This is a genomic window from Gracilibacillus alcaliphilus (assembly GCF_016909015.1).
Taxonomy (GTDB): domain Bacteria; phylum Bacillota; class Bacilli; order Bacillales; family Amphibacillaceae; genus Gracilibacillus; species Gracilibacillus alcaliphilus.
Window position 1 is genome coordinate 1 of record NZ_JAFBFA010000029.1, and the last position, 57,671, is coordinate 57,671.

The following is a 57,671-nucleotide window of genomic DNA, read 5'->3' on the forward strand; positions in this document are numbered from 1 at the left end:
TCTGACCCGAATACTTCATTTAGTCCCTCTTCTTGTAGTAGTGTTAATCTATCAACGGAAGCAGATATTAAAAAAAGGATAGGGGAGTATTATCAGCTGTTTAGTTATCTCGATCTCGTAGGAACAGGCGAACAAGTATATCATGAAATATTAAGTAACTGGAATGCAGACAAAGCGTATCAGGTTAATAGCTGTGGTAACTGGTAAGCATTGTTAAAGAGGCGTTGCCATAAGACCGCATAAAATAATAGCTATATATTGTTTAGTCCTTATCTTTTTTTATTATTTTGGATAAGGACTAAACAATTTTTGTTTTTACAGTAAAATTTATTAGAAGACTTTCCACCATTAGGATTTGAACCTACAGTACCTTGGTGGTGAGGGCATTATTTTTTTCTAATGATATTATTGTCCCTGATTAGTCATATTCGTTGCATTAGAAAGTAATTTTTGCATTTGGCCTCCTTGGCCTTGATTATTCATCATATTGAAAGCTGCAACACCTATACCGATTGAACCAAGCACAGAAAGCCATGGAATATTTCTCATAATAAGATCATCTCCTGAATGTAATTATCGGCTTTTGAAGCCTTTTTTATTTTGTGAAGAAGAAATAAAAAAATGTGTGGAAATCATTTCTCTTCAACATAAAAAAACCTAAAGAATGAATGAAAAATTTAAAATGATTCAAACTAAAATGTGTCAATTAAAATTGTGTGAGGTAAGCCGTGAAAAGAATCATTACTCTAATAATAGCTAGTGCTATCTCAATTGGTGTTTTATCAGCATGTACAATGGATAACGACAATGAGATGGATGATCAGCCAGACGATATCAATTATACGCCTGAACGTAATAATAATGGGAGACCAGATATAGATACTGACCCACGTGATGTAAGAGAGCCAAATGAATATGACACACCTTTTAATATGGATGAAGAAGAGCCAGATCTTGACGAAGAACCTTCTGAGGAAAGAAGAGGTTATTAATTATTCTCTATAAAAAATGCACTTACTATTCACTTAGTATGTAGCAAGCCCCTCATGTGGTGAGGGGCTTGATCTTTTATTAATTATTATTTATACTATACATATTATCTGATCGAAGTAAGATATAAAAATATTTTATTTTTCAACATTTCACTTTTATCTGACTTAGAATATGGCGTTTTCGCTTATCTCGTTGGAGCAACTTTTAAAGCTGAAAACGTGGCAAAAGCTATTGATGTCGAGGGTTCGCTTGACGTTGGAGAACTTTACGAAATCATGGGTGTGTTTTCTTCCAGTGATAAAAATATGATTCGTTTTGCTTTACAATGCTTCAACAGTTCCATTGACGATATTAAACTGGCTGACGTCATGCATGGCTTAGATGGCCAAAACATAAAAGTGATTAAACAAGCGATAGACCTGTTATGGAGGTCATAAATAGAATAAAAATTTTGGCAAATTAAAACGGTCGGTTATAATTTGAATAAGTTAATTCGGAAGTGTTTAATTCAATATCATAAATAAAATAGTCATGATTGGAGGGAATCAGGATGAAACCAAAGAAATTTTTACGCAATTTAGGTGTTTCTATTGGAATCACAAGTGTTATATTCTTTAGTTCAGCGATTACAGCCTCGGCAATGACTCCACTAAAATGTGAACCAACGTGGAATGGAGGCATGAAAGTACATTATGCTCCCATTCAGGTTCGATGACATCACACAAAATAAAAAAGCCTATCTTCCCGTACAGTTGATAGGCTTTTTTATTTTGTTTAAAAATACAAGTACACACGTTCTTATTTTTGTGCTACCCTAATAGAAACAAACGTTCTTATAGGAGGCATACAATTGAAACCTAATGAGAAAATTATGATTTATTATATGGACAAAAGCAATAAAGTCACTCAACGCATTATAAGGATCATAGAGATTAAAGACACACACATTATTGCTTACTGCTACTATCGCAAGCAGGTGCGGAGTTTTAAACGGGCGAACATTTTATCATATGGATCGGCAAGAAAGAGGGTAGGAGCATGAATGTCAATGATCGAGGAAATAAAAAGTGGTCAGCTATGACGTTGCCAGAACATGTTGTTGAACTTAAAAAGTTGAGAAAAGAAGTGTCACTACAACAAAAACCAACAATTGATGAACAACAATTTCAGGAGTTTAATTTTCGTTTGGCTTTAGCCCAAAAAGACAATTTATTAGTAGAGGTTAGCTACTATCAAGACGGTGAGATTAAGTCCGTAAAGGCTATATAGACATGATTAATTATGCAGATGATTATATAGTTGTTGGTCAACGCAAGTTTTATCCAACTGATATAACAGACGTCACTATATTATAAAAAAATAGCACCATTTTTAGGTGCCCATCTTGTATTCGACGGATTCAAACAGTTCTTCAATAATACCTCTCACTTTCTTTCTAATCGCAGGGTTATAATAACTGCGCTGTTCTTCTTGGTTTCCCAAAATAAAAGTATATACGGTAAAGTCACCTCTTTGGCCTGACCGCACCACTTTCAGCTTATGATCCAGCATTTTTATTTTTAAAACTTGCCGTTCTTCCTTTGCCATCTGTATAGATGATTCTAACAGATTTATAAATGGTTCGTTGATCCGGAATATATGACTTTTATGGATTTGTTTCAAATCATACTCTAATACCTTAATGACCATGGACAAAAACAAGTACCTGCTAGCTATTTTATATTCTTCATCAGATAAATATCGCAAGATGTTCACTCCTTAAAAAAAGAACATTTGTTCTCATTATATAAGTTAGGGAGTAAATTATCAATGGCAATTTTATCAAATGAAACTGAGTATATATTATATAGAAGAAATTTTTATATTAAAAAAGACAAAGATTTTTCCGGGGTTGAATTGGGGTTGAAATTAAAATTATTTAAAAATAAACAAGCAAAATGAAGCATAATATAAACTATTAATATTCCAATAAAACCTTATCAATCATAAAGGTTGTTACTTAGCCTTATCAAAAACTACAGCCTTCTAAGCTGTGGGTCGGGAGTTCGAATCTCTCCTGGGACGTTTCTAAGATAAATGCCAATCCCTTTTGTTATTAAGGGCTTGGTATTTTTGTTTATTAGCTTATCTCGGCAACCTATTTCAAGATTTTGTGGGATTTCCACCCAAGTGGGGGATAAAGATTCCTCCTACTAAATAATAGCCCGATCTATCTGGTGAATGTTTGAACAATCTTCTTTCTAAAAATATGATTTTTATAAATGATAAAGTAATACCAACCTGCTTGTTTTATCTTTAGTAATTGATCTAGAAAATACAAAGCAGCCGTCCTCAGCATTTCGTGAGAACGGTTGCTTTCGTCTATATTAACTTTCCATTTTTAGAATATATAACTCCCGATCATGCTCGCCAATTTTCTTATCAAAATAGTCAAGGTCCTTTTTACGGACAAAAGACTCAAGCTGTTTCTCAATTCTGGTTTGCCCTTCCATAAGATTACCTGCGTTTTCAACCAAGATGTCTTGCTTCCTCTCAAAGGTATCTTGCTTTTCTTTTAGCCCACCTACATCTGTTTTTAAGTCGTTTACATCTGTTTTTAGCCCACCTACATCTGCTTTTAAGTCGTTTACACCTGTTGTTAGTCCACCCACATCTCTTTTTAGTTCGGCGAACCTTTTTTCGGTATTCTCCGATAGATCTTTTAACTGTTTGAGGATTGCAACTTGTCCATCAATAAGCTGATTGATGAATTTTTCCGCCATTTTGTTCGCTCCTTCTGCCTTATTTAAGTATTATTTATTTTCCGCCATTTTATCGCTTTGGTCAAGGGAGCATATTCTTATTATTAATTGCGGTTTGTTAAAGAAAATAGTGCTTTTCTATCAAAAAAGTTCTATATGTCTGTCCTTTTAGATGGAAATAGTAATGTAAGTTATTTTTTTAGGTGAGACAGTTTCTTCATTAAACCCCTTCAGTGGTAGTGTATTTAGCAAAAGGAACTGAACAACCTTCTAACGCAAAAGGATTTACATTTGGCTGATTCCACAAACCGCAGCTTGAGGAATAGCAGGTGAAGAAATCAATTTCCTTTTGACTTCGGCTAATTATGTAGAAGTCAAGTATTTTCAAGCAGGTAATATAAACATCATTAAAGGCTACACAGATGCCATTAATTATTATATAGAGACATACATCATGATTGGAAAGAAAAAACTCGATATATTAGGTGTTGTTATATGATAAAAAATGTCTTGAGAGAATCTGGGCATAAACAGGTATAAACAAACCTGTAAAAGCTTATTATTAAGAAAAGAGCAAAAACTGCGAGGAGTCAGTTTTACAGATAGCCAAGTTTTATCTTATGACGGTTTCTTTTCCCGACTCCTAGTATAAATAACCAAGTATTAGGGTAAGTTATCTCCTGTTACCCTTGAGTAACGGGGCAATACACATTATAATGAAACCTACACAACTATTAACAGGAAAGGCAGGTGACCTAATGAGAGAAAATCAAGAGAAAATAATTATGCTGCCTCAGTGGAGGGAACAACTAGAACAGCGGGCGACACAGGCTATGCAGGATAATCACTTTAGAGAGGCATATGATTATTTTCACCAATTAACAGAGAACGGTGTCCATTCACATGAAGTAATGACAGGAAAATTGATTTGCATGATGGAATTAAATATGCAGATGGAAGCAGAAGAATTATGTGAACAGCTGATAGCTAAGAAAGATCATTATTACCCTTCCTATATACATATATATGCAACGTTGTTATTTCAGTTAAGTAAGTATGAAGAAGTCATGTTCCTGATTGATGATGCACTAAAAGAAGAGATACCTGATCATATCAGAAGCCAGTTACAGCATGTATATCAGTTAAGCGAAGAGCTTCAGCACCAAGAAGATGAGAAATCTTTTACAGAAGTAACGGCACAGTTGGAACAAGCGATTGATAGTAATAACAGTCGGCAACAATGGTATATGATCAAGCGGCTGATTGGAATGGGAATCTACAAACGAATTTCCATCTATCAGGAGTTACTTACTCGTTCAGATATTCACCCGGTTGTCAAAACAGCGCTATTAGAATATTTTCAAAAGGCAGAAATCAAGACACCCATACATATTGAAAAATTTAATTTAACAGCTGATTTAATGTTGAAACTAGAGGAGCCGATCATCCCTGCCTCATTTTTTTCAGGTGTTACGTACTACTTAGATGATGTCCTGCAAGAAGATCCAACGAAATATCAAATGATTCAATTTATATTAGAGCGTTTTGCTTATGTATATACGCCATTTTTGCCGCAGAAAGAGGATTATCAATTATTGGCAGAGGCCTTATTACATTATGTCAGTAAAAGTTTTCAGTTGCCGGATGAAGCAAGCCAGAGTCATGAGGCTGTTATGAAACAGCATTATCTGGATATGATTACACTATCCGATAAGTTGTACACTTCTATCTTAGATATTTAGCATATAAAGGTCAAAATAAATTGCAAAAAAATAATACATACATTATTATTATTGAAAGCAAATGCAATTGTGTTATAATATAATGGTTGCAATTTGCGTTCGGTCGGGGTAAATAGAATGAACGACAAAATATACAAAGTTTTTATGTTGGAGGGAATTTAGAATGACAGCAAAATGGGAAAAGCAAGAGGGGAACGAAGGCGTCCTTACGATTGAAGTAGAGGCGGATAAATTTAACGAAGCATTAGATCAAGCATTCAAAAAGGTAGTAAAGCAAGTACAAGTTCCTGGCTTCCGTAAAGGTAAAATGCCAAGAGGTATGTTTGAGAAACGTTTTGGTGTAGAATCATTATACCAAGATGCCGTAGATATTATTCTTCCTGGTGCATACAGTGAAGCTGTTGATGAAGTAGGAATTGAGCCTGTTGATCAGCCGGAAATTGATATTGAGCAAATTGAAAAAGGCAAAAACCTTATCTTCACTGCAAAAGTAACTGTAAAACCTGAAGTGAAACTTGGGAACTACAAAGGCTTAGAAGTAGAAGAAGAGGACACAGAAGTAACAGATGAAGATGTCGAAGCGGAAATTAAAAAACAACAAGAACAACAAGCAGAGTTAGTTGTCAAAGAAGAAGGAGCCATTGAAGATGGAGATACAGCGGTTATCGACTTCGAAGGATTTGTTGATGGAGAAGCTTTCGAAGGCGGACAAGCAGATAATCATTCATTAGAAATTGGTTCTGGTTCCTTTATCCCAGGTTTTGAAGAACAGCTTATCGGTAAAAAAGCAGGAGAAGAAACAGAAGTAGAAGTTACATTTCCTGAAGAATACCACGCAGAAAACTTAGCTGGTAAAGAAGCAACATTCAAAGTGAAAATTCATGAAGTAAAAGCAAAAGAACTTCCAGAATTAGACGATGAATTTGCCAAAGATATAGATGATGAAGTAGAAACACTAGCAGAACTAAAAGAAAAGACAAAGAAACGTCTTCAAGAACAAAAAGAAAACCAAGCAGACGCTGACAAACGTGAATCACTTGTTCAACAAGCTTCTGATAATGCCGAAATAGATATTCCGGAAGCAATGGTACAGTCGGAGTTGGATCGCATGGTGCAGGAATTTGAACAAAGATTACAAATGCAAGGCATGACTTTAGAAATGTATTCTCAATTCTCTGGGCAAGACGAAGATGCATTGAAAGAACAAATGAAAGAAGATGCTGCAAAGCGTGTAAAGACAAACCTTACCCTCGAAGCTATTGGAGCAGCAGAGAATGTAGAAGTGACAGAAGAAGATATCGAGAAAGAATTAGAAAGCATGGCTACTATGTATAACATGGAAATCGATCAAATCAAACAAGCGCTTGGTGGAAACACGCTAGCTCTTCAAGATGATTTGAAATTTAAAAAAGCAATTGATGTGTTAGTAGATAACAGCAAAACAAAATAGTAAGTCTTTTATCGCAGTAAGATTCCCGCTTCAAGAAATAAGGGAACACGTTATTTCTAAGGAGACCCAACAGCCAGTATCGGTTCGATTGGTTCCAGTGGGAGCCTACTGAACAAACTTTCACTTTAACACGAGTCATTTAAAGAAAACAAGGTGCTTTAGCCGGTACCTTGTTTTCGTACATCCATACCGTTTTTTCAGTTATCGGGAAACGAGAATGACTCTTCCATTACATACATATATATTTAAGAATAATCGTTATAATGATCATAGACATAACATAATACAGCGTCTTTATTTCAGATTATAACAATAGGCGCTGTCCATCATTCTTTTTAGCGTTCAATTCTTCAAAGGGAGCTGTCTTCGCCCTTTTTCCATACAAATGACTCATATCGTAATCAAAAACGGCTGTCAAGGATGAACCAGTCAAAAATGGTGCAAACTAGTTGTAATGTGATCTAATGCTTGGTAGGCTGTTATCGTGATAATGTGTATCACTTTGTTATTTTGAAACAATTTGATATGATTACCTAAAGGTAGGATTTTCTAAGGTTGTTTTGTTGTATAAATGGCTATATTTTTGAACAAGGGGTGAAAGACATGTATAAATTTAACGAAGAAAAAGGTAAAGGTCAGCTTAAATGTTCTTTTTGCGGAAAAAGCCAAGATCAGGTTCGCAAGTTAGTAGCAGGGCCGAACGTTTATATATGTGATGAATGTATAGAGTTATGCACAGAAATTGTGGAAGAGGAATTAGGAATTGAAGAGGAAGTGGAATATAAAGAAATTCCAAAACCACAAGAAATCTGTGAAATTTTAGATGATTACGTAATTGGACAACAACAGGCTAAACGTAATTTATCTGTTGCTGTCTACAACCACTATAAACGTATCAATTCTCCGAAGTCGAAGGATGAGGTGGAATTATCCAAAAGTAATATCGCTATGATTGGGCCAACTGGTAGCGGAAAAACACTATTAGCTCAGACTCTGGCACGTATTTTGAATGTGCCGTTTGCCATTGCTGACGCTACTTCATTAACCGAAGCTGGTTATGTGGGCGAAGACGTGGAAAATATCCTGTTAAAGCTTATCCAAGCCGCTGATTATGATGTAGAAAAAGCAGAAAAAGGAATCATCTATATTGATGAAATTGATAAGGTGGCTCGCAAATCAGAAAATCCATCGATTACTCGTGATGTATCTGGTGAAGGGGTACAGCAGGCACTTCTCAAAATATTAGAAGGAACGACCGCTAGTGTACCGCCACAAGGGGGCAGAAAACACCCACATCAGGAGTTTATTCAAATTGATACAACAAATATCTTATTCATTTGTGGTGGAGCATTTGATGGTATTGAACAAATCATCAAGCGTCGTTTAGGAAAGAAGGTTATTGGTTTCGGTGCGGAAGCAGAAAATCAAGAACTGGATAAATCCACTTTATTATCAAAAGTACTCCCAGAAGATTTATTGCGTTTTGGTTTAATTCCAGAATTTATTGGCCGTTTACCGGTTATTGGGAGTTTAGAGCCACTAGATCAAGCAGCCTTAGTTGAAATTCTAACGAAACCAAAGAATGCGCTGGTAAAACAATACAATAAACTATTCGAAATAGATAATGTGGAATTAGAATTTGAAGCAGGTGCTTTAGAAGCTGTTGCAGAGAAGGCCATTGAGCGCAAAACTGGTGCTCGTGGATTGCGTTCTATCTTAGAAGGCATTATGTTGGATGTGATGTTTGAACTGCCTTCACGTGATGATGTCAAGAAGTGTATTATTACGAAAGAAACGGTAGTATCTGAAAATGGCCGTCCAAAGCTGGTTCATGAGGATGGTACGATTATCGATCTTAAATCACCAAAAGAGAGCGCGTAAAGAATAAATCCCTTGTTTATTTAACAAGGGATTTTGTATTCTTTTTATCTTTTTGGGGAAGATTTAAATAAGCACGTTGCATAAGGATTTACAAACAGACAAAACTTCATTAAACTGTTAACAAAGCAAATAGGTCTTTTTCCATAGTTCAGATCTGTGGCATAAAAGCAGCAAAATACTGTTACGGCTACTTTCTGAAAATATTTTTTATAAATATGGGACAAGTTAACCAGACAGTAGTGGTCACCTGCTTCTGAACAAGAACCATTTTGCACCTTATGCATGTATACAAGGAACAAATTCTGCTTAAATTGCGTTTCACTTACAACTACAATTTTAATTTACCTTTCGTTGCAGTGTTACAAACTGCCGATAGGCTTCACACAAGTAGCTAGACGGAGGTGTCATATGACAACCAAATTTATACATATACCATTATTGCCATTAAGAGGGTTGATCGTTTTTCCTGGCATGATCATTCATTTAGATGTCGGTCGGGAGAAATCTATTCAATCATTAGAAAAAGCTATGATGAATGACCAGCACATTTTTTTAGCTGCCCAAAAGGAAAGCGGATTGGATGATCCAAAGGCGAAAGACATTCATGAAATAGGTTCTGTGGCGAAAGTTAATCAAATGTTGAAACTTCCAAATGGAACAATGAGAGTGTTGATTGAAGGGGTATACCGTGCTAGGATACACCAATTTATCAATGAGGACCAGCAATTTTTTGTGGAAATTGAAGAATTGGAAGATCATCATGATAACCTGGCTGAAGAAGTAGCATTAATGCGCGCTCTACTGGAGCAGTTTGAACATTATACTAAAATCTCGAAAAAAGTAACGAAAGAAACCTTGGCCACTGTGAACGATATCGAAGATCCTAGTAACTTTGCTGACATTGTTGCTTCACATATTACCTTGAAAATGTCGGATAAACAGACCATCTTAGAAACACTAGAGGTGAAAGCTCGTTTACAGAAATTGCTTGATATTATCTCTAATGAGAAAGAAGTGCTGGAACTAGAGAGAAAAATAGGGCAGCGTGTCAAAAAATCGATGGAAGAAACGCAAAAAGAATATTACTTACGAGAACAAATGAAGGCCATTCAGAAGGAACTCGGAGATAAGGATGGCAAAACAGGCGAAATAGCAGACCTGCGCAAGGCAATAGAAGAAAAAAACTTGCCAGATCGGATTGTAGAAGTGTTGGAAAAAGAATTAGCGAGATATGAAAGAGTCCCACAAAGTTCAGCAGAAAGTTCAGTAATTCGAAACTATATCGATTGGATATTATCTCTGCCGTGGTCAGAACAGACAACAGATAATTTAGATATTCAGCATGCCAAAGAAATATTGGATGCCGACCATTATGGCTTGGAGAAAGTTAAAGATCGTGTACTGGAATATTTAGCTGTCCAAAAGTTAACCGACTCACTGAAAGGACCTATTTTATGTCTGGTAGGACCACCAGGTGTAGGAAAGACCTCATTGGCACGGTCGGTAGCAAAGGCGGTCGATCGTCATTTTGTTCGTATTTCCCTGGGAGGGGTTAGAGACGAGGCTGAGATTAGAGGGCATCGCCGTACCTATATTGGCGCTATGCCTGGCCGGATTATTCAAGGGATGAAAAAGGCAGAAACAATAAATCCTGTGTTCCTGCTGGACGAGATTGACAAGATGTCCAATGATTTTAGGGGAGATCCCTCATCTGCCATGTTGGAGGTTTTGGACCCTGAGCAAAACAGTACGTTCAGTGATCACTATTTAGAAGAGGTTTATGATCTATCTAAGGTTATGTTTATTGCTACTGCCAATAATTTAGCTACCGTTCCGCGTCCATTATTAGATCGGATGGAAGTTATTACAATCGCAGGATATACTGAATTAGAGAAGCTCCATATTGCCAAACAACACTTGCTCCCTAAACAGATGGAAGAAAATGGATTAAAGAAAGGGCAGCTGCAAATGAAAGACCCGGCGCTGCTAAAGTTGATTCGTTTATATACACGAGAAGCAGGTGTGCGAGGCTTGGAACGTCAGCTTGCCTCTCTCTGTCGAAAAGCGGCAAAGCTTATTGTTGCAGGGGAGAGGAAACGGGTAGTAGTGACAGAGAAGCAAATAGAGTCTCTTCTCGGTAAACCACAATTCCGCTATGGTATGATGGAACAGGATGATCAAATAGGTGCAGCAACAGGACTTGCCTATACGTCAGCTGGTGGCGATATCTTGTCAATTGAAGTCAGCTTAGCGAAAGGCAAAGGGAAGCTTACTTTGACAGGCAAATTAGGAGATGTAATGAAAGAGTCTGCTCAAGCAGCCTTAAGCTATATCAGATCCCGTGCAGATGCATTGGAGATTGATCCAGATTTCCTTGACAAGAATGATATTCATATTCATGTACCTGAGGGAGCAACACCGAAGGATGGCCCTTCCGCAGGGATTACCATGGCAACGGCACTTGTTTCCGCCTTAACTGGCCGGCCAGTCCGTAAAGAAGTAGGTATGACTGGTGAGATTACATTAAGGGGGCGAGTGCTTCCGATAGGCGGATTAAAAGAGAAATCACTTAGTGCCCATCGAGCTGGTATTACAACGATTATCATTCCAGCCGATAATCAAAAAGACTTAGATGATATTCCGGAAAGTGTAAAAGAGCAAGTTACCTTTATCCCAGTTAATCATTTAGATACTGTGTTAAGGTATGCATTATTGGAGGAGAAACATGAAGGTCAATAAAGCCGAAATTGTCATTAGCGCCGTCTCAGAAAAACAATATCCTCAAGACCAATGGGCAGAGATCGCCTTAGCGGGCCGATCCAATGTTGGGAAATCGTCTTTCATTAATAAATTAATTAATCGTAAAAATTTAGCGAGAACATCGTCTAAACCGGGGAAAACACAGACGCTTAATTTCTATAATATCAATGATGCCTTTTATTTTGTTGATGTTCCAGGCTATGGCTATGCCAAAGTCTCGAAGAAAGAGCGGGAAAAATGGGGCCGGATGATGGAAGAGTACTTCTCCTTACGGGAAACCTTACGTTTAACCGTATTAATTGTAGATATTCGCCATCATCCAACAGAAGATGATATCATGATGTATGATTTTCTTAAGCATTATGATATTCCGGTATTAGTAATTGCAACAAAAGTAGATAAAATTCCTAAAAATAAAAAAGTTGCCCATATCAAACGTGTTATTGAAACATTAGAGATGGAAACAGAAGACACAGTTATCCCATTCTCTGCTGAGACTGGCGAGGGAAAAGAGGATGTATGGAACTATTTAAAGCAGTATATAAAGTGAGTTTTACATGAGCTGGTGCCCGTTTGACACAAAACAACGACTTGTCTTTATAGAGGAGACAAGCCGTTGTTTTATCTTTCCAGCAGAAAAAGGATAACAGGGAAATCAGTTTATGCTGTATATTTCAGATAGACAAACTGTTTGCAAGGATGTTGTGCTTCACTCTTCTTGTGATGGCTGAGGTTCTGAATACATCTGAAGGTGTAGAACGTGCATAAGCAGTGTTCTTTTGGAAAAGATACACTTAAGAAGGACAATTTCTTCAGTATATCTTTTCCAGAAGCAAAATGATCGAGCATTATTTCTTTTTGAACAAGAGATAAACTCCCAGTCCAATGAGAAGAATGGGCCAAAATCTTTCCAGCCAGCTCATCACTTCGGCAATCCAGCTAAACCAGCCGGGTTGTTTATCCACAAAGATAACGAAAAGCGAAAACAGAAGTAATAATATCCCGGGAAGAAACCCTTTTTTTGTTTTAAAGGCCCGAATCAGAAAGGCCAATGCAATAATTAATACATACATTCCCCAATGATCGACCCAGAAACCATACTGGGTAATTCCGTGGAAGTGAATACCGAATCCAAGTAACAGGACACCGGGGAAGATTTGCTTATGTTCCTTACTGGTAAAGGCATAAATGAGAAAGGACGCGCCGACTAATATAAGCAAGGTAGGCCAAGAATAAAAGTTAGTAAAGATCGGCAGCCGTAATTCTCTTAATAAAAAGAATACGCCGATTCCGATTAATAAATAAGCAACTAAACCATTCTTCTTCAAATGAAACACTCCTACATTAAAATTATTATTAATTTAAACTTATTTTCTTGAAAAAATATTTTGAATATGCTAAAGTACAACATGAATGAAAACATAAATCGATGTGTTAGCGTCTGTTATCCCTCATTTCATGCTTCTCTTTGAGAGAAAAAAATGGTTACTCCGGGATAATCAAACCTCGCTATATTTTATCACAGCACCATCCGAACTTCTACTAGGTACTACTAGTTAGGAGAATACCTATAAACGGTTGAAAACTGTTCATAAAATCATCACGAAATAAGCATAGAAACATGTTATAATATAACTAATTATGTGTCAGGCTTTTGTTTTTTGGGGGTAGATAACGTGCACATTATAGCAGCCGGAATAAATTATAAAACAGCACCTCTGGAAGTTAGAGAAATGCTGACTTTTAGAGAAGATACGCTAGTAGAAGCAATGAGAGAATTAAACAATCAGAAAAGCATTCTGGAGAATGTGATTATTTCCACATGCAATCGGACAGAGATATACGCAGTGGTTGACCAGCTCCATACGGGCAGGTTTTTTGTGAAACAGTTCTTGGCGGACTGGTTTGGAATTGATAAGGACACATTTCTTCCACATCTAATCGTATATGAGAATGATGCCGCAGTAGAGCATTTGTTTCGTTTAGCTTGCAGTCTGGAATCGATGGTAATTGGAGAGACACAGATTCTTGGGCAAGTACGCAAAAACTTTTTGTTGGCTCAAGAATATAAACTCACAGGAACGATTTTTAATGAATTATTTAAACAGGCGGTTACGGTTGGGAAGAAAAGCCAACGCAGTACGGCAATTGGTGAGAATGCGGTATCGGTTAGTTATGCAGCAGTGGAACTGGCCAAGAAACTCTTCACTAACCTTCAAGACAAACATGTTGTCATCATCGGTGCTGGGAAAATGGGAGAACTAGCAGCTAAGAATGTTTACGGTTCTGGGGCAAAACAAGTAACAGTAGTGAATCGAACGATTGAAAAAGCAGAGCAGCTGGCTAGGCAGTTTAATGGGGAAGCGAAATCTGATAAAGAGCTGGATACTATTTTGCAGGAGGCCGATATTGTGATTAGTTCAACTGGTTCTGAGCAATATGTGGTGACTAAGCAGTCAGTTCAGAAAGTAGCAAATGAACGTCAGGGGCGCCCGCTTTTTTTAGTGGATATTGCTGTACCACGAGATTTAGATCCGCAATTGGCAGAATTAGACGATGTATTTTTATATGACATTGATGATTTACAGGATGTGGTGGATTCAAATATGCAAGTGCGGAAAGACGCTGCACAGGAAATCGAGTTGTGGATTGAAGAAGAGATAGTGGCCTTTAATGAGTGGTTCAATACACTAGGTGTAGTTCCTATTATTACTGCATTGCGCGAACAAGCATTATCGATTCAAAAAGAAACCATGAAAAGTATCGAGCGTAAGATACCCGAACTGACCGAACGTGAACGGAAGGTATTAAATAAACATACAAAAAGTATTGTGAACCAAATATTAAAGCAGCCAATTCTGCAGGCAAAGGAACTTGCCGGACAGTCGGATGCACGAGAGGCATTATCACTTTTTAAACAAATTTTTAATATTGAGGATCAAGTGGAAGAGCCTTTGCGTTTAAAGGAACAGGATAAGGTCATTAATTTGGAACAAACAAAGGAAATGACGTTTCACAACCTGCAAAACATCTCAAATCATTAACCACTAACGACAAGAAGTGGATCTGTTCTTAGCAGATTACCTTAGTTGCGATCCTAAAAAAAAGCCGGTTTCTGACATAGGTCTCATATTTTCAGGACTGCAGCTTAATTGGCTGAATGGCAAAGAATCAAAAGATAACGGGTTAGTTATTACATTTTTTCTTGGCACGTCATCCAGTCCTGAATGGGATTGGGGTGCCCGAATAGACCAGACGATAAGCTGGCTACTTACAATGGTTTGGAGGATTTCCAGCCATTTTTTTATTCTGTATAAGGAATAAGAATTTATCTTGGTAAAAAGGTGGATGAATATGCGTAAAATTGTGGTTGGTTCAAGAAGGAGCAACTTAGCGATTACACAATCGGAATGGGTTATTAAGCAATTACAAGAACGAGTCGGTGATCAGTACGAGTTTGAAATCAAACGAATTGTCACAAAAGGTGATCAAATCTTGGACGTCACTTTGTCCAAAGTTGGTGGTAAAGGTTTATTTGTTAAGGAAATCGAAAAAGCGATGTACGATAAAGAAATCGACTTTGCGGTACATAGCATGAAGGATATGCCAGCAGTATTGCCGGATGGTTTAGTAATTGGTGCGATTCCAGTCCGTGAAGACCATCGTGATGCCTTTATTTCCAACCATCATATTAAATTGTCCGATTTACCAGCGGGAGCCGTAGTAGGAACAAGCAGTCTGCGCAGAGGTTCACAAATTTTGGCAAATCGGCCGGATTTAAAAATTCAGTGGATACGTGGAAATATTGAAACAAGGCTAAACAAGCTGAAGGAAGAGAATTATGATGCTATTATCTTAGCGGCGGCCGGGTTAAAGCGCATGAATTGGGATGAGAGTATTGTAACAGAGTACTTAGAGCCTGAGCGTTGTGTACCAGCAGTTGGTCAAGGGGCTCTGGCAATTGAATGCCGTGAAGATGATCATGAGTTATTGGAATTATTGACGCAAATTAATGATGACTATACCGCTAAAACAGTGACGGCAGAACGCACCTTCCTTGAGTTATTAAATGGTGGATGTCAGGTACCGATTGGTGCTTATGCTTATCTGGATGGAGAGGCATTCGTTTTGACTGCTTTGGTAGGGAGCAGTGATGGAAATACGATCCTCAAAGAAGTAGTAAGGGGAACAGACCCTGTCCAAGTCGGAACAGAAGCGGCTGAAAGACTCCAAAGGCAAGGGGCAAAGCAATTAATAGCTGAGGCAATGGAGGTTAATCAGTCAAATGAATAACCCTCTGGCAGGTAAACGGATTATGATAACGAGGGAAACAACACAGGCAGTACCTTTGGCACAACTGTTAGAAAATCAGGGAGCTGTCTGTGAACGAGTGCCATTACTGCGATTTGAGCCGTTATATCATCATCTGGAACAGCCGCCAATCGATGAATTGGATTGGCTGTTTTTCACAAGTACTAATACTGTTCGTTTTTTTTATGAATGGTGTCAGTTGAGAGGGACCACAGTTACAAATAAAATTGCTTCGGTTGGCAAAAAGACATCGATGGAATTAAAACGACTAGGTTATACCGTAGACTTCGAGCCTTCTGTTTATAGTGGAGAAAACATGGTGAAAGAGTTTATTCAACAATATGGAAAAAAACGAATTGGCATTATCTGTGGGGCAAGTGCTCGCAGGGAAATCCCCGAGATGCTGACAAAGGCAGGTATATATTTTAAAAAAATAGTAATATATCGTACAATAAAAAATGAACAAGTAAGCCGAGACCTGAATCAATTAGTTCAACAAGTAGATGCTGTTTTTTTTACCAGCCCTTCCACGGTTTCTGCCTTTGAGCAGTTTCTCTCTCCGCAGCAATTTTACATAGCACGTAGGCAATTAACTGCTGTAGCGATTGGAAAGACGACAGCACAGGCATTAGAACAGAGATATTTTGAACAGATTATCTTCCCAGAAACATATACCGTAGAAGAGATGGTTCAGGTCTATATAGAATATATCAGAAAAGGTGGTAGCTAATGGCAGCAGCAAAATTTGACCGTCATCGACGGTTGCGTCAATCAAGTCTGATGAGACAGTTGGTAAGAGAAACAGAAATACGAGTGGACGATTTGGTTTACCCGCTGTTTGTGGTGGAAGGCCGAGATATAAGAACAGAAGTGAGTTCCATGCCTGGAGTATTTCAACTATCATTAGATCGCTTGGATGAAGAGATCGATGAATTGTTGGCATTAGGCATATCATCTGTTTTATTATTTGGTATTCCCGCAGAGAAGGACGAAATTGGTTCAGGTGCTTATGATTCAGAAGGCATCGTTCAGCAAGCCATGCGTCAGATCAAACGCAAAACAGAACAAATTTTAATTATTGCTGATACTTGTCTTTGTGAATATACGTCACATGGGCACTGTGGTGTCATTGTAGATGGGGATGTAGATAATGATCAGTCGTTGCCGCTTCATGTAAAAACGGCGATTTCACAAGCCGAGGCAGGTGCCGATATTATTGCTCCTTCCAATATGATGGATGGATTTGTGGCTGAAATTAGACAAGGATTGGATGAGGCTGGTTATACTGATGTACCGATTATGTCATATGCCGTCAAGTATGCTTCTGCCTTCTATGGTCCATTCAGAGATGCAGCAGATAGCACCCCGCAGTTCGGTGACCGCAAGACTTATCAGATGGATCCAGCCAACCGTTTAGAAGCTTTACGGGAAGCGCAGTCTGATATGGAAGAAGGTGCTGACTTTCTAATCGTTAAACCGGCACTAGCCTATATGGATATTATTCGTGAAGTAAGAAATGCACATGACGTTCCAGTGGTTGCCTACAATGTGAGTGGTGAATATTCATTGGTGAAGGCGGCAAGCTTAAACGGCTGGGTAGATGAGGAAGCGATTGTGATCGAGAAATTGACAGCTATGAAACGAGCAGGTGCTGATATTATCATTACCTATTTTGCTAAGGATGTTGCAAGATGGTTGCAACAGGACCAAGGGGGGAAATAAGCATGTTAGAAAACCAAAAATCATTGGACGCTTATAAAGAATCCGTAGATTTAATGCCTGGTGGTGTCAATTCACCGGTGCGAGCTTTTAAGTCAGTTGGGATGAGTCCTATTTATATGGATCATGGCAAAGGATCTAAGATTTACGATATTGATGGAAATGAATACATCGATTATGTCTTAAGCTGGGGGCCATTAATTCTAGGGCATGCAGATCAACGTGTTGTTAGCAAGCTAAAGGAGACAGCGGAGAAGGGAACAAGCTTTGGTGCACCTACTTTATTAGAAAATGAATTAGCGCAGTTAGTGATTGACCGAGTGCCATCGATTGAAATGGTGCGCATGGTGAACTCAGGTACAGAGGCTACGATGAGTGCTTTGCGTTTGGCAAGAGGTTATACAGGCAGAAACAAAATCCTTAAGTTTGAAGGGAACTATCATGGTCATGGTGATTCCTTGCTTATTAAGGCAGGATCTGGAGTGGCGACTTTAGGATTGCCAGATAGTCCTGGTGTACCGGAAAGTGTGGCACAGCACACAATTACCGTTCCATATAATGATTTTGACAGTGTGCGTTATGCCTTTGAACAATTTGGGGATGATATTGCGGCAGTGATTGTCGAGCCGGTTTCTGGCAATATGGGAGTAGTACCTCCAGTTAATGACTTCTTGCAGTTATTGAGAGACATCACCGAGCAATATCAATCTTTATTGATTTTTGATGAAGTAATGACTGGTTTTCGTGTTGGCTTTCATTGTGCGCAAGGTCATTTTAATGTCACACCTGATTTAACTTGTCTTGGCAAAGTAATTGGCGGAGGCCTTCCGGTTGGTGCTTATGGAGGTAAACGTGAAATTATGGAACGTATTGCTCCTGTCGGAGATATCTATCAAGCCGGAACGCTTTCTGGTAATCCGTTAGCGATGACGGCAGGATTGGAGACATTGAAGGCATTGGATCGTTCTAGTTATGAGGAAATAAATAAGAAAGTAGATCATTTAGTAGAAGGTTATCGTCTAGCAGCTGATAAACACCAAATTCCGTTACAAATTAACCGAGTAGGCTCGATGGTTGGTGTTTTCTTTGCAGAAGAGCCAGTCATTAACTATGAAACAGCTTCTAAATCGGATACAGGATCCTTTGCCAGCTACTATCGCACAATGGCGGCAGAAGGTGTGTTCCTGCCTCCGTCGCAATTTGAAGGTTTATTCCTATCAACCGCACATAGTGATGACGATATTAAACGTACGATTATAGCAGCGGAAAAAGCCTTTGCCAAACTTGCAAAATAAATATCATGATAACCACCAAGCATATGCTCCTGCTTGGTGGTTTTTTAATGGTCACCAGGAAATTATAAAATACTCGCTTGTGGATAACTAGTTGCAAACGAATAGTCATGCCTGCGGAAAGCGACTTCTTGTAGCGGACATCTATCTTGGCTAAAAGGTAAGGGATCCAATGCTCTTCTTAGTTTTTCTAATACAGCTGAACAAAAAATCCCTTGTACATCTTGTCATAATATCTTCATGGTTTCATATAGTATAGTGAAGAGTTAGTGCGTATCAGCCTATATGCTGGAAAGGGGGAAATATTTTGCAAGAAACAGTGGCGTTTCATTTTCAAGAGACGATTGCCTTCCAACAAGATCAGCAAATTCAAGAAATGTTAGGGATTGGGCTGGAACCGGTCATAACATTTGATGAGCAAGAACATACATTGTCGATCAGAGGAGTAATGGAGTTAAAAGGTGAGTATATCAAGTCAGATTCGCCAATAGAGTTGGTTGAAAGAGAGCCAAGCGGAACCTATGTGGAGCAGGTGGAGCCTTTATCTGATACAGTGAATGAATTTTTTCATAAACTGTTAATTGATATTTCGCTGCCAGCAGAACGAGTGGAATCCAGTGAGGATTTAGCCATTCACGTCAATCACTTTGATTATACGATGAAATCAGCAGCTGAAATGGAAATTGAAGTTAATCTAGCCATCTCAGGACTCAGGGGTCAAACAGAGAACGAGGAATCAGAAGAAGAAGAAATATTTTCATTACCTGCTTTTCGCGAGGAACAGGAAGCCGTAACAACAGAAGGACACTTCTATATTGAAATGGAAGAACAAGCATTAGAGGATGTTCAAGCGTCTTATTTGGAAAAAGAAAACATTTCAACAGAGGAAGCGGACGAGGTTTCAGAGCAACAGAATACAGTAGAGGACCGGACTCAAGCAGAAGTGAAAGAATCGTTGTTTAAAGAGGCTGAGTTTTCAACTGCTCAAGAAGAACACTTGGCAGAACAAACACCAGAGAAATCAGAAAATGTTGAGGGAAGTGAAGTTGCAGAAGATACAAGAGATAACGATTTAGAAACAACAGAGTCGGCGGAAGTAACAGAACTGGATCAAGAACCAGAACCATTAGTGACACAAGCACCCTCCTTAGAACAAGAATTAGCAGTAAGACAAGATCAGCCATCTGTTCCATCGTCAGAATCAGCAGTCCAGGAGGAGGCTCCAATTCAAGAAGCGGATGCAATGACAGATCAAGAACGCTCTTACATTCAATCGTCAGAATCAGCAGCAATAGAGGAACCTCCATCAAAAATAGTGAGGCAGTCATCAAATCTTGATTCCGGTTCCTTGGATCAAGTGGATGAATCTTCCAATCAAGAAAAGGTTTTTCTAGAGCAAGAGGAAGCTCCATCAGAAACAGTAAGGCAATCATCGAATCTCGACTCCGATTCAATGGATCAAGAGAACCAGTCTTCCAGTCAAGCGGAAGTGTTACTGAAGGAGGAAGTACCATCAGAAATAGTAAGACAATCACCAAATCTAGAATTTGAAGAGAAAAGCCAGTCCCTTGCAAATAAAGAAACGGAACCTGCTCTGCATGAAGTGGTTAAACGAAATAGTGTAGACGAGACAGAAGGGGAGGGAGAACTGGCAAATATGAGAAATGAGCAAGAGCGGACAGAGCAGTCCAATCGTGAAGATGTGACGGAACAGGGAGAGGCGCCTGTTATTCATACCGAATCCAGTGATGAACCGATCAATGATACATCCTATTTGTCCCAAGTTTTTCAAGATGATAATACAGAAAGCAGTTATTCTCGTTTGAAGCTTTATATTGTACAGCCGCATGATCAAATTAATCAGATTGCAGAACGTTATCAAGTTTCCCCTAATCAAATTAAACGTTCTAATCAGCTGGAGCAAGAGGATGTTTTACCAGGACAGATTATTTATATTCCTGTACAATCTAAATAAAACAAGAGATAGACGGTCTATTAGCTTCTGCTTTGTGTATTTATTAGAAAAACTTGCCTTATTGCCAAGTCTTTATGGCGTAAGCATTAGTTTTATTTATACTATAATCCATAAACTTTTATACTTTCCTGGCGCAAGAAACTATGACAGAATAATGGTCAAGTTTTGATCGGACTTTCGAACAGCCCTCTCAAGCAAGACCCTATATCTATGTATCCCTTGGTATGTCGTCAAGGGATCTTTCTTTTTAGTGCTTGTATCTTTATTTAAAGGAGATTATCATATGAATTGGACAGAGATAATGACAGCCTTTCAGTTACAGCCCCAAGAGATTGAACAAGTTACTGATAAAGTTTACAAAATTAGAGCCAATGATCAGCACTATGCCCTAAAGTGTATGATCTATCAAGAAGAGAACTGTGGGAAATGGCTGGCGATTCAGCAATACTTGGAACAGAATCGGATCTATGCATTTGCACCAATCATTTATACGAAAGACTCGCAACCTGTCTATACCGATCAACAAATGGTATATTACGTCATGCCGTGGATAGAGCGAGCGAATCAAGACCAGCCTGTTGATGAATATGTAACCGTCATGCATGCTATTGGACAACTGCATGGAGCTACTATGCAAGATCATCCTGTTCAAAACTTAAAAGATCGTCAATCGGTAATGGAAGATCAATTTCAAGGGGAGTTAACACAATATCGTGAACAAATGCTACAAACTGTAAGACAAGTAGAAGCCAAACGATTTATGTCACCAGTTGATTTGCAACTTTGCATGTACTATCGTGATATGGAGCAAATATTTGATAAATTGGAGTTATGGCAGTCAGAGTATCTCACACAATTGGAGACGACGGATCATATGAAATATTGTTTATGCCATGGAAATCTGCAGCCGTCACACTATGTGTTAGCCAATTCCTATACCTATTTATTAAATTGGGAATCAGCCTATATGACTTCTCCTACTTATGACTTAGCTGTTTATTTTCGTTATTTGTTCCAATACCATGATTGTGATGTGACCAAGCTGAAAGAGACTTTTTCTATTTACTGTCAATATGTTCCATTGACTGATTTTGAAAAGTCTTTATTAGCTATGCAGCTTTTATCACCTGTACCGTTATTCGATTCATTAACGGCCCAAAGCAATCCACAAAGAGATATTCTTACTGTCTCAATGGACATGGAACGGGCTTACCGAACGTTGCTGTTCAGCTATGAAATGCAAGAGTACATGTATCGTCAGCTAGATTCTGCAGTTGATTAAATCCATTCCAAGCGAAAGGCAACCAGAATCCCTATTAATATGCCTAATAGCAGAATATCAATGGTGGTCGGAATTAATAATGTTCTTACTGCTTGAAAAATAACGATCGGCAGTATACATCGTTCACAAATAAAAATCCATTCCCTTGCCCAGGGAGGTAAACGATATCGATAAAATCGTGCCACTCGCTTCACCCTCTTCCTTTCTATGATCTGGCTTTTGAAAATGTCTGTAATTTCCCTCCTCAAGAACGAAATTATCCCACTACATTAAAACTATTTGGGAGATCAGAAATCGGTCTTCCTTTTTTATCCTGGAAAACATAAAAAAATCTGGATGATCGCATAACTAAAACAAAGATTTTATAAAAATAAATCTGCTTTCTCTAAAATGTTCGGGTCGTTGTGGATTAGAATCGGGAAAAGTGGGTATTACATATTAGACGACAATTTGCATCTTTGTTATACTGTATGCAGTTACATAAAGGAAAGTGAACAGGAATAAGATGCAATCTTATGAATGGAGAGGAAGGATGATTTCGATGGCAGAAAGTAAACCAAAAATTGTCGTGCTTGGTGCAGGTTATGCCGGCATGATGACAACCAAACGCTTGATGCAGCAATTTACTCCCGAAGAAGCAGAACTTACCTTGGTTAATAAACACAATTATCATTATCAAACAACATGGCTACATGAGTTAGCAGCAGGAACAATTGATGTCAACCGTACTCGAATAATGATTTCTGATGTAATCAGCCCAAAACGAGTGAATCTTATTCAAGATACTGTTCTGAAAATTAATAAAGAAGAGAAAACAGTTGAATTAGAACATGACAAGATCGAATATGATTATCTGGTTATTGGTTTAGGATTTGAAAAGGCCACATTCGGTATTAAGGGAATGGAGGAGCATGCCTTCTCTATCCAAAGCGTGGACAAAAGCCGAATGATTCGCGACCATATTGAATATCAATTTGCTCAATACCGTAATTTACCGAACCCGGATCCAAGTATGCTTACGATTGTTGTTGGCGGCGCTGGATTTACTGGTATCGAATTTTTGGGTGAACTGGCTGAACGCATTCCAGTGTTGTGTAAGAAATATGATGTGCCTAGAAGTGATGTCAGAATTATTGATATTGAAGCAATGGATACGATCTTACCTGGTTTTGATCCAGAGTTGCTTACTTATGCTACCGACTCTTTAGAAGCGCGCGGTGTGGAGTTCAAGCTGGGCACGATGATCAAAGAGGTAAAAGCCAATGCCGTAATTGTTGGAGAAGACAATCAAGAGATTAAAGCAGGCACGATTGTTTGGACAGGTGGTGTACAAGCCAACCGGATTATAGGTGAATCAGGCTTTGAACTAACAAAAGGCAAGGTAAATGTGGATCCGACTCTGCGTGCTCCAGGCCATGATGATGTATATATTCTTGGTGATTGTGCTTGGGTGATGAATAAGGAAACCGGCAGACCATATCCGCCAACAGCACAAATTGCCATTCAAGAGGCTGACATTTGTGCCCACAATATTAAGACATCCGTATTTGGAGGAACATTAAAAGAGTTCTCCTTTGACAATAAAGGAACGGTTGCTTCCCTTGGCGGCAGTGATGCAATGGGAACTGTCTTTGATGGCAATAAGTTATACGGGGTAGCGGCGAAAACGATGAAAAACGTGATTGATAACCGTTATCTATTCTTATTAGGCGGACCGCGACTCGTGTTGCGCAAAGGGAAATTCCGTCCATTTTAAACTATATTAAGGAAAGTTCTTCTAAACAGGAGGAGGAAAGCAAGATGAAAAATACCTTACTTTATACACTTATTACTGCAGTGGCAACAATAGGTTATGTCCTTATCTCCAGAAAAATGGAAGATAAGCGGGATTTCCGCTAAGTAGTTAATGAGGCAGAAGAGTAGATACCCATTTGATAGGTGTCTGCTCTTTTTTGTTGTAAAGCAGTTTCCTGACCTTTTGGGCTCTATTCTCCTATGGGTGGAGCACATTTAAATGGATTATAAGCTTAACGAAGATTGGAGGCTGTTTTCTGTTCCAGTTATTATCTCGCTGTATAGTTGGGAGAGAATTCCTTATAATAATAAGTGAAAAGTGAGCATTGTGGAGGAAATAGATCATGTTTCAAATTAAACAGTTGGGATTTAAACACATTCTAAATATTGATCATTTAACGATTGAGGATGGACAGATTTATTGTCTGTTTGGGGAAAGCGGTAGCGGCAAATCAACTTTGTTAAAAATGTTTAATGGTATGCTTACTCCAGACCAAGGAGAGATTTTCTATCAAGATAAGGCGATCAGGGAATTAGATCCTGTTGCATTGCGTCAAGAAGTGGTCATGTTAGCTCAGGATCCAGTTGTATTCGAGGGTACTATTCGTGACAATTTATTGATAGGCTTGACTTTCTCTAATAAAGAAATGGTGGAAGATAAGGTGTTAAATAAGTTTTTAGATGACTTTCATTTATCCAAGGATTTAGATGATGATGCAGCTGATCTATCAGGAGGGGAGCGGCAGCGTATCGCTTTTGCCCGTGTCTTATTAATGAATGCTAAGGTTTACTTGCTGGATGAACCGACTTCTGCTTTGGATGAAGAAACAGAGCATGCTGTGATGGACTTGTTTATGCAACGGATGAAACAGGAGAATAAGACAGCTATTATGGTTACACATTCTAAGTCTGTCGCTGAAAACTATAGTGACCAGATTATTTATATGAAAGACATCCTATCCATTCCTGTTTCATAAGCTGTTCAGAAAGTTCAATAAAAATGTCGTATTGCATTTTTACACTTCCTTTCGGTGTTGCTGAGAGGCGTCTGGACCTGATTAACTAGTGTTTTTAAGGATAGTGGTGTCTGCTTACTTTAAGTGACTTGAAGGAGAAGAACCTATGAACGATATGTTAGAGATTTCTTTTTGGCAACTAGTAACTGCCTACATCTTTATCGTTATTTTGCTGGCGATTGTACGCTGGCGTAAAATCCCGCGCGAAAAAGAAATAATAATTGCAACAACAAGAATGACGATTCAATTAGTGTTAGTTGGTTATATCTTAATGTATATTTTTGAGAATCAGCATGTGATTTATTCTTTGATCGTATTAGCGTTAATGGAAACTTTTGCTGTTTATAATATTTATAAGCGTTCTAAACAGCCATTAAGCAACCATTTAAAGAAAATCATAGCACTAGCAATGGTGACTGGAACCTTGATTGCCTTTTTCTATTTTAACTTTATTGTAGTCCAATTTGATCCTTGGTATGACCCGCGTTACTTCATTCCAATTGGTGGTATGCTGATCGGAAATTCCATGACAGGCATTACTCTTGGTGTCAGCACCTTGATGGAAGGTTTTCGTTCCAGAAAAAAAGAAGTAGAAGCGGCCTTAATGTTGGGAGCTACTCCCAATAAGGCTTCACAAGGTATTGTCAATCATGCCTTTGACTCGGCGATACTGCCAACCATTAATAGTATGGTAGGAATGGGGATAGTCTTTTTGCCTGGGATGATGACAGGGGTAATCCTGTCTGGGGCAAGTCCGGTAGACGCGATTAAGTATCAGATCGCCATTATGTTAGGTGTGGTCGGGAGTGTCTCTTTATCAGTGATTATTTTCTTGTATTATGGTTATAAGACCTTCTTTAACCGCCATGCCCAATTAAAACTATAAGATCCGCTACTGATCATTTATACCGGACGTTTGAACAAGCATGAAAAAAGAATAGGCTTGACGAATGAGTTAGTTATTAGCTAAAATAGCTTATACACTATATTAGAATTGCAATGAAGGGGAAGAGTACTTCACACAGTTCGTTAGAGAGGGAAATCCATTGGCTGAAAGATTTCCTCGAAAAATGATGAAGGAAAGTAGCCCATGAGCAGTTGTATTGAAATAACAGTAGATATGACCGGCAGGAACCGTTATCTTCCATTTGAGAGTATAAGCTGTCTGCTTATAAACAAAGGTGGTACCGCGGAAATAACCCTTTTCGTCCTTTTTAGCTAAGGATGAAAAGGGTTTTATATGTTTTTACAGAGGATAATGGTTGCTGATGGATTTTAGGAATGAATAGGAGGACTTGAAATGTCAGAACAAGCAGAAATGAATTTACCGCCCAAATATGACCCAGCAGCTGTAGAAGCTGGTCGTTATCAAAAATGGCTTGACGGGAAGTATTTCCAGGCGGAGCGTGACCCGAATAAAGAGCCGTTTACCATTGTGATTCCACCGCCAAATGTGACAGGGAAATTGCATATTGGTCATGCTTGGGATACCACACTTCAGGATATTATAACAAGAGTAAAACGTATGCAGGGTTACGATGTCTTGTATCTTCCAGGGATGGATCATGCAGGGATTGCGACACAGGCAAAGGTAGAGGCAAAATTGCGTGAAGAAGGAATTTCACGTTATGATTTAGGCCGTGAGAAATTTCTAGAACAGACATGGGACTGGAAAGAAGAATATGCCAGCTTCATACGTCAGCAGTGGGCCAAACTTGGCTTAGGACTGGATTATTCTCGTGAACGATTTACCCTTGATCAAGGGCTGTCCGATGCGGTAAAAGAAGTATTTGTTCAATTATATGAAAAAGGGCTTATTTATCGCGGGGAATATATTATTAACTGGGATCCGGCAACGAAAACAGCATTATCGGATATTGAGGTTATCTATAAAGATGTTCAAGGGCATTTCTATCATATGAAATATCCATTAGCAGACGGATCTGGCCATATTGAAATTGCCACAACAAGACCAGAAACGATGTTAGGTGATACCGCCGTTGCCGTCCATCCAGATGATGAACGCTACCAGCACTTGATTGGAAAAAAGGTGAAGTTACCGATTATTGGTCGTGAGATTGAAATTGTTGCAGATGAATATGTTGATATGGAGTTTGGTTCTGGTGCGGTAAAAATTACTCCTGCCCATGACCCGAATGACTTTGAAGTCGGAAACCGACATCAGCTTGAACGCGTCTTGGTTATGAATGAAGATGGCACTATGAATAAAAATGCTGGTAAGTATCAGGGGATGGATCGTTTTGCATGTCGTAAGCAAATTGTAAAGGATCTACAGGAACAGGGAGTTTTATTCGAGATAGAAGATCATCTTCATTCGGTAGGACATTCCGAGCGGAGCGGCGCTGTAGTAGAACCATATCTATCAACACAATGGTTTGTAAATATGCAGCCATTGGCAGATGCGGTTGTAGCTATGCAAGATGGATCTGATCAAGAGAAGGTTCACTTTGTTCCAGAACGTTTCGAGAAGACCTATTTACGCTGGATGGAAAACATTCGTGACTGGTGTATTTCGAGACAGTTATGGTGGGGGCACCGGATCCCAGCTTGGTATCATAAGGAAACTGGTGAAATGTATGTTGGTAAGGAAGCACCAGCAGATATCGATAATTGGGAACAAGATGCTGATGTTTTAGATACATGGTTTTCTTCTGCATTATGGCCATTCTCCACGTTAAACTGGCCTAATACAGCGGATGAAGATTTTAAACATTTCTTCCCGACTAATGTCTTGGTAACTGGTTATGATATTATTTTCTTCTGGGTAGCCCGAATGATTTTCCAATCAAAAGAGTTCCTTGATGAACGTCCGTTTAAAGATGTGTTAATGCATGGATTGGTTCGTGATGCCGAAGGACGTAAGATGAGTAAGTCCTTAGGTAATGGGGTAGACCCAATGGAAGTGATTGATAAGTATGGAGCAGATTCCTTGCGATATTTCTTAGCAACTGGTTCAAGCCCTGGCCAAGATTTGCGCTTCCAATGGGAAAAGGTGGAGTCCACTTGGAATTTCATCAATAAGATTTGGAACGCTTCCCGTTTTGCGCTTATGAATATGGAAGGGCTGACTTATGAAGAGATTGATTTAACAGGTAAAAAATCGGTAGCGGATCAATGGATTTTAACACGTCTGAATGAGACGATTGAACAAGTTACTCGTCATACTGACAAATATGATTTTGGTGAGGCAGGCAGATACCTATATAACTTTATCTGGGATGATTTCTGTGACTGGTATATTGAAATGGCAAAACTTCCATTGTATGGAGAAGATGAAGCGGCAAAATTAACGACACGTTCTATCTTGGCTTATGTGTTAGATCAGACGATGCGAATGCTTCATCCATTTATGCCATTTGTGACAGAAGAGATTTGGCAGCAGCTTCCTCACCAAGGAGAGTCGATTGTTCGCGCAGCATGGCCAACAGCAGATCCGCAATTGTCAAATAAAGAAGCCTCCGAAGTGATGAAGAAGTTAGTAGCTATTATTCGCTCTGTCCGCAATACTCGAGCAGAGGTAAATACGCCAATGTCGAAAGAAATACCGATTTTAATCCAAGCCAATGATCAAACCAATCAACAGCAGCTAGAGGAAAACAGAGACTATCTGGAAAGATTCTGTAATCCAAGCGAATTGATCATTGACACGGAAATAGAAGTACCTGAAAAGGCAATGACTGCTGTGGTAACAGGGGCAGAGATCTTCCTTCCGCTAGAAGGTCTGATTGATATTGAAAAAGAACTGGCTCGTCTGCAAGGAGAACTGGACAAATGGAGTCAAGAAGTAGCACGAGTGGAGAAAAAGCTTTCTAATCAAGGTTTTGTAAGCAAAGCACCGGCTCAAGTAGTCGAAGCAGAGAAAGAAAAACAAACGGATTACCTCGAGAAAAAAGAACGTGTACAGGCTCGTATTCAAGAACTGCAAAAATAGGATTTTCTGGACATTCTGCAATAATAGACAGGGCAGAATGTCCACTCTATTTTAGCTGGAAAGAAGGGATAAGATTGATTGCCACGATAGAGGAATTGCAGACCTTTTTCCAGGAGCGGCGCCAACTTGGTATCAAACCGGGGTTGCAGCGAATGGAGCGAATGACACAAGCATTAGATTATCCAAACCAAACAATGAAGGCTATTCATATCGCCGGAACCAATGGAAAGGGCTCAACGGCCTCTTTTTTAAAAAGCATTCTAAAAGAGGCTGGCTATACGGTTGGTACGTTTATGTCTCCACCAAAAGTGATTATGCAAGATATGATAGAAGTCAATGATCAGCCTATAGCAGCTGCTGACTTTGTGGCTCATTTCAATCGGCTATTGCCTGTTATTCAGCAATTAGACCAACAAGGGGATCCACCAAGTGAATTCGAAATTCAAACGATGATTGCCTTCATTTATTTACACACTCAAGCTGACGTGTCAATTATCGAAACCGGCATGGGAGGATCAGAAGATTCGACTAATATTGTGTCACCACTCGTTTCAATGGTGACAACAATTGGCTTAGATCACCAAAAATTCCTTGGCGATTCTTATGAAGATATTGCCTTTCATAAGGCAGGAGTGACGAAACCGTATACACCAGTCATTATAGGCAGAGTCCTTGAAAGCACGAAGCCTGTTTTTAAGAAAAAGGCAGAGCGGCAATCGGCACCATTAATCTGGCTGGAAGAGCAGCTTGCTATTCAGCAGTATATAGCTGGCGACAGCCAAGATCAAATGCAGCTAACAGTAGATGGACAGCCATTTATATTTACTAAACAATTACTAGGCAAACACCAAGTTGATAATGCGGCGCTTGCTATTCTTGCTTGCCAGCTGCTAAACGAAGCTGGCTTTCGGATAACACGGCCTATTATTGAAAAAGGCTTGGCTTCTGCTTTTTTACCAGGTCGGTTTGAGAAGATCAGCCAACATCCAACCGTATTTTTGGATAGTGCTCATAATCAAGAAGGAATAGAGGTCTTCTGTCAGGCGGTGGCTCAAATCAATAAGGCTGCATCAAAAACGGTATTATTTGCTGCATTCTGTGATAAACCAATCCAGGCAATGCTAACAACATTGGCCCAGCATTTTGATAACATCCTTTGTACCAGTTTTGATCATCCCCGCTCAGCAGGTGCAGAGGAACTCATATCTCTGGCCGGCCAGGCAAAACAGGTAGAATGGCAGGAACTTTTGCAAGGTTTAGACGAGTCAGATACGTTGTATATCACTGGGTCGGTAGAATTTATTTCTCAAGTGCGACAGTATATGTTAGCACGTTTTTAGTGATAATGAAATTGGCATTGGAGTAGGGCTTCTATAAAGTGAGCAAAGATCCAGACAGTTAGGATCTTTGCTTATTTTATACGGAAACACTGACTCCATTCATTGATGTGCTTTTTGGGAAATATCGGAAATACACTAGTACCCTTCTGTTCTTGGCGAATGAACTAAATAAAGAAAGCAGCTAAACTTTAGTGGTGTCAGTTAGGATATATTGACTGTGCACGAGCGCATATAGCTAAAAATGGTAGACACTTAGACAGGTTACGTATACAATATAATAGTACTAACGTTTCTTCCTCCTATTATTTTCCACCATTGTGCATTCCCTCATGTCAATCTATCCTAAAGGTGGTGCAGCCTATTTTTCTCTATGTCGTCTTTTTTATCTTAGGTTTAGTGTTTGGTTCGTTTTTTAATGTGGTAGGAATACGAGTACCGCTAAGAGGTTTCCTTCAACATACCAGATCTATTTGTCCTCATTGTCTTCACACCTTAAGTTGGTATGAACTTATCCCTGTCTTGTCATATTTCCTGCAATTAGCCAAATGCCGTCAATGCAGTCAGCCTATCTCTCCTTTATATCCTATCGTTGAATGTAGTACGGCAATATTATTTACAGTTAGTTTCCATCATTTCGGTCTTTCCGGGTCCTTCCTCCTCAGTCTCTTGTTTACCTCCTTATTAATGATTATTATCGTGACTGATCTATATTATATGTTAATTCCGGACAAAATCCTCCTTTTATTTACTCCTTTTTTATTTTTATTACGGTTAATAGAAACATCGATACCCTGGTATGAAGTATTGTTTGGCGGTTTATTTGGCCTGGTCAGTTTAGCGATCATTATCCTGCTTTCTGGAGGAGGAATAGGAGCGGGGGATATGAAATTGATCGGAGTAATGGGTATCGTTATCGGCTGGCAAGGTGTCCTGCTTACTTTGTGTATAGCAGCATTACTGGGGGTGGTGGTTGGCTATTGTTTAATAATGGCTAAGGTCACGCGTCGTCAACAACCGATTCCATTTGCCCCTTTTCTTGCTGTGGCAGCCCTTATCAGTCTGTTTTGGGGAGAGGATATTATCCAGACATATTTTACCTTGTGGAAGTCAGCATTTCTCTTTTTTTGTAGGTAAATGCAAAATGATTTTTTGATGATACTGACAAAAGTCGTCTTACATCTCATAGCAAATATGATAGGGTGATAGAAACGAAGTTGAAACGAGGGAATTTCATGGAGGAGAAAAACAGTCCAAAATTTGAAATAGTAAGTAAACAAGGGGGGAAAGAACATAATACAAAAGAAAAAGACCCTATACGTCAGCACTATGTTGAACTAGATCGTTTTAGCCAGCCTCATGTAAGTGGTCAGGATACATTTTCTTACCAAAAACCTCCGTCTTTTTTTGACAAATATCGCTCTTTATTAGTATCTGCGCTGATAGCGATCTTGATCGGCGTGAGTTTAGGTGTGATTATGTTGAAGATTTTTATTGACTTGGATCCAGAAGAGGTGGCGTTTCAAAGTGGAGGAACGCAAGGACAAGCTGTTACCACAAAGGCACAAGTGAATGGAGACAGCAGTGATGTCACATTTGAGTCAAAAGGCTTTGATTTCTTTGTTACACAAGCTGGCGTATTTACAGAAGAAGGGAAGGCGAAAGAACTCATGGATCGTTTAGAAGCAGAAGGTATAAAGCCTGCTCTTTGGCAGCGTGATGATCACCTGCATGTATTTGTCAGTCTCCATGCAGACGAAGCTGGTTCAAAGACTTTTGCTGAAGCAGACTTACCGGAAAATATGGAATTTTATGCTGGTAAGCAATGGCAAATACCGTCAGCCTCGCAGGAAATAACAGATCAGGATAAGGAATCGTTAGAACAATTAGAAGCTATCATCACACAATTGATCGAAGGCTCTGATCCAAGTGAAGCCATTAATCAATGGCAAGAGACGTCATCATTGGATGCAGCCCCTATTGTCAAAGCTTTCGAACAATTTGAGGCAGCAGAAAACCAACAGACCAAGCAAGCAGCAGCTTTAGTATTGCTTCAAGCCTATGAAAAACTATTCCAATAAACGAATAATAGTTTAGAAAATCTGTCATCGATTGAAGGGATGGCAGTTTTTTTTGTAAGCCTTTCAAGTCTAAATAACCATAACCTGATCAATAAAAGGTTCATTTTCAGGGTTTTATCTTGATCTTTTTCGTGTTTTGGGATGGTAAGTCATAGTGGAAATTCATTTTCTAGTATTTGTCGGCCTATCCCGTCCTGATTACAATAAGAGGATACTATAAAGGAGGATAAGAAAATGAAGTTGTCGTCTACGATTAAGATGAAAGAAGTGCCGAAAGAAGACCGTCCACGGGAACGGCTGTTACAATATGGTGCAGAACATTTGTCCAATCAAGAGTTGTTGGCTATTTTATTAGGATCAGGCACCCAGCAAGAGAATGTTCATCAGCTGGCAGAGAGAGTACTGCGTCATTTTGAAGGATTAAGACTGCTTAGGGAAGTAACAATTGAAGAACTACAAAAAATAAAAGGGATTGGTCAAGCAAAAGGTGTCACCATTTTAGCAGCAGTTGAGTTTGGCAAGCGGACTCAGCAATATCGAGGTGATGACAAGTATACTATTCGAAGTCCGGAAGATGGTGCCAATCTTCTGATGGAAACCATGATTCATTTAAAACAGGAACATTTTGTCGCAGTCTACTTAAATACGAAAAATCAAGTGATTCATCGCCAAACTATTTTTGTTGGTGGTCTTAATTCCTCCATTGTTCACCCAAGAGAGGTCTTTCGAGAAGCTGTAAAACGTTCAGCAGCTTCACTGATCTGCGCGCATAACCATCCCTCCGGAGACCCAGCGCCTTCACAAGAAGATATCCTTGTAACAAAGCGATTAGCCGAATGCGGAAAGATGATTGGTATCGAACTTTTAGATCATTTAATTATTGGAGATAACCAATTTGTCTCATTAAAAGAAAAAGGCTATTTATAATACTATCAATTTTTATAATTTTTCAGTATAATAGATAGTACAAGCTTTTTATAGCGCCTTATACAAGAAGTGCTTGTATACAGGCGCTTATTATTGTGAGGAAAACATACAATTTCTTGATTGATTGCATAGAAAAGCATAAAATTATAGAAGTGAATAAACAACTTGGTTGAGAGGAAGAGAAAGAGTGGGTATTTTTAATTTTTCACAAGATTTAGGTATTGATTTAGGTACAGCAAATACGTTAGTGTTCATAAAGGGAAAAGGGATCGTAGTACGAGAACCGTCCGTTGTAGCTATAAATAAAACAACTGGTGATATTGAAGCAGTAGGGGGCGACGCCAGGAACATGATCGGTAGAACTCCTGGAAATATTTCTGTGATTCGTCCTATGAAAGATGGAGTGATTGCAGATTATGATACGACTGCGTCAATGATGAAATATTACATTAAATTAGCGCAGAAAAACCGTTCCAGCTTGGCGAAGAAGCCAAATGTAATGGTCTGTGTACCATCTGGAATTACGATGGTAGAAGAACGCGCTGTAATTGATGCAACGAAACAGGCGGGTGCGAAGGAGGCATTCCCAATTGCTGAACCATTTGCGGCAGCAATAGGTGCAGGCCTTCCTGTTTGGGAACCGACAGGAAGTATGATTGTCGATATTGGCGGCGGAACGACAGAAGTAGCTGTTATTTCATTGGGTGGTATTGTAACGAGTCAATCGATTCGTACTGCAGGAGATGACTTGGATGAGGCAATTACCCAATACATTAAAAAGACATATAATCTTATGATCGGTGAACGCTCTGCGGAATCAATTAAGGTAGATATTGGTTCTGCTAAACCGAGTGAAGAGAAGGTCGAAATGGAAATCAGGGGTCGGGATTTATTAACAGGTTTACCTAAAACCATTTCGATTACTGCAGATGAGATTGCTTCTGCATTACGTGATACAGTAGAAGCTATTGTTGAGGCAGTCAAGAATACGTTAGAGAATACACCTCCGGAATTAGCCGCTGATATTATGGATAGAGGAATTGTCTTATCAGGTGGTGGAGCTTTATTGAAAGACTTAGATCAGGTAATTAGTGATGAGACCAAAATGCCTGTATTTGTCGCAGATGAACCACTTGATAGTGTCGCAATTGGTACAGGAAAAGCATTGGAATATATAGAGCATTTCAAAGCGCATCCTAATGTTGGTGTCTAATATGTAACAAATGAAGAAGGTGTTTCCGTGTTTGACAAGAAAAGAAGATTATTTATTATCATGATTTCACTTATTATTATTGTTGGTTTAATCGGTTTTACACTAAGAGATCGAGCTAATTTAACAATGGTGGAAGATTTTGTACATGATAGTGTCGGTTGGGTGCAGGAAATAGTTAATAAACCAATCGCATTTACTACAGGTATTGTGAACAATATCAAAGAGGTTCGCAATGTCTACCGTGAAAATCAAGTGTTGAAATCGAATTTAGAAGAGTTAAGACAACTGAAATACAGCAATCAGGAGCTTACACAGGAATTAGAAGAACTGCAGGAAATCTTGGATAAGACCGAATCAGATTTCTTGCAGAACTTTGATACGATTCAAGCTTCTGTGACAGCAAGAAGTAAGGATCAATGGTTTAAGCAAGTTACCATCAATAAAGGAACACAGGATGGTGTGCAGCCTAATATGGCGGTTATTACTGGCAGCGGGATGATTGGCAAGGTACAGACTAGTTCTCCTTTCACCTCTACCGTTTTGCTGCTTAATGGCTTTGATCGTTCTAATCGTATCTCTGTTAATGTAGATTTATCTGACTCTGATAACGATATTTCTGGTTTTATCGTCGGCTATGATGAGGAAAGAGAGCTACTAGTGTTGGAGATGAATGAGAGCAACAGTGATGTAGAAGAAGGCCAGGTTGTCTTTTCATCCGGGCTTGGCGGTATGTTCCCTAAGGGATTAGAAATTGGTGAAATTAAAGAAGTGCAGGCCGACCGCTATGAGCTGACTACCATGGCTTATGTGAAGCCTTCAGCTGATTTAAATGACCTTAATCATGTCATTGTCATCGACCGAGCAGTGATACCAGTAGATGCAGAGCAAGAAGGGGAGGAATCCTCATGAAGCAGATGATTCCCTTTCTTATTGCTCTGATCTGCTTGATATTAGTAATATTGGAAGGAACGTTGGCTTCGCTTTCACTCCCTTTTGTCAAGAGTGATTGGATGATTGTTTCTCACTTCGCGTTTGTCTTTTTAATTTATGTGACGATCTTTTTTGAGAAGGACTACACGTATTATGCGATTGCCCTTTCCGTGATTGTTAGTTTAATTATAGATGTGGTGTATACAGATGTGATAGGAGTTTATATCTTTGCCTATACATTTACCTTATATGTGATCAGGGTGCTGATGAAGGTGCTGCAGGCAAATGTTATTATTGCAATGTTAATGACCTTGCTGGGAGTATCTGCCGTAGATATGGTAGTCAGTTTCCTTTATCAAATTTTACAAATTCATCAAGCTGGCTGGGATTTTTATTGGGTGAATCGCTTAGTGCCAACAGTGATCTGGAATCTATTAATTGGTCTGCTGCTATATGTCATCTTTGCTAAGAGATTATCTAAATGGTCAACTATCAAATTTGATCGTGCTGATTAATAAAAGATCAGACGGAGTAACAGACCGGCAGTAATCTCTGATAAGATACGAAAGATATAGCGAAAATGATTTGGATTTACTGTGAGACAACAAAGACTGGCACCATGCTGAAATTGTCAAACAATGGTATGGGAGCAACAAAATTACTGATGGAAGACTCACTTTATATTGACAGGGATAGCTTTAAGGGGTTGAAATATATGGCAGGAAATAAGCTTGTCACAATTAAGGGCACGAGAGATGGTCTCACCCTTTTTCTAAATGATCAATGTTCATGGGATGATATATTACTAGAGTTGGAAGAAATTCTATCAGCGAAACATATGATGCAAGAAGAGCACGTTGTTTCTGTGAAAGTTGAATTAGGCAATCGCTATATTACGAAAGAGCAAGAGGAACGATTGGCAGCATTAATACGTAAATACAATAAGCTAGAAGTTGGCCAAATTGTGTCAAATGTGATGCTGAGGAAAGAAGCCTTGAAATGGAAAGAAGAAACAGATATTCATTTGTACAACAAAATTGTCCGATCTGGACAGGTCTTGCAGGTAAAAGGGGATCTCTTATTAGTTGGAGATGTTAATCCTGGCGGAAGGATTATTGCGACAGGGAACATCTTTGTGATGGGAAATCTAAGGGGAATAGCACATGCAGGATTTGACGGGAACCGCGATGCAATCATTGCAGCTTCTCATATGGCGCCTAGCCAATTGCGAATTGCCGAAATGATTAATCGAGCAGACAAGATGGATGAAGAAGGTACGCCGATGGAGTGTGGCCTTATTGACGCGGATGGGGAACAAATCATTATGGATCGGATTAGTGTGATTTCTAGGTACCGCTCTGATCTAGATGTGTTTGAAAGGAGAATCATGAATGGGTGAAGCAATCGTTATAACTTCTGGTAAAGGTGGAGTTGGTAAGACAACAACAACAGCCAATTTAGGTACTGCTTTGGCTTTATTAGATAAGAAGGTATGTCTGATTGATACGGATATTGGTTTGCGTAACCTAGATGTCATTATGGGCTTAGAAAATCGGATTATTTATGACATTGTAGATGTGGTTGAAGGCAGATGCAAGGTCTCACAGGCTCTTATTAAAGATAAGCGGTTCGATGAGTTGGCATTACTGCCTGCTGCGCAAACAAGTGATAAGTCGGCATTGAATGCCAAGGCGATGATGGAGATTATTGAAGGCTTGAAACCAGATTATGATTACATACTAATTGACTGCCCGGCCGGTATTGAGCAAGGCTATCGTAATGCGGTGGCTGGTGCTGACAAGGCCATTGTTGTTACGACGCCAGAGAAGTCCAGTGTTCGCGATGCGGATCGAATTATTGGTTTACTTGAACAAGAGGATATCGAACCTCCTCATTTGATTATTAACCGAATTCGAAATCACATGATGAAAAATGGCGATATGTTGGCCGTAGACGAAATAATTCAAGTTCTCTCGATAGATTTATTAGGGATTGTAGCGGATGATGATGATGTAATCAAGGCCGCAAATAACGGGGAACCGGTAGCCTTTCAACCAAAAGCAAGCGCCTCGATCTCTTATCGCAATATCGCTAGAAGAATTCTAGGCGAGTCGGTGCCATTGCAGTCCTTTGATGAGAAACCGAGCTTTATGGATAAGATTAAGAAGGCATTAGGGTTTAAAAAATAAATAGGTACTCATACATCGGGGCTGTCGCAAAATGTAGATGTTGCATTTTGCGGCAGCTTTTTGTAATCAACTTTAGCACACATAAACAAGCACGTACACCTTGCTATCATTACATAAATCTCTCTTGCCCTATCATTATTTTGACTGAATAAGGGTGCGAAGATTCGCTTCGGCCAAGCCCTTCGCTTTTCGACGTATAGGACGTACTAGTGCAGGCGTGGCGATTGTCGTCGCGATGTTAGCCTGCCATGGGGACGGCCTCAGCTAACTAAAAAAGAAAACCGCTTTTTTAGTGGATCTTCCGCTCGTCCTGTTCCCATAGGAGTCTGCGCGGTTGGCCTACGCTGGGGAATAGTTCCACACTTCATGTGAGAAATAGCATCATGACTGGATGGTCCTAGAATAGCTTATTTAATTTCTTCTGATGGCAGTATTCTATAAAGGAAAATGGACAACATCATCATCAAGGTTCTTTGTATTTTTATGCCTACACTCAACGAAGGAATTTTATGGTCACCCATCCTTAGTTATCTCGGCGATAATAGTTAAACCTAAGCCTCTTGACAGCTCGATCCACATCCTGCCACTATCTTAACATCTGTTACCGCTTTATCATTCCTTGATGAACTAACAGAGGATGTTCTCACATGGTAAGACTCTCAAACGTTGTAGAATCAAACCACAGCGGAGGCCGACTGTTTCGACTCCTGAGGGATCCGCATGATCTGAAGATCCACTTTTGTCAAGTGATCTTCTTGGCAAAAGTTAGCTGAAGAGCATGCCCCTAGGAAAGCGAAACAGTCAGCCGCAGCGATTGCCTTGCTCTCGATACATGCCATACGTTGAAACATTTGCTGTTTAGTCGATCAGATGGCGTTAATATGCAACCAGAAAAAAATGTTGCATACTCAGTGATCTAATTGTGCAACAGCCCCTATTTTTTGCTGGAAAATGAATGAGAGAAATTACGTCTATCAAGCAGTAAATGGTTCCTTTTTTACCATTTGCTATTTTCAGGTTCATTATTTTACGGTTGTCCACATATATTAGGTACAAACATAAAAAAAGGGTTGGTTATGATGAGAAATAATGATTTAGCAAAGATTCGCGATAATATTTTAAAGCGAAAGCAAAAAAAGAGGCAGCAACGTCTGTCCACACCATCCAAAACACCTGTTTATGTACAACCAGTTGAACGCTGGGAAGATCCTGATTTTCCCAAAAAGACCAGTTCAGAGCGGATGCCATTTCATCGGCGATTGTTGGTAAAAAGCTTTTTTGCAGCAAGTCTCTTTTTTGTCTCGATGCTCTTATTAACGACCAACAACACCTGGTTAGAAAAGCCGCGTCAGTTAGTAAATCAAGCTTTAACAGAAGAATTTCCTTTTGCCACGGTTCATGCTTGGTATCAAGCAAAGTTTGGTGCTCCGTTAGCTATTCAGCCAGAAGCGGAAACAATTCAAGCCCCACTAGCTTTACCGGTGTCGGGAGAAATAAGTCAGACATTTGAAGAGACAGGACAAGGTGTATTGATTTCGCCGACCGAAGATACAGATGTGGTCGCTATTGAATCTGGGACAGTTTTGTTTGCTGGTAATGACCGTGAAACAGGAAAAACAGTTATCATCCAGCATCCCGACCGCAGTAAATCGATATACGGTAACTTGACCAATATGGATGTGCATGCCTATCAGTCTATTCAGACGAACCAAAAGATCGGGATATATGAGCCTCAACATGCGACAGATGAGATGTATTTTGCTATTGAAAAAAATCATGAATATATGGATCCCATTCAGGTGATACATGTTGATGAACAGCCGTAAATTGTCTATCATTCAGATCCATCCAATCCTTTACCTTTTTCTATTTGTCGCAATAATAACGGGGCTGCTTCTGGAATTTATGATCGTGTTTGGTATTGTTTTGATCCATGAATTAGGTCATTTTGGGTGCGCTCGATTGTTCCGCTGGCGGATACGGCGCATTTTTTTGTGGGTGTTTGGCGGCGTGATGGAAACAGATGAATATGGCAGTAAGCCTATGTATCAAGAATGGTTAGTGACGATAGCAGGGCCATTACAACACCTCTGGATTTACGTCGTGATATTTGTTCTGAACAGCTATGAGCTGCTCCCAGCAGCCACAATAGAGTTAGTGCTTCAGTACAATACATTTATTTTATTATGGAACCTTTTACCGATCTGGCCTTTAGACGGGGGTAAACTACTTCACTTAACATTGGAATCCTTCTGTACTTTTGCGGTTGCACATAAAACAACGCTCATTATCTCTGTCATAACCATTATTACGGGAGGTTTCTGGATTTCTCAGCAATACACTTTTTCCTTAACCTTTCTATTACTAATTCTATTTCTCTTATGGGAGAATCGTTTGGAATGGAAACGAAGTTATTATCGATGGTGGCAGATGCTTTGGCAGCGATATAGTAATCCGATTACACACCGTCGAACAAAACTGATGGAAGTTCCAGTTGACATGACATTACTGCAGGTTTTTCAATTATTTAAACGGAATGCCAGCTACACCATTAAGATAGAAGGACGGACCGGTGACAGTCACTATGTCACAGAACGAGAATGTTTATCTTATTTCTTCGATGAACAATATATTCATGCTAAAATAGGGACAATACCTACAGATTAGAAGGGATACGGCAATTATTATGAAGTTACATTTTATGACGACCTTATCAGAGAAAATTGGCTTATTGCTTAATCAGGGACAATGTCACGATATTTTTATCGAGAGAGAGAGCCAAAAAGCGAGCCATGGCTCGATCTATTTAGCTAAAGTGAGAAATGTGGATGATAGTATAGAGGCAGCATTTATTGATATTGGAACAGACAAGGTTGCTTTCCTGCCAAAGCGCATGGTACCATCAATAGCCAAACATGACCGGCTTTCTTCTTATCTGCCGGAAGGAAGCCGTCTGATTGTACAGGTTGTGAAGGAAGCTTATCAAGAGAAAGGGCCTCAAGTAACTGCTGATATTTCGTTAGCTGGGCAGTATCTTATTTATCTGCCGCTTTCCAGACGGATCACAGGCTCACGCAAATTGTCTGACCAGGTGATTTCGCAATGGCAGCAGCAATTTGCCTCGCGCTTACAGGCAACAGAAGGGCTTATCTTGAGAACAGCTATTACAGAAGCGGAAGAAACCGCTGTACTGGCGGAATTTGATCATTTGCGGCGGCAATGGCAGGCTCATGTATCACGGGCAGAACAGCAAAAGGCGCCATACTTGCTATTTCATGCCCAGCTAGTACCTTACCAAATGCTGCAGCAATATCAGCATTTGTCTTTTGATGATATTACATTTGACGACAGTAAGACTTGTGCTGTCATGAAACAGCTCTATCCGCAAAGGGCAGGTGAAATGCGGGTAAGCAGACAGACGATGCGTTTTGGTGGAAAGCATGTCGATCAGTGGCTTTCAGAGGCAATCCAACCAGAAGTTACTAAGCCAGATGGGATTACGTTGACTGTGGAACAAACAGCAGCACTAACTGTTATCGATGTCGACAGCCATAAATTTAAGAGTCGGCAGAACAAACAAATAACGGCTATGACGATAAACCAAAAGGCAGTCGACTACTGTGTAGCTGAAATTCGAAAAAGAAATCTATCTGGGATTATTATGATTGACTTTTTGAAAGTAACACCAAAAGAGGAAAAAATATTGATCCAGCAAATGAATGAAGCGTTACAGGCGGACTATATGCAAACCAAAGTATATGGTTTTACAGCATTAGGTTTGTTAGAAATGACTAGAAAAAGGGAAAGGGAAAGCTTGCAGCAGTTATTGACCGAACACGCCTCATCTTGTAGCTTGCAATTATCATCTGTTTCCACTGCTTATCGATTACAGCGTGAACTTGCCGAGTTAGGTCTGCAGACAGAAGCATTGGTACTTGCGCTCCGGCAGGAGGTCTATCAAGCATTGATGCAGCAGGACAACCAATTTACTTCCATTATTTATTTTTATATCGATGATACGATCGATGATTATCAAATCATTCGGTCCGGCAGTCAAGAGTTGATCGATGATTTTATCGAGAAGAATCCAGCAACAGCCGTTGACAAGTTGCTTTAAACTATGATAGAATCAGTATGTTGTAAATGTAGCACCCGTGCTACAACCGCGCAGAACAGGTTTTTAAGCTGAATACAGCACCTGTATGGCGAGTCTGAGTTAATTGAGGAGGTGCAGAGAATGTACGCTATTATTGAAACTGGTGGTAAACAAGTGAAAGTAGAAGAAGGTCAAGTGATTTACGTAGAGAAATTGGCAGCAGAAGCTGGCGAATCTGTAACATTTGACAAAGTACTTGCAGTAGGTGGAGAAGAAGCTAAATTTGGTACTCCATATGTAGACGGAGTTTCAGTCACTGCGAAAGTGGAGAAACAAGGTCGTCAAAAGAAAATTACTGTATTCAAGTACAAACCTAAGAAAAACTATGCACGTAAGCAGGGTCATCGTCAGCCATATACAAAACTTACAATTGAATCTATCAATGCGTAAGGATTTGTGCTAGATGATTGAAGTAACGATTGAACGTGAGAATTTACATGTTAAATCATTTACACTGTCTGGACATGCCGGAAGTGGACCAGTGGGACATGACTTGGTTTGTGCCGCTGTCTCAGGTATTTCCTTCGGGACTGTCAATGCAGTGTTTACGTTATGTGAAATAGAATTGGAAATTGATCAAGCCGGTGATGAAGGTGGCTATTTAAAGGTAACGATTCCCAATGATGTAACAGAGGAAAACTTGACAAAGGCTTCCTTGTTGTTTGAGGGAATGGTTGTTTCTTTAAAGACAGTGGAACAGGATTATGGTCAATATGTTTCTATCTCTGAATATTAAGGAGGTGCATCAATATGCTACGTCTAGATTTACAGTTTTTTGCAACGAAAAAAGGTGTAGGTAGTACAAGAAACGGACGTGACTCTGAATCTAAACGTTTAGGTGCTAAACGTGCAGACGGTCAATTCGTTAGTGGTGGTTCAATCCTTTATCGTCAACGCGGTACAAAAATTTACCCTGGTGTAAACGTTGGTCGCGGTGGAGATGACACTCTTTATGCAAAAGTAGATGGTGTTGTTAAGTTTGAACGTAAAGGACGCAATCACAAACAAGTTAGTGTATATCCTGCATAAATGAACAGAAACAGGCTCTAATCTCTCAAGGTTAGGGCCTTTTCTTTTATATGCTCAACACTATATCAGAACAGGAGATTGGGGCATAAGTCTGGAGTCAGGGCCTACTTTGTTGTAGAACAAAAACGGCTGCTAACGTTATCCCTCTGCACTGCTGATATATGTGGTCATAGATGAATACATAACGTTTCTGTGCTATAATTTGCTTATTGTTAAGGAGTTGAATAGGTTGAAAGAACAAGATGTTGTCGAAATGCTTCGCCATTATCGGCATGATTGGTTGAATGACCTGCAGCTAATTTTGGGTTACACTCAGTTAGGCCACTTAAATAAAATAGAAAAGAAAATTAATGAGATTATGGACAGATCTAGTCAGGAAAGAAGCTTAGATCGCTTAAATATCCCCAAAACAATGGTATGGTTGTATCAACTGAATTGGCGGTCTCCGTCTTTCCAGCTTCAATTTCGTTCTTTTGTTTCAGATGAGGGGATTATTATTGATGACCAGTCTTTATTGACAAGGTTGCAGAAACTGTTTCAAATCTTTCCTGCCTACCAACAAGAATATCAGGAATATCAAGGTATACTCTGTTTCAAAAATGAACAACATACGATACATATTCAATTAATATTTGATTTAAATTGGGAGCATATGGATCAGCTGGTGGAAGAACTCCGTGATTTATCATTTGTAAAGCAGGTGGCAACAGAAGATAATCTGCGGATTGAATGGCAAGAATAAGGAAAGAAGGTGAGATAGCATGTTTGTTGATCAGGTCAAAGTTTATGTGAAAGCGGGCGACGGTGGTGACGGAATTGTAGCATTCCGCCGTGAGAAATATGTGCCAATGGGCGGTCCGGCTGGAGGCGATGGCGGAAATGGCGGAGATGTGATTTTTGAAGTAGATGAAGGATTAAACACTTTAATGGATTTCCGTTATCAGAAACACTTCAAGGCTAAGCGTGGAGAGAACGGCATGGGAAAAGGCATGCATGGCAAGAATGCTGAACCACTTGTTTTACGTGTTCCTCCAGGAACAACGGTCAGAGATGACGAGAGCGGCGAGGTGATTGCTGATCTACTCGAACATGGTCAACGCGCAGTTATTGCAAAGGCTGGCCGAGGCGGCAGAGGTAACATTCGTTTTGCGACTGCTAAAAATCCAGCACCAGAGATAGCAGAAAAAGGAGAACCTGGTGTGGAACGGGATATTCAAATAGAACTTAAACTAATTGCTGATGTTGGCTTGGTCGGATTCCCAAGTGTAGGGAAGTCTACCTTATTGTCTACTGTTAGTGCGGCACGACCCAAGATAGCTGATTATCACTTTACAACACTCTCACCTAACCTAGGTGTGGTTGATACAGCTGATCAGCGTAGTTTTGTTCTGGCTGATTTACCAGGGTTAATAGAAGGTGCACATGAAGGGGTTGGACTGGGCCATCAATTTCTGCGTCATGTGGAGCGAACAAGGGTCATTTTACATGTTATTGATATGGCTGCTACGGAAGGGCGCGACCCCTATCAAGACTTTATAACGATTAATAAGGAATTAGCGGAATACGACTCTACCTTATTAGAGCGGCCAATGATTATTGCCGCCAACAAAATGGATTTACCAGAGGCCGAAGAACAACTCGCTTTTTTTAAGGAACAATTAGAAGAAGATTATCCAATTTATCCGATCTCCACCATAACCAGAGCAGGGATTCGTGACCTTTTATTTGCTGTAGCAGATCAATTGGATGCTATTCCAAAAAATACAAAACCAGTTGAAGAACAAGAAGATCGAGTTGTCTATCGTTTTGAAAAAGAAGAAAGCCCGTTTTCCATTACTAGAGATCCAGATGGCGCCTTTGTGTTATATGGGGAGCCAATTGAGAAGTTATTTAAGATGACCGATTTGACACATGACGAATCAATTCAGCGCTTTTCTAGACAACTGCGCGGGATGGGTGTAGATGAAGCTTTAAGAAGACGTGGAGCGAAAGATGGCGATACGGTCCGCCTGCTTGATTATGAATTCGAATTTATGGAATAAGGACAAAGGTTTAACCAAAGACAACATTAGCAGAGACAGCTCTTGCTGTCTGTTGATGTGTGAAACGTATCAGGTTGTCGGTATCGCTTTTCTTCTTGATTTTATGCCAGGGAGTGGAGCGATTCGTAACGCCATGATAAAGGGGAATAGCGGATGTCTGAAGGAAATGAAAAGTTTTATTTAGTTAGTGAAGCATTTTTACCAGATGGAATGAAAAAAACGCTAGAAGCGAAGAGGCTATTAGAAAGCAGAAAGGTAGAATCCATTCATGAGGCAGTAAGGCAAGTGGGTGTATCTCGCAGTGTCTTCTATAAATATCGTGATGCCGTCTTTCCGTTTCAACATATGGTAAAGGCACAAATGATTACCTTGTTTTTTCATTTGGAAGACCAGACAGGTGCATTGTCACATCTGCTTTCAGTGGTCGCAGCGGCAGGTTGTAATATTTTAACGATCCACCAGACGATACCTATTCAAGGTAAAGCTAATGTCACATTATCTTTGAACACAAATGGCATGAAGTTGGAGATTGATCAGCTTTTGTATGAATTAAAACAGATTGAGTTTGTCAATCAAGTGGAAATTCTAAGCTCGGGTGTGTCGTAGATTAGGAGGAAAAATTGGAATGAAGGAAACAGTTGGCTACTTGGGGCCTAAAGGTACATTTACAAAGATTGCAGTAGATTCGATGTTTGATAAGGGAGAAAAAAAGGGGTTTAGTACTATTCCAGAATGTATTGAGGCTGTTGCAACAGGAGATATTACTTATGCCGTGATTCCCTTAGAGAACACCATCGAAGGTACTGTCAATATTGCTCTGGATTACTTGACGCAGACAGAGGACATTAATATTGTGAGTGAAGTGATTGTCCCGATTCGTCAGCATTTAATGGTACATCCTGATAATGTAGATAAGTGGATGAAGGTCAACGTGATTTATTCACATCCACATGCAATAGCACAGTGTCATACTTTCTTACGCTTACATTTATCTAACGTTCCTGCAGATTCAATGAAGTCAACAGCAGCTGCTGCAGAATATGTCAGCCAGCATCCGGAACAAAATATTGCAGCAATAGGCAACCATTTAGCTGCTAAGGAATACGGTCTTGCGATTGTTCAAAAAGATATCCATGACTTCAGCAACAATCACACTCGTTTTGTGGTGCTGCATCAAGACCATAAGGAACTTACATCAGATACCCTGGAAGAAAGAGGGCATAAAACAACGATAACGGTTACTTTGCCGTCTGACCGGCCTGGTGCCCTTCATCAAGTGCTGTCTGCCTTTGCATGGAGAAATTTGAACTTGTCAAAGATTGAATCTCGTCCGATGAAAACGGGGTTAGGAAATTATTACTTTCTCATCGATATAGAGAAGAAACTGGATAAGGTTCTGATTCCGAATGCTATTGCAGAAATAGAGTCTTTGGATTGTCAGGTGACAATTCTAGGGAGTTATCCTTATTATTTACACAGTGGTAATGGTGTAACGCTTGCGGTATAAATCGCAGGCGTTTTTTGTTGGAAGTAAACACCTTTAAACTGTCGGCGTGTCGCTGGATAGTTAGTAGGGAGGAAGGTCCCTACTGATGATCATTTTGCGTTATTCGACGAGGTAACCTTTGGCTTTTAAGGCTTGGCATACTTGATCTAGTTGGCTTTCATCTTGCGCTGTGATGGTGTGGTTGTGTATACCATCTGTGAGCTCCAATAAATAAGCGGCCTGTGCTTCTTCAACCTTCGTGACAAATTGATCAACATCTGCCCGATGATGAATCATTAATGAGGCTTTTAGGTCACCATAGATCGGATGCTCGATGATCACATCCTCTACAGCAGCTCCATAATCTACAATAGTATATAGTTCTTCCCTTGTAGCCTGAGGCTCATGTTTACAGGCGATGATTCTCCGGCATAACGAAGAAGGCTGTTCTTGTTTCATATATAAATACCCATTGCTGGTAGCTATAATTGGATGATCTTGTGCTTTTAATAAAGATATATCCTGCACAATCACCTGTCTGCTCACGTTTGCTCGTCCAGCCAGTTCCGTGCCAGTAAGAGGGACCTGACTTGCTTCTAACCAGTGTATCAATTGTTCACGACGCTGCTTGCCTACTAATTTTTGGGGCATAGGACACATCTCACTTCCTTCGGTTAATTCTTTTCTATTTTATCATGGTGTTAACCTTCCGTAAATCCTTTGCCGACACTCCCTTTAAGTGCGTGTTCAAAAAGTCCGATAAAAGGAGCCTCATCGGTTAAGTTCGCAACGTCCTGGGACTGCGGCTACTCGCCCCACCGAAACCATTTGTTGCAACACCGATACTAGCACATCGTGTGCGTCGAAAGTTCAAGGCGGCGTCATTGAGTAACGGACTTGCACAGGATGTGTTGACTTCTGCTTACCCACACGATGTGGGTGATCTTAGTAGAAGTTCCTCTACCGCCAACTCCGACATTCGATGCGTCATTTTTGTTGGACTTTTTGAACAACCTCTTTAACAGGGTGGGAAATTTTTATTCAACATTTTGGGCGTAATGCATATGTTGATAAGGAAAGATACTTCAAGGGAAGCATATGCTTATCTCTTAAGTGATTGTTGATGAGGAAAAAGCTATGTTATTGTTGGATGTGAAATCTGTTAGTCTTACATGGCGCCGATCAACTTTAAGAGATGGGCGATCTCTGCGGATGGAAGTCTCACTTTATAGGGAGGAAAGGAGAAATTGTTTTGAAAATTCATGTTGTGCAAAAAGATGAAACATTATGGACGATTGCACAAAAATACAATGTCAGCGTAGAAGAGGTTATTGCAGCTAATACGCAAGTGTCAGATCCTAATATGGTGATGCCAGGTATGAAAATAACCGTACCAATAGCTTATGATCACAAAAAACAATCAACGAAAAAAGCGGAGACAAAGGAAAAAAAAGAATCGAAACCTAAAGAACAACTGAAACAGAAACCGAAACAACAGCCAAAACAACAGCCAAAACATATCTTGCCGGCTATTAATGAAGATGAAGAAGAAAAATGGGAACCGTTAAAAAAAGAAATGCCGGCCTTGCCTTTGCATTTCAATCAACAGTCGATGCCTAAACAACCATCACCAGAAGGACAATGGCCCCAAATGACAGACAACTGTGAACCACAAGTTCCACCTGTACAGGGTGCTAAACAACAGAAAAAAGAAATGAAGCAACCGATCCAGCCATTGCCGAAGATGGGAGAAATACCACAACCGCCACAACCGATGCCACCATTTCAACCAGAACAAATGCCGATGCAACAGCAGACACCATGCTATCCTCAAGAAGACATGTCATTTGGTTATATGGCGAACCAGCAGCAAGTACCTAACACTTTCCCTGTAAACTATCCAGCACAAGTTATGGGAACACAATCTCATCCAACACCATATCCAGCACAAATGCCAACATCTAATAATTGCTGGCAGCCAATGCCAGCGAATCAGCAACAACCGTCACAGCCGATCCAACCATTACCATGGAATCAACCTATGATGCCGCAGCAAATGCAGCAGATGCCACAACACATGCAACAGACATCACCAATGCAACAAATGCCACAGCAAATATCACCAATGCAACAAATGCCTCAAGGACAGCAGTCTAATATGAAGATGATGCCGTCAGAGTCTATGTTCCCGCCAGCAGGAATGGCCAATTACCCGGCAATGCCACCATTTGGTATGCATGGGCCACAATCCATGCCAGATTACTCAGAGGCTGCAGATGATTGTGGATGTGATGGCAATCGAAAAGAATAAGGGAATAAATGACGATTCTCAAATGAGATCGTCTTTTTTTAATAAGGTCAGCAAGTATATAATTTTTCATGAGTTCATTATAACCATGTCCAGCTCCAGGCGCCAAACTTTAGTGATTTCACTTCACGCCCTACGATAAGTCAACATCGACTCCTTCCATCGCCCTGTTTCCTTTATCTCCGTTGTGACGCTCCAAGCTCTACGTTTTTAAAAGGGCGCTTTGCGTTCTATCAGACTTCCTGAACATGCACTTACATTCACTATCCTTGTGAAAACCATACCACCTTTATTTTCAAACGATGTTAGTTATGGTAAAGTAGAAGATGAATATGGAGAAAAACAAGGGGTGAATAGGATGGCAGGACATTCTAAGTGGAAGAATATTCAACGGCGAAAGAACGCACAAGACGCCAAACGCGGAAAAATATTTATGAAGCATGCAAAGGATATATATATCGCTGCTAAGCAGGGCGGCGGGGACATAGATATGAATGCAAGTCTGCGTTTGGCTGTGGAAAAGGCTAAGGCAGACAATATGCCCAATGATAATATTGATCGTGCAATCAAAAAGGCCACTGGCGGTCTTGATGGGGCAAATTATGAAGAATTAACGTATGAAGGCTATGGTCCTGGCGGCACAGCTGTAATGGTAGAAGTGCTGACTGATAACAAAAACCGTACGGCCTCAGAAGTTCGTCATGCTTTCAGCAAATCTGGCGGTAATTTAGGGGAAAATGGCTGTGTATCTTTTATGTTCGATCGAAAAGGCTATCTAGTAATCGACCAAGCAGAAACCGAAGCTGATGAAGATACGGTTATGTTAGAAGCGATTGAAGCTGGAGCAGAAGAAATGGAAACAGTTGAAGGAGCTTATGAGATATATACGAGTCCAGAAGATTTCCAAATGGTAAAGGATGCCTTAGAGGCAAGCGGTTTTCAATTTGTAACGGCAGAGATTACGATGGTTCCTCAGACTTTGTCTACAGTAGATGAAGCAGCTGGTAATCAAATGATAAGACTGGTTAACATGTTGGAAGAGATGGAAGATGTGCAAGACGTTTATCATAATATGGAGGCCGATGATGAAATTATGGCACAGTTATAAAAATGAGACAGCTTCTTTTTTGAAGTTGTCTTTTTTTATTAATAAAATATCAAATCCTATCTCAGATAGTATGGTTATTCTGGCTAAAGCTGGGCAAACTAATACTATCACAAGGCTAGGAGGTTTGTGTTTATGCGCCATATGCTATTGGTAATAACAGGACTCATCAGTTTAGGGATAATCAGCTTTTTTTTATTAACCAATCAACCAACAGAACAGGCAATAGAGGCTGCTGCTTCAAAACAGCCATTAACCTTAAAAGTAGAATTAGAAAAACAGTTTATGGATGGAAGGGTGGAAGTAGAGGTTGAAGAAAAGACAATTGCTTCTATGGAAGACTTCTGGACAGAATACGAGGCATGGCAGATGATGGAGCAGACCGAAGGCTATATCCGCTTTCGAAAAGAAGTGAATGATATTTCGCCCTATCTTAAGGCAAATGGTTACTTTGGACTAAAAAATGGACAACTGACTATCTTTGAAGGCATACCGCTTCACGAAGCGGCTGTTCAATCCTTTTATCAAATTAATACGCAAGAATTAGAAGCAAATCTATATCAACAGTTGGAAAAAGGAATAAAAATTAATTCCAAAGAAGATTATCTGGAAACATTAGAGGCATTTCGTGCTTATTATAGTGTTAATCATTCGTAAGCTTACTTCGTCAGGAAGGAGCAGTGAAAATGTATCCAAATAGAGAAAAACGCGTTTGCAGAAAGAAAGGAGAGACAGATTCGATTAAGTCTGCCTCTCCTTTCTTTTCTTGAGAGATAAGAAAGCATATCCAATGCCGGCTATTATTAGCTATTTCAGAAATAACCTTTGCAGAAGTTATGGAGAGGAAGGCAATCGCTGCGGCTGACCGTTTCCGCTTTCCGAGGGGCATGCTCTTCAGCTAACTTTTGCCAAGAAGATCACTTGAAAAAATGTTCTTCTTTTTCAAGTTAGCTGAAGCCATGCCTGCGGAAAGTGACTTCTCATAGCGGGCATCTATCTTGGCTAAAAGGTAAAATCATTTGTCAGATCCTATCTGTGAAGAAAATACTTTGTCTACCTAGTAAACTTGATTAACCACGTTAGATAGGCTATGATTAGTAATACGAACGTATGATTGTAAAAGAAATATAGGAATTGGAATGAAGAGGGGATAAATGGTATGATTGCATATATACATGGTGAAGTAGCGGAAATAACCGAACAAGCGATTGTTCTGGATACAAATGGGGTAGGGTATGAAATGATTTGTCCAAATCCGTTTCGATTTCAAGCGGACATTGGACAGAAAATAAAAGTATACACCTATCACTATGTACGAGAGGACGCTCAGATATTGTATGGCTTTCAAAATCAAGAGGAGAAATTATTGTTTGCCAAGATCTTGAATGTTTCTGGTATTGGTCCTAAGGGTGCGCTGGCTGTACTGGCTACAACGAGTGTGCAAGATTTTGTTGTGGCGGTAGAACAGGAGGATGAGAAGTTTCTCACCAGTTTTCCTGGTGTAGGCAAAAAAACAGCTCGACAAATGATCTTAGATCTAAAAGGGAAATTGCCATTTAACTATACATTAGAAACTGGTACGATGGAGGAAAACATAGACTCTTCAAACCAGCAGGCTTTACATGAGGCATTAGAGGCTCTGAAGGCACTCGGCTATTCTGACCGTGAAATTAAACAGGTGAAACCAGCCTTAGCAAAAGAAGCCGAGGCAACAGCAGATACATACATTAGAAAGGGTTTGTCCTTGTTAATGAAGTAAGCAGAAAGGAGTTTCAGCATGGAAGAACGGATTATATCAGGTGAGTTGCGAGAGGACGAAATAACAGAAGAGTTAAGCCTTCGTCCGCAATTATTGAAGCAATATATAGGTCAACGGAAGGCAAAAGAAAATTTGGCCATTTTTATCGAAGCTGCCAAAATGCGGAATGAGCCATTAGATCATGTCCTGCTGTATGGCCCACCGGGATTAGGTAAAACAACCATGGCTCAAATTATTGCCAATGAAATGGGGGTTCAGTTTAAACAAACCTCAGGCCCAGCAATTGAACGTTCTGGTGATTTGGCTGCGATCCTTTCTTCTTTAGAAACAGGGGATGTTCTCTTTATAGATGAAATACACCGGCTTCCTCGCGCAGTAGAAGAGATTCTCTATCCTGCTATGGAAGATTTTTGTCTGGATATTGTAATTGGACAAGGCCCTAGTGCACGATCAGTCCAGCTTGATTTGCCACCATTTACCTTAGTAGGTGCCACCACACGTGCTGGATTACTGTCGGCACCGCTTAGGGATCGCTTTGGTGTGTTATCTCGCTTGGAATTTTATGAGGTCGTTGATTTATCTGCAATTGTAGAACGAACGGCTACCATTTTCGAAACGGAATTAAACCAATCGGCTGCAATTGAGATTGCCCGAAGATCGCGTGGGACACCAAGGATTGCCAACCGTCTCCTTAAAAGAGTGCGGGATATTTCACAAGTGAAAGGTGAGTCCGCCATTTCATTAGACACAACGAGACAAGCGTTACAAATGCTGCAGGTTGATCAAGAGGGATTGGATCATATTGATCATAAATTGATGGAGGCAATGATGGATGGTTTTAATGGCGGACCGGTTGGACTGGATACGATAGCAGCTTCTATTGGAGAGGAATCACAAACGATTGAAGATGTCTATGAGCCTTATTTATTACAGCAAGGTTTTATCCAGCGCACGCCTCGTGGCAGAGTGGTCACACCAAAGGCCTATGCTCATTTTAATCGGGAGGTGCCAAACGCTTGACGGAGTTCGGAAAAATCTTTATTGTAATAGGGATTGTGTTTATTATAATCGGCTTGATTTGGGGATTTATTGGAAAGCTCCCTGGCGATATTAGCTTTAAAAAAGGGAATGTATCCTTTCATTTTCCCATTATGACCTCTATTGTGGTCAGTATTATCTTAACGATTATTCTGGCTGTGATCAGCCGTTTCCGATAATGTAAATTAGCTAGAAGGAGTAACCATATGGAAATTGAAGACTTTGATTTTAATCTGCCGGAGGAACTAATTGCACAAACTCCACTGAAGGAACGTACTCATTCGCGTTTAATGGTATTAAACCGTGAAGAGCGTCGTATTTCTCATCATCATTTTTATGATATAGCGTCTTTTTTGCAAGAAGGGGACTGCTTGGTCTTAAATAATACAAAGGTATTACCGGCAAGGTTATATGGTGTGAAAGAAGATACAGGGGCAAAAGTGGAGGTCCTGTTATTGACGCAGCTGGAAGAGGATAACTGGGATGTGTTAGTAAAACCGGCTAAGAAAGTAAAAACAGGTACAACGATAAGCTTTGGGGATGGCAGACTAACTGCTACATGTCTCGAAACGAAGGAACATGGGGGCAGGGTATTACGTTTCCGCTATCAAGGTATCTTCTATGAGGTATTGGATCAATTAGGAGAAATGCCATTACCGCCATATATTAAAGAACAGCTAGAAGAGAAAGATCGTTACCAAACTGTATATGCTAAAGAGCAGGGCTCTGCTGCAGCACCTACTGCTGGACTGCATTTTACCGAAGCATTACTTAAATCCTTGCAGGAAAAAGGGATTGAAATCGCCTTTATTACTTTGCATGTCGGCTTAGGTACTTTTCGCCCTGTTAGTGTCGGCAGTGTAGAAGATCATGAGATGCACGCCGAGTTTTATCAAATGACACAAACAACAGCAGATCAGCTCAATGCCGTAAAAGAACGAGGCGGACGCATTATTTCTGTGGGAACAACATCAACAAGGACATTAGAAACGATTGCAAGAGATACCGGAGGGCGTTTTGAAGAACGCAATGGCTGGACGGATATCTTTATTTATCCACCTTATACTTTCCAGGCCATTGACGGTTTGATAACGAATTTTCACTTGCCGAAATCCACCTTAATTATGTTAGTCAGTGCCTTGGCGGATCGAAATTTTATCCTTGAGGCCTATCAACAAGCCGTTGCAGAACGCTATCGTTTCTTTAGTTTTGGCGATGCAATGTTAATTTTGTAAGGAGAGGAAACAGACAATGACTGCGATCAGATATGAACATATCAAGACATGCAAACAGACAGGGGCGCGGTTAGGGAAGGTGCATACACCACATGGTACCTTTGATACGCCAGCCTTTATGCCGGTAGGAACATTGGCTACGGTCAAGACAATGAGTCCAGAAGAATTAAAAGAGATGGGCGCTAATATGATTCTGTCCAACACCTATCATTTATGGTTACGGCCGGGAGAAGATATTATCGAAGAAGCTGGCGGATTACACAAGTTTATGAATTGGGACGGCTCCATACTTACCGATTCAGGCGGATTTCAAGTCTTTAGCTTAAGTGATTTAAGAAAAATTGAAGAAGAAGGCGTCCATTTCAGAAACCATTTAAGTGGAGAGAAGCTGTTCCTTTCACCAGAAAAATCAATGAAAATTCAGAATGCACTAGGTTCTGATATTATGATGGCCTTTGATGAATGCCCGCCATATCCAGCTGAGCATGACTATATGAAAAAGTCGGTAGAACGAACAAGTAGATGGGCAGAAAGATGTCTGGAAGCACATCAGCGCAAAGATATCCAAGGTTTATTTGGAATTGTTCAAGGCGGTGAATATGAAGACTTGCGCCGATTAAGTGCACAAGATTTAACCTCCTTAGATTTCCCGGGTTATGCTATTGGCGGTTTATCTGTGGGCGAACCAAAAGATGTGATGAATCGTGTATTAGAATATACTACTCCTTTATTACCGGCAGACAAGCCGCGCTATTTAATGGGAGTAGGTTCTCCAGATTCATTAATAGATGGAGCAGTCCGCGGAATAGACATGTTTGATTGTGTCCTGCCAACAAGAATTGCCCGTAATGGTACTTGTATGACATCCGAAGGCAGATTAGTAGTGCGTAATGCTAAGTTTGCCAGAGATTTCACACCGCTTGATCCTAATTGTGACTGCCATGTATGTCGCAACTATACGCGTGCTTACATTCGTCACCTGGTCAAAGCGAATGAAACGTTTGGTTTTAGACTTACTACTTATCATAATCTATATTTTCTGTTAAAATTAATGGAGCAAGTTCGTGAAGCAATTATGCAGGACCGACTTGGTGATTTCAGAGAAGCATTCTTTGAGCAATATGGTTTTAACAAGCCTAATGCAAAGAACTTTTAAGAAGGGAGGCAATATGAATGGAGATTTTAGCAACTTTTGGACCACTTGTTCTAATGATTGTGATTTTCTATTTTCTTTTAATTAGACCACAACAAAAGAAACAGAAACAAGTGAATCAAATGCAATCCGAACTGCAAAAAGGAGACAAGGTCATTACAATTGGCGGTTTCCACGGTACGGTTCATGCGCTAGATGAAAATCAAATTGTACTGATAGCTGGTGATGGCTCTAAGCTTACATATGATCGCTCGGCAGTACGCGACGTAGTAGAAAAAGGCTAACAGACCCAGATAATAATACCAAGGCCATAGGTGCCTTGGTATTATTTATCTTCCTCATTAAATGCTCACATAATGGAACTAATAACTTGCCACATCTATTTATGCCCTTCTGGTTTTGCTATATTGACACCGATAATGGATCCGATAATGGCAAGAAGTAGGTAAGCGGTATAATGAACGAACTCAACGACAGTGAACGCGGCTTCTAAGCCTAAAAAACGGTAACTGGCAACAATGAGACAGTACAATAAGCTTGTTGCTGCTCCTACAACAATCCCCTTATGTTTGGCTTTCAATCCAGCAATAACCCCTCCTGTAAACAAAGCAAGAAAACTAAGCAGCAACACAGATAATTCAAGTGTGGACTCTCCTAAAGATGTAAAACGCAAGAGTAAGGTTAAAATGACACTTGCAATCAGCATCATACATAGTGAACTTAGTACCCCAAACATGACTCCGACAACGATCCGCAATATGATCCACCCCTAACACTTTTCTTATAATATATGCATGTCCCTAGGCAGCTAGAAGCAGACAACGAATAAACATATAGATTTGAGGATAAGCTAATAGATAATGTTTGTTTAAAGGAAGTGAGATGTTTGGGTATCGAAGAGGCTTTTTTGCTTATAGCTAGGACATTATTTTATTATTTTGCTGTCGTTGTCGTTTTCCGTTTAATGGGCAAACGGGAAGTTGGGGAATTAAGTATTTTTGATATCGTTGTTTATATTATGATTGCAGAAATTGCTGTCATTAGTATTGACGAACTGGACAAGTTTTTTGGATATGGCTTAATTCCAATGGCAGTATTGCTGGCAATTCAAAGGGTAACTGCTTTGATCTCCCTAAAGAGCCCTTCATTTCGAAATTGGTTTGAAGGCAAGCCGGCTATTATTATCTCACAAGGCAAAATTGATGAATATCAGATGAAGAAAAATCGTGTCAATTTTGATGATCTTATACAGCAATTAAGACAGCAAGGGACAAAAAGTATTCAGGATGTTGACTATGCTATTTTGGAACCGTCAGGAAACTTATCTATTATTGAAAAAGAAAAAAATCAAGTTTCTACGGATCAGATCAACGGTCTTGTCATGCCTCTTATTATAGATGGAAGGTTGCAAGAACAAGCTTTACTTCAATTAAAAAAAGATAAGCAATGGCTGCTGGAAGAATTACAGAAAAGGAATTTTCAGACGATAGAAGAAGTGTCTTTCTGTTCAATAGACAATCAGAATGAATGGTATATTGATAAGAAAAACGAGAAGATATAAACATATAAGACAAGCAGCTCTAGGCATGTGAAGGAATAGCCAATGAAAGGCCTCTCTCCCTGTTAACAGTTAAGGAGAGAAGGCTTGCTTAAGGATGAGAACGAGGATTTGGTGATTTTTTAAGCTGTTTCAGTTCATCAAGCCGGATAAATTGCAGACCGAATAGAAACAGGATATAACCGGCAAATAAAAGCAGGAGAATAATAACGAATAGTAAGTGATTGCCATGTTCAAATTGGAATACATGAAGCAGTAATTCTCCAAGCCAAAATGTTAAGCCAATCAAGGCAATCATCTTTATCAGCATAACAGATGAAAGATGAAAGTGAATAGACTTGTACAAGGTAATCAGGTGCAGCACGGTTCCAATAATCACACCGGCACACATAGCAATTGCGGCACCAAATATGCCGATTTGCGGGTTGGTTGCTAACACAATTAACACAACGAATTTAATAATGGTAGAGATGATATTGTTCCACATTGCCTGCTTGGCCAAATCCAATGCTTGTAAAGACGCATTTAATGGGAATTGGATATACATAAACAGAAAACAAGGTGCCATTATTTTAAGAAATATACTGGCATTTGCTGTTCCATACATATATTGAAGGATAGTATCAGCAAATAAGGTCAGCAGTACGGTGGCAATCGCTCCCGAAGCAAACGAGATGCGAATGGCCTGATGGATACGGTAATGAATACGCTGGGAATGTTTTAACGCCTCTGCTTCACTTAGATTTGGAACGAGTGCAACGGCGAGTGAATGAGTAATAAACGTCGGTAAAAATAATAACGGCAGTGCATATCCAGTTAACATACCATATTGTTTGGTAGCTACCGTTGCTTGGTAACCTGCCAGTGCGAGACTTTGTGCAACTAAAATAGGTTCTAAGAAATTGGCGGTTGAATTAACCATCCGGCTGGCTGTGCTGGGAATTGCAATGGAAAAGAGCTGTTGCAAAGTCTGCTTCCCTGTCTTGATATACTTCCAGACATTTTTTCTTAACTTGATTTGTTTTTTCAGTTGGAAGGCATGCATCATGTACCATAGGGAAATGGCTTCCCCAATAATAACAGAAATCATTGCTCCAGCCGCTGCATATTCGACGCCATAAGGAGCCAAATAGCTGACTAAAATCATGACAAAGGCTATCCGTACGATTTGTTCAATGACTTGAGCATAACTTTGTGGTTTCATATTTTGTCTGCCT

The 57,671-nt window shown here is 39.8% G+C and carries 59 protein-coding genes and 2 other annotated features (1 of these 61 running past the window's edge); of the genes, 50 read left to right on the plus strand and 9 right to left on the minus strand.

Annotation, left to right across the window (positions count from 1 at the left end):
- On the plus strand, positions 1-207 hold a 207-nt coding region (locus JOD18_RS17635; RefSeq protein WP_204670436.1), incomplete at its 5' end, for a hypothetical protein.
- A 198-nt stretch (positions 208-405) separates the two neighbouring features.
- On the opposite strand, the gene JOD18_RS17640 is transcribed toward JOD18_RS17635, so the two are convergent.
- Positions 406-549, minus strand: coding sequence for a hypothetical protein (locus JOD18_RS17640; RefSeq protein WP_204670437.1), 144 nt, complete (start codon positions 547-549; stop codon positions 406-408).
- Between the two features lie 179 nt (positions 550-728).
- Between JOD18_RS17640 and JOD18_RS17645 the strand changes: the two genes are divergently transcribed.
- Together JOD18_RS17645 and JOD18_RS17650 are read left to right on the plus strand one after the other, a co-directional pair.
- Complete coding sequence (locus JOD18_RS17645) at positions 729-992, plus strand: hypothetical protein (RefSeq protein ID WP_204670438.1); 264 nt, start codon at positions 729-731, stop codon at positions 990-992.
- Positions 993-1,211: 219 nt separating this feature from the next.
- The gene (locus JOD18_RS17650) at positions 1,212-1,430 is read left to right on the plus strand and encodes a hypothetical protein (protein ID WP_204670439.1); all 219 of its coding nucleotides are present in this window, start codon (positions 1,212-1,214) and stop codon (positions 1,428-1,430) included.
- Positions 1,431-1,452: 22 nt separating this feature from the next.
- Here JOD18_RS17650 and JOD18_RS17655 read toward each other — a convergent pair whose 3' ends face one another.
- Positions 1,453-1,674, minus strand: a complete 222-nt coding sequence (locus JOD18_RS17655) for a hypothetical protein (protein WP_204670440.1) — start codon at positions 1,672-1,674, stop codon at positions 1,453-1,455.
- Between the two features lie 357 nt (positions 1,675-2,031).
- On the opposite strand from JOD18_RS17655, the gene JOD18_RS17660 reads away from it, so the two are divergent.
- Entirely contained in the window at positions 2,032-2,262 is a 231-nt protein-coding gene (locus JOD18_RS17660) for a YolD-like family protein (RefSeq protein ID WP_204670441.1), read from the plus strand.
- Positions 2,263-2,364: 102 nt separating this feature from the next.
- Here the strand turns inward: JOD18_RS17660 and JOD18_RS17665 are convergent, their stop codons facing one another.
- Entirely contained in the window at positions 2,365-2,739 is a 375-nt protein-coding gene (locus tag JOD18_RS17665; protein ID WP_204670442.1) for a YhjD family protein, read from the minus strand.
- A 63-nt stretch (positions 2,740-2,802) separates the two neighbouring features.
- Between JOD18_RS17665 and JOD18_RS24670 the strand changes: the two genes are divergently transcribed.
- Positions 2,803-2,934: a hypothetical protein gene (locus tag JOD18_RS24670; protein WP_275583042.1), complete on the plus strand. Its 132-nt coding sequence runs from the start codon at positions 2,803-2,805 to the stop codon at positions 2,932-2,934.
- 425 nt (positions 2,935-3,359) lie between these two features.
- Here JOD18_RS24670 and JOD18_RS17670 read toward each other — a convergent pair whose 3' ends face one another.
- The gene (locus tag JOD18_RS17670) at positions 3,360-3,755 is read right to left on the minus strand and encodes a hypothetical protein (protein WP_204670443.1); all 396 of its coding nucleotides are present in this window, start codon (positions 3,753-3,755) and stop codon (positions 3,360-3,362) included.
- 737 nt (positions 3,756-4,492) lie between these two features.
- Here JOD18_RS17670 and JOD18_RS17675 point away from each other — a divergent pair.
- The 5 genes from JOD18_RS17675 to yihA all read left to right on the plus strand — a co-directional run bounded on the left by JOD18_RS17675 (position 4,493) and on the right by yihA (position 12,117).
- Entirely contained in the window at positions 4,493-5,476 is a 984-nt protein-coding gene (locus JOD18_RS17675; RefSeq protein ID WP_204670444.1) for a hypothetical protein, read from the plus strand.
- A 163-nt stretch (positions 5,477-5,639) separates the two neighbouring features.
- Positions 5,640-6,926: a trigger factor gene (tig, locus tag JOD18_RS17680; RefSeq protein WP_204670445.1), complete on the plus strand. Its 1,287-nt coding sequence runs from the start codon at positions 5,640-5,642 to the stop codon at positions 6,924-6,926.
- Positions 6,927-7,529: 603 nt separating this feature from the next.
- Positions 7,530-8,807 (plus strand): ATP-dependent protease ATP-binding subunit ClpX, encoded by a 1,278-nt coding sequence (clpX, locus tag JOD18_RS17685; protein WP_204670446.1) that lies wholly within the window; start codon positions 7,530-7,532, stop codon positions 8,805-8,807.
- A 408-nt stretch (positions 8,808-9,215) separates the two neighbouring features.
- Positions 9,216-11,546 carry an endopeptidase La gene (lon, locus tag JOD18_RS17690; protein WP_204670447.1) on the plus strand — a complete coding sequence of 777 codons (2,331 nt, stop codon included), beginning with the start codon at positions 9,216-9,218 and terminating at the stop codon, positions 11,544-11,546.
- Positions 11,533-12,117, plus strand: a complete 585-nt coding sequence (gene yihA, locus JOD18_RS17695) for a ribosome biogenesis GTP-binding protein YihA/YsxC (RefSeq protein WP_204670448.1) — start codon at positions 11,533-11,535, stop codon at positions 12,115-12,117. The genes lon and yihA overlap by 14 nt, the downstream gene beginning before the upstream one ends.
- Before the next feature lie 298 nt (positions 12,118-12,415).
- Here the strand turns inward: yihA and JOD18_RS17700 are convergent, their stop codons facing one another.
- Positions 12,416-12,904, minus strand: a complete 489-nt coding sequence (locus tag JOD18_RS17700; RefSeq protein ID WP_338029564.1) for a LiaI-LiaF-like domain-containing protein — start codon at positions 12,902-12,904, stop codon at positions 12,416-12,418.
- A gap of 339 nt (positions 12,905-13,243) precedes the next feature.
- On the opposite strand from JOD18_RS17700, the gene hemA reads away from it, so the two are divergent.
- The 7 genes from hemA to JOD18_RS17735 all read left to right on the plus strand — a co-directional run bounded on the left by hemA (position 13,244) and on the right by JOD18_RS17735 (position 22,146).
- Complete coding sequence (gene hemA, locus JOD18_RS17705) at positions 13,244-14,611, plus strand: glutamyl-tRNA reductase (protein WP_204670450.1); 1,368 nt, start codon at positions 13,244-13,246, stop codon at positions 14,609-14,611.
- Between the two features lie 310 nt (positions 14,612-14,921).
- The gene (gene hemC / locus JOD18_RS17710) at positions 14,922-15,860 is read left to right on the plus strand and encodes a hydroxymethylbilane synthase (protein ID WP_204670451.1); all 939 of its coding nucleotides are present in this window, start codon (positions 14,922-14,924) and stop codon (positions 15,858-15,860) included.
- A complete protein-coding gene (locus JOD18_RS17715; protein ID WP_204670452.1) occupies positions 15,853-16,608 on the plus strand; it encodes a uroporphyrinogen-III synthase in 756 nt (251 codons plus the stop codon). The genes hemC and JOD18_RS17715 overlap by 8 nt, the downstream gene beginning before the upstream one ends.
- Positions 16,608-17,600, plus strand: coding sequence for a porphobilinogen synthase (gene hemB / locus JOD18_RS17720; protein WP_204670453.1), 993 nt, complete (start codon positions 16,608-16,610; stop codon positions 17,598-17,600). The genes JOD18_RS17715 and hemB overlap by 1 nt, the downstream gene beginning before the upstream one ends.
- 2 nt (positions 17,601-17,602) lie before the next feature.
- Positions 17,603-18,892 (plus strand): glutamate-1-semialdehyde 2,1-aminomutase, encoded by a 1,290-nt coding sequence (gene hemL / locus JOD18_RS17725; protein ID WP_204670454.1) that lies wholly within the window; start codon positions 17,603-17,605, stop codon positions 18,890-18,892.
- A 304-nt stretch (positions 18,893-19,196) separates the two neighbouring features.
- Positions 19,197-20,864, plus strand: a complete 1,668-nt coding sequence (locus JOD18_RS17730) for a LysM peptidoglycan-binding domain-containing protein (protein ID WP_204670455.1) — start codon at positions 19,197-19,199, stop codon at positions 20,862-20,864.
- A 283-nt stretch (positions 20,865-21,147) separates the two neighbouring features.
- A complete protein-coding gene (locus JOD18_RS17735; protein ID WP_204670456.1) occupies positions 21,148-22,146 on the plus strand; it encodes a phosphotransferase in 999 nt (332 codons plus the stop codon).
- On the opposite strand, the gene JOD18_RS17740 is transcribed toward JOD18_RS17735, so the two are convergent.
- A complete protein-coding gene (locus tag JOD18_RS17740; protein WP_204670457.1) occupies positions 22,143-22,331 on the minus strand; it encodes a hypothetical protein in 189 nt (62 codons plus the stop codon). The genes JOD18_RS17735 and JOD18_RS17740 overlap by 4 nt on opposite strands.
- Positions 22,332-22,687: 356 nt before the next feature.
- Between JOD18_RS17740 and JOD18_RS17745 the strand changes: the two genes are divergently transcribed.
- The 23 genes from JOD18_RS17745 (at position 22,688) to pheA (ending at position 46,319) form a co-directional block, all read left to right on the plus strand.
- Positions 22,688-23,902, plus strand: coding sequence for an NAD(P)/FAD-dependent oxidoreductase (locus JOD18_RS17745; RefSeq protein ID WP_204670458.1), 1,215 nt, complete (start codon positions 22,688-22,690; stop codon positions 23,900-23,902).
- A 382-nt stretch (positions 23,903-24,284) separates the two neighbouring features.
- Positions 24,285-24,917: an ABC transporter ATP-binding protein gene (locus tag JOD18_RS17750; protein ID WP_204670459.1), complete on the plus strand. Its 633-nt coding sequence runs from the start codon at positions 24,285-24,287 to the stop codon at positions 24,915-24,917.
- A 145-nt stretch (positions 24,918-25,062) separates the two neighbouring features.
- Positions 25,063-25,842, plus strand: coding sequence for an ABC transporter permease (locus JOD18_RS17755; RefSeq protein ID WP_204670460.1), 780 nt, complete (start codon positions 25,063-25,065; stop codon positions 25,840-25,842).
- Positions 25,843-25,946: 104 nt separating this feature from the next.
- Positions 25,947-26,172, plus strand: a binding site (T-box leader).
- An 84-nt stretch (positions 26,173-26,256) separates the two neighbouring features.
- On the plus strand, positions 26,257-28,908 hold the full coding sequence (locus tag JOD18_RS17760) for a valine--tRNA ligase (RefSeq protein ID WP_204670461.1): 2,652 nt from the start codon (positions 26,257-26,259) through the stop codon (positions 28,906-28,908).
- Between the two features lie 74 nt (positions 28,909-28,982).
- On the plus strand, positions 28,983-30,248 hold the full coding sequence (locus JOD18_RS17765; RefSeq protein WP_204670462.1) for a bifunctional folylpolyglutamate synthase/dihydrofolate synthase: 1,266 nt from the start codon (positions 28,983-28,985) through the stop codon (positions 30,246-30,248).
- Positions 30,249-30,644: 396 nt separating this feature from the next.
- Entirely contained in the window at positions 30,645-31,382 is a 738-nt protein-coding gene (locus tag JOD18_RS17770) for a prepilin peptidase (protein ID WP_338029566.1), read from the plus strand.
- Positions 31,383-31,480: 98 nt separating this feature from the next.
- Entirely contained in the window at positions 31,481-32,326 is an 846-nt protein-coding gene (locus tag JOD18_RS17775; RefSeq protein ID WP_204670463.1) for a hypothetical protein, read from the plus strand.
- Between the two features lie 234 nt (positions 32,327-32,560).
- The gene (gene radC / locus JOD18_RS17780; protein ID WP_204670464.1) at positions 32,561-33,253 is read left to right on the plus strand and encodes a RadC family protein; all 693 of its coding nucleotides are present in this window, start codon (positions 32,561-32,563) and stop codon (positions 33,251-33,253) included.
- Positions 33,254-33,440: 187 nt separating this feature from the next.
- The gene (locus JOD18_RS17785; protein ID WP_338029565.1) at positions 33,441-34,466 is read left to right on the plus strand and encodes a rod shape-determining protein; all 1,026 of its coding nucleotides are present in this window, start codon (positions 33,441-33,443) and stop codon (positions 34,464-34,466) included.
- A gap of 27 nt (positions 34,467-34,493) precedes the next feature.
- Positions 34,494-35,375, plus strand: coding sequence for a rod shape-determining protein MreC (gene mreC / locus JOD18_RS17790; protein WP_204670465.1), 882 nt, complete (start codon positions 34,494-34,496; stop codon positions 35,373-35,375).
- Positions 35,372-35,911 (plus strand): rod shape-determining protein MreD, encoded by a 540-nt coding sequence (mreD, locus tag JOD18_RS17795; RefSeq protein WP_204670466.1) that lies wholly within the window; start codon positions 35,372-35,374, stop codon positions 35,909-35,911. Before mreC ends, mreD begins: the two co-directional genes overlap by 4 nt.
- Positions 35,912-36,111: 200 nt before the next feature.
- A complete protein-coding gene (gene minC, locus JOD18_RS17800) occupies positions 36,112-36,795 on the plus strand; it encodes a septum site-determining protein MinC (RefSeq protein ID WP_204670467.1) in 684 nt (227 codons plus the stop codon).
- Entirely contained in the window at positions 36,788-37,585 is a 798-nt protein-coding gene (gene minD, locus JOD18_RS17805) for a septum site-determining protein MinD (RefSeq protein ID WP_204670468.1), read from the plus strand. The genes minC and minD overlap by 8 nt, the downstream gene beginning before the upstream one ends.
- A 1,076-nt stretch (positions 37,586-38,661) precedes the next feature.
- Positions 38,662-39,411, plus strand: a complete 750-nt coding sequence (locus JOD18_RS17810) for a M23 family metallopeptidase (RefSeq protein ID WP_239588199.1) — start codon at positions 38,662-38,664, stop codon at positions 39,409-39,411.
- Complete coding sequence (locus JOD18_RS17815) at positions 39,398-40,252, plus strand: site-2 protease family protein (RefSeq protein WP_204670469.1); 855 nt, start codon at positions 39,398-39,400, stop codon at positions 40,250-40,252. Before JOD18_RS17810 ends, JOD18_RS17815 begins: the two co-directional genes overlap by 14 nt.
- A 19-nt stretch (positions 40,253-40,271) precedes the next feature.
- Entirely contained in the window at positions 40,272-41,702 is a 1,431-nt protein-coding gene (locus tag JOD18_RS17820) for a ribonuclease E/G (protein ID WP_204670470.1), read from the plus strand.
- A 34-nt stretch (positions 41,703-41,736) separates the two neighbouring features.
- Positions 41,737-41,808: a sequence feature (ribosomal protein L21 leader region), on the plus strand.
- 14 nt (positions 41,809-41,822) lie between these two features.
- Positions 41,823-42,131, plus strand: coding sequence for a 50S ribosomal protein L21 (gene rplU / locus JOD18_RS17825; protein WP_204670471.1), 309 nt, complete (start codon positions 41,823-41,825; stop codon positions 42,129-42,131).
- A gap of 13 nt (positions 42,132-42,144) precedes the next feature.
- Positions 42,145-42,477 carry a ribosomal-processing cysteine protease Prp gene (locus JOD18_RS17830; protein ID WP_204670472.1) on the plus strand — a complete coding sequence of 111 codons (333 nt, stop codon included), beginning with the start codon at positions 42,145-42,147 and terminating at the stop codon, positions 42,475-42,477.
- Between the two features lie 14 nt (positions 42,478-42,491).
- Positions 42,492-42,770, plus strand: a complete 279-nt coding sequence (gene rpmA, locus JOD18_RS17835) for a 50S ribosomal protein L27 (protein WP_204670473.1) — start codon at positions 42,492-42,494, stop codon at positions 42,768-42,770.
- A gap of 229 nt (positions 42,771-42,999) precedes the next feature.
- On the plus strand, positions 43,000-43,512 hold the full coding sequence (locus JOD18_RS17840; RefSeq protein ID WP_204670474.1) for a Spo0B domain-containing protein: 513 nt from the start codon (positions 43,000-43,002) through the stop codon (positions 43,510-43,512).
- 19 nt (positions 43,513-43,531) lie between these two features.
- The gene (gene obgE / locus JOD18_RS17845; RefSeq protein WP_204670475.1) at positions 43,532-44,812 is read left to right on the plus strand and encodes a GTPase ObgE; all 1,281 of its coding nucleotides are present in this window, start codon (positions 43,532-43,534) and stop codon (positions 44,810-44,812) included.
- A 153-nt stretch (positions 44,813-44,965) separates the two neighbouring features.
- Positions 44,966-45,418 carry an ACT domain-containing protein gene (locus JOD18_RS17850; protein ID WP_204670476.1) on the plus strand — a complete coding sequence of 151 codons (453 nt, stop codon included), beginning with the start codon at positions 44,966-44,968 and terminating at the stop codon, positions 45,416-45,418.
- Between the two features lie 19 nt (positions 45,419-45,437).
- Entirely contained in the window at positions 45,438-46,319 is an 882-nt protein-coding gene (gene pheA, locus JOD18_RS17855) for a prephenate dehydratase (protein WP_204670477.1), read from the plus strand.
- A gap of 99 nt (positions 46,320-46,418) precedes the next feature.
- Here the strand turns inward: pheA and JOD18_RS17860 are convergent, their stop codons facing one another.
- Positions 46,419-46,949 carry a transcription repressor NadR gene (locus tag JOD18_RS17860; RefSeq protein ID WP_204670478.1) on the minus strand — a complete coding sequence of 177 codons (531 nt, stop codon included), beginning with the start codon at positions 46,947-46,949 and terminating at the stop codon, positions 46,419-46,421.
- A gap of 601 nt (positions 46,950-47,550) precedes the next feature.
- Here JOD18_RS17860 and safA point away from each other — a divergent pair.
- The 9 genes from safA to yajC all read left to right on the plus strand — a co-directional run bounded on the left by safA (position 47,551) and on the right by yajC (position 55,180).
- A complete protein-coding gene (safA, locus tag JOD18_RS17865) occupies positions 47,551-48,609 on the plus strand; it encodes a SafA/ExsA family spore coat assembly protein (protein WP_204670479.1) in 1,059 nt (352 codons plus the stop codon).
- 355 nt (positions 48,610-48,964) lie between these two features.
- A complete protein-coding gene (locus JOD18_RS17870) occupies positions 48,965-49,714 on the plus strand; it encodes a YebC/PmpR family DNA-binding transcriptional regulator (protein WP_204670480.1) in 750 nt (249 codons plus the stop codon).
- Positions 49,715-49,846: 132 nt separating this feature from the next.
- Positions 49,847-50,368 carry a BofC C-terminal domain-containing protein gene (locus tag JOD18_RS17875; RefSeq protein WP_204670481.1) on the plus strand — a complete coding sequence of 174 codons (522 nt, stop codon included), beginning with the start codon at positions 49,847-49,849 and terminating at the stop codon, positions 50,366-50,368.
- Between the two features lie 502 nt (positions 50,369-50,870).
- Positions 50,871-51,470 (plus strand): Holliday junction branch migration protein RuvA, encoded by a 600-nt coding sequence (ruvA, locus tag JOD18_RS17880; protein ID WP_204670482.1) that lies wholly within the window; start codon positions 50,871-50,873, stop codon positions 51,468-51,470.
- A gap of 18 nt (positions 51,471-51,488) precedes the next feature.
- Positions 51,489-52,490: a Holliday junction branch migration DNA helicase RuvB gene (gene ruvB / locus JOD18_RS17885; protein ID WP_204670483.1), complete on the plus strand. Its 1,002-nt coding sequence runs from the start codon at positions 51,489-51,491 to the stop codon at positions 52,488-52,490.
- The gene (locus tag JOD18_RS17890; protein WP_204670484.1) at positions 52,487-52,687 is read left to right on the plus strand and encodes a DUF2905 domain-containing protein; all 201 of its coding nucleotides are present in this window, start codon (positions 52,487-52,489) and stop codon (positions 52,685-52,687) included. Before ruvB ends, JOD18_RS17890 begins: the two co-directional genes overlap by 4 nt.
- Positions 52,688-52,714: 27 nt before the next feature.
- A complete protein-coding gene (gene queA, locus JOD18_RS17895) occupies positions 52,715-53,743 on the plus strand; it encodes a tRNA preQ1(34) S-adenosylmethionine ribosyltransferase-isomerase QueA (RefSeq protein WP_204670485.1) in 1,029 nt (342 codons plus the stop codon).
- A gap of 16 nt (positions 53,744-53,759) precedes the next feature.
- Positions 53,760-54,899: a tRNA guanosine(34) transglycosylase Tgt gene (gene tgt / locus JOD18_RS17900; RefSeq protein WP_204670486.1), complete on the plus strand. Its 1,140-nt coding sequence runs from the start codon at positions 53,760-53,762 to the stop codon at positions 54,897-54,899.
- Positions 54,900-54,916: 17 nt separating this feature from the next.
- Positions 54,917-55,180, plus strand: a complete 264-nt coding sequence (gene yajC / locus JOD18_RS17905) for a preprotein translocase subunit YajC (RefSeq protein ID WP_204670487.1) — start codon at positions 54,917-54,919, stop codon at positions 55,178-55,180.
- Positions 55,181-55,275: 95 nt separating this feature from the next.
- Here the strand turns inward: yajC and JOD18_RS17910 are convergent, their stop codons facing one another.
- Positions 55,276-55,653, minus strand: coding sequence for a TIGR04086 family membrane protein (locus tag JOD18_RS17910; RefSeq protein WP_204670488.1), 378 nt, complete (start codon positions 55,651-55,653; stop codon positions 55,276-55,278).
- 129 nt (positions 55,654-55,782) lie between these two features.
- Between JOD18_RS17910 and JOD18_RS17915 the strand changes: the two genes are divergently transcribed.
- A complete protein-coding gene (locus tag JOD18_RS17915) occupies positions 55,783-56,457 on the plus strand; it encodes a DUF421 domain-containing protein (RefSeq protein ID WP_239588200.1) in 675 nt (224 codons plus the stop codon).
- An 88-nt stretch (positions 56,458-56,545) separates the two neighbouring features.
- Here JOD18_RS17915 and spoVB read toward each other — a convergent pair whose 3' ends face one another.
- A protein-coding gene (gene spoVB, locus JOD18_RS17920) for a stage V sporulation protein B (RefSeq protein ID WP_204670489.1) crosses the window boundary here: on the minus strand, positions 56,546-57,671 show its 3' portion. 434 nt of this gene lie beyond the right edge of the window; 1,126 of the gene's 1,560 nt are visible here — the last part of the coding sequence; its start codon lies beyond the right edge, outside the window; it ends in the stop codon at positions 56,546-56,548.

Coding starts and splice junctions, on each gene's coding strand:
- JOD18_RS17735 (WP_204670456.1), top strand. CDS start 21,148: ATGAATTGGACAGAGATAATGACAGCCTTTCAGTTACAGCCCCAAGAG.
- JOD18_RS17850 (WP_204670476.1), top strand. CDS start 44,966: ATGTCTGAAGGAAATGAAAAGTTTTATTTAGTTAGTGAAGCATTTTTA.
- JOD18_RS17875 (WP_204670481.1), top strand. CDS start 49,847: ATGCGCCATATGCTATTGGTAATAACAGGACTCATCAGTTTAGGGATA.
- hemL (WP_204670454.1), top strand. CDS start 17,603: ATGTTAGAAAACCAAAAATCATTGGACGCTTATAAAGAATCCGTAGAT.
- JOD18_RS17820 (WP_204670470.1), top strand. CDS start 40,272: ATGAAGTTACATTTTATGACGACCTTATCAGAGAAAATTGGCTTATTG.
- ruvA (WP_204670482.1), top strand. CDS start 50,871: ATGATTGCATATATACATGGTGAAGTAGCGGAAATAACCGAACAAGCG.
- ruvB (WP_204670483.1), top strand. CDS start 51,489: ATGGAAGAACGGATTATATCAGGTGAGTTGCGAGAGGACGAAATAACA.
- obgE (WP_204670475.1), top strand. CDS start 43,532: ATGTTTGTTGATCAGGTCAAAGTTTATGTGAAAGCGGGCGACGGTGGT.
- JOD18_RS17675 (WP_204670444.1), top strand. CDS start 4,493: ATGAGAGAAAATCAAGAGAAAATAATTATGCTGCCTCAGTGGAGGGAA.
- minD (WP_204670468.1), top strand. CDS start 36,788: ATGGGTGAAGCAATCGTTATAACTTCTGGTAAAGGTGGAGTTGGTAAG.
- JOD18_RS17830 (WP_204670472.1), top strand. CDS start 42,145: ATGATTGAAGTAACGATTGAACGTGAGAATTTACATGTTAAATCATTT.
- JOD18_RS17715 (WP_204670452.1), top strand. CDS start 15,853: ATGAATAACCCTCTGGCAGGTAAACGGATTATGATAACGAGGGAAACA.
- hemC (WP_204670451.1), top strand. CDS start 14,922: ATGCGTAAAATTGTGGTTGGTTCAAGAAGGAGCAACTTAGCGATTACA.
- JOD18_RS17660 (WP_204670441.1), top strand. CDS start 2,032: ATGAATGTCAATGATCGAGGAAATAAAAAGTGGTCAGCTATGACGTTG.
- JOD18_RS17860 (WP_204670478.1), bottom strand. CDS start 46,949: ATGCCCCAAAAATTAGTAGGCAAGCAGCGTCGTGAACAATTGATACAC.
- JOD18_RS17755 (WP_204670460.1), top strand. CDS start 25,063: ATGAACGATATGTTAGAGATTTCTTTTTGGCAACTAGTAACTGCCTAC.
- JOD18_RS24670 (WP_275583042.1), top strand. CDS start 2,803: ATGGCAATTTTATCAAATGAAACTGAGTATATATTATATAGAAGAAAT.
- hemB (WP_204670453.1), top strand. CDS start 16,608: ATGGCAGCAGCAAAATTTGACCGTCATCGACGGTTGCGTCAATCAAGT.
- pheA (WP_204670477.1), top strand. CDS start 45,438: ATGAAGGAAACAGTTGGCTACTTGGGGCCTAAAGGTACATTTACAAAG.
- rpmA (WP_204670473.1), top strand. CDS start 42,492: ATGCTACGTCTAGATTTACAGTTTTTTGCAACGAAAAAAGGTGTAGGT.
- JOD18_RS17815 (WP_204670469.1), top strand. CDS start 39,398: ATGAACAGCCGTAAATTGTCTATCATTCAGATCCATCCAATCCTTTAC.
- mreD (WP_204670466.1), top strand. CDS start 35,372: ATGAAGCAGATGATTCCCTTTCTTATTGCTCTGATCTGCTTGATATTA.
- clpX (WP_204670446.1), top strand. CDS start 7,530: ATGTATAAATTTAACGAAGAAAAAGGTAAAGGTCAGCTTAAATGTTCT.
- JOD18_RS17760 (WP_204670461.1), top strand. CDS start 26,257: ATGTCAGAACAAGCAGAAATGAATTTACCGCCCAAATATGACCCAGCA.
- rplU (WP_204670471.1), top strand. CDS start 41,823: ATGTACGCTATTATTGAAACTGGTGGTAAACAAGTGAAAGTAGAAGAA.
- tig (WP_204670445.1), top strand. CDS start 5,640: ATGACAGCAAAATGGGAAAAGCAAGAGGGGAACGAAGGCGTCCTTACG.
- yihA (WP_204670448.1), top strand. CDS start 11,533: ATGAAGGTCAATAAAGCCGAAATTGTCATTAGCGCCGTCTCAGAAAAA.
- queA (WP_204670485.1), top strand. CDS start 52,715: ATGGAAATTGAAGACTTTGATTTTAATCTGCCGGAGGAACTAATTGCA.
- JOD18_RS17745 (WP_204670458.1), top strand. CDS start 22,688: ATGGCAGAAAGTAAACCAAAAATTGTCGTGCTTGGTGCAGGTTATGCC.
- JOD18_RS17810 (WP_239588199.1), top strand. CDS start 38,662: ATGATGAGAAATAATGATTTAGCAAAGATTCGCGATAATATTTTAAAG.
- JOD18_RS17870 (WP_204670480.1), top strand. CDS start 48,965: ATGGCAGGACATTCTAAGTGGAAGAATATTCAACGGCGAAAGAACGCA.
- lon (WP_204670447.1), top strand. CDS start 9,216: ATGACAACCAAATTTATACATATACCATTATTGCCATTAAGAGGGTTG.
- JOD18_RS17670 (WP_204670443.1), bottom strand. CDS start 3,755: ATGGCGGAAAAATTCATCAATCAGCTTATTGATGGACAAGTTGCAATC.
- tgt (WP_204670486.1), top strand. CDS start 53,760: ATGACTGCGATCAGATATGAACATATCAAGACATGCAAACAGACAGGG.
- JOD18_RS17655 (WP_204670440.1), bottom strand. CDS start 1,674: ATGCCTCCATTCCACGTTGGTTCACATTTTAGTGGAGTCATTGCCGAG.
- JOD18_RS17640 (WP_204670437.1), bottom strand. CDS start 549: ATGAGAAATATTCCATGGCTTTCTGTGCTTGGTTCAATCGGTATAGGT.
- JOD18_RS17750 (WP_204670459.1), top strand. CDS start 24,285: ATGTTTCAAATTAAACAGTTGGGATTTAAACACATTCTAAATATTGAT.
- minC (WP_204670467.1), top strand. CDS start 36,112: ATGGCAGGAAATAAGCTTGTCACAATTAAGGGCACGAGAGATGGTCTC.
- JOD18_RS17775 (WP_204670463.1), top strand. CDS start 31,481: ATGGAGGAGAAAAACAGTCCAAAATTTGAAATAGTAAGTAAACAAGGG.
- yajC (WP_204670487.1), top strand. CDS start 54,917: ATGGAGATTTTAGCAACTTTTGGACCACTTGTTCTAATGATTGTGATT.
- radC (WP_204670464.1), top strand. CDS start 32,561: ATGAAGTTGTCGTCTACGATTAAGATGAAAGAAGTGCCGAAAGAAGAC.